The organism is Leptolyngbya sp. PL-A3 (assembly GCF_039962325.1).
GTDB lineage: Bacteria > Cyanobacteriota > Cyanobacteriia > Elainellales > Elainellaceae > Vacuolonema.
In genome coordinates this window covers 115344-173014 of the sequence record NZ_JAMPLB010000004.1, presented here as the reverse complement: position 1 = coordinate 173014, position 57671 = coordinate 115344, and the positions used below count along the sequence as shown (strand labels likewise).

Genomic DNA, 57671 nt, shown 5'->3' with positions numbered 1-57671 from the left:
GAGTGAGGAGTTTACGGCGATCGCCCGTCGCTACTGGGAAAAAGCAAACGTTTCCCATAAAATCGACCTGCGTATTGCGCCTGCCCTCGACACTCTGGATACCCTTCTAGCCGAGGGAGCCGCTGGCACCTTTGACTTTGTCTTTATTGATGCCGATAAGCTGAATTATTGGAATTACTTTGAGCGATCGATTCAGCTCGTGCGATCGGGTGGGGTAATTGCTGTGGATAATGTCCTCTGGTCAGGTCAAGTCATCGAGCCCAGTAACCATGAACCTAGCACTGAGGCAATTCGCACCTTCAACCAAAAACTGTATCAGGATAATCGTGTGACGGTTTGCATGTTGCCTGTTTCTGATGGCATTACCCTGGCTATGAAGCACTGATGAGAATGCCTTATCTCAATCCCTGATAACTCTTACCGCATTAAATAGGATATCAGGAATAGCAAACTCGGATTTGTGACCCCAATTCGAAATAAGCTTAACTGCCTTTTTTGGTGTGCGGAGATCGCACATCAAAAAGGCCTTAACCCGAGCTTAGGTTTTGTGGATTACAAAGTGTCAAAACTTTCAATTTGTGTTGTGGGTGGGGTGCGAAGCACCCCACCCACAACACAAATTGAAAGTTTTGGAACAGTGACTGTATGCCAAAAGATGGCAATGGGTCTGACTCAAGTAGTATGTGATGATTTTGACGCGGCTTTAGAATTGCCTTAAAAGATGTCAGTATAGGGGTTCCTTGTATGAAGAAGCTCATTGGTTTACTCATGGCTGTAGGCCTGGTTGCCATTCTGGGAGCCTGCGAAGCGAATGATGTCGATCCTGATGAGTCTCCTGTCGTACCTCCAGCAGAATCCCCTATTCCTTAAGTCTTTGTCCTTCTTATCTCCATAGGGTTACGTCCAGACCGCTGTACTTTGCTTTGGAGTACAGCTTTTTTATCGAACTTCTTTAACCGCTTACTAAAGAACAAAACCTCTATAGCGCTGTGCGGGTTGATTAAGTACGGTGGTGTGGGGCACGAAGTCCCCCACACCACCGTACTTAACGCACTTACACATTGCTATAAAACTCAAATTTTTCGTTGTTGGGGCGAAGCTCCAATAACAAAAAAATTGGGTTTTGGAGGTAGTTTTAACCTCAATTCGGGATAAGCTCAAAAGCCCTTAACCCGAACTCAGGTTAGTTTTATTTTTTTGTCTGCTATTAAGGTTCGGCCTACACGATCTACGTTCGCGTTAAGGGCTTTCTTGTGTTCCACGCGTACAACAATAGGCATAGGCAAAACTTAAAGACCGAGGCCCTATTTACTTCATCTTGCGTTTCAGTTCCTCTAATTCGTCGTCAGTTTCCCACTTCTGGAAAGCTTGCTCGAGAGGATCGGCACTGCTGGGTGAGGGGGAGAACCCTTGATTCCATCCGATAGTTTGCCATTGTTGCTCAGACTGCTGGAACGCTTGAGTTGAGCGGTTGGCATAGGCCTCTGCTACCTTGGTTTTGATCTCTTGGCGCTTGACCTGGATTTGCTTCTGAAGCTCAATAGCCTGCTGAATACGCTGCTTAACACCCTCCATTCGGCCCCAGAATTGATTACCCTGGCGCAGAAGGGCGGCTTCTCGTTCCTCAGCAGGTTTAAGCAGGTCAACCCGATTAGCATTACGCGCTTTTTCTACACGCTCATGCCAGCGCTGCACTTCCTGGGCTGTGTTGAGGATTTCCGTTTGCAGTTGTCTTTCCTTCAAGCGCAAATCTGCCAGCAGACGAATCACTTCATCCTCCTGGCTACGAAGCTTGTCCTCCAGAGCTTCCAGTTCCAGATGGGGATTCTCCCGCAGAAACTCGTCCAAGCGCTCCTCCAAAAAGGTGCTGAAGTCTTCAAACAGGCCCATAGAGTTTCCTCGCGGTGGTATCGTCTCTGGAAAGTCTGATTCTTCGTAGAAAATCTACTAAAAATCTAGCTTACCCCATTAGAACTGTTGCCCAGTGTAGACCGATCGCACTTCCCCATTTCGGCGGATAATTGCCTCTTGCCCATTCACGGAAACCAGACTCCATCCACTCGTCCCGATCATTTCTCCCAGGCCAATGCGTTGGGTCGTGCCGTTAATGGTGAAGAGAGCGGCTGAGCGATCGCCCAAATTCAACACGCCCACCAGCGAATGGCTGGGAGCCCCTGCAATGTTGGGTACCGCACTGCTGCTGGGGCTGGGAGCTGTTGGAGCCGCTGCTACAACCGATGGGGCCGCCACTGGAGCCGTTGGAGCTGTCGGGGCGATGGGGGCAACCGTCACCCTTTGCGGGGGAGGAGAAACAGACGGCGTCACCGCAGCCGGCGAATTCCCTGGAGGGTTCTGATACACCGGAACGTAAACACGATCTAATACGGTCGGAGGTGTGGGTGTCGTGTTACCACCGGCCACTGCCACATCAGGTAGGGCGCTGGGGCTGTTCGACGCAACGGTCGCGTTTTCCTTCGCCAGGTCGGCTTTGCGATTGATCACATCCAGCGATCGCGACATATAAGTCAAAAACTCGCGATCGCCCTCGGATACCGTCGCTGTGGCTGCGGCCTGCACAGGGGTTGTCGATACGACCCTGGGAGACTCCTTCCAGAAAATCTGCGCCACTAACCACAACCCCCCGGTCAACAGCACTGAGATGCTAGCCAGGGTTAACAGCAGTTGATCAAAAGACTTTTGGGTAACTTTCGGTTCTGCCGTGGAGGGCTCCAGGGTCGCGAGGTCGCCTCCTTCGGTGGCGATCGCAGCCAGGTCATCTACATCCAGGTCTTCCAACTCCTGGATTGCGGTTTCTTCAGGCGGAGCAGGTTTGGCGACCAGCAATGAGGGAATTAAATTATTGGCTAGAGACGACAGCGGATTGCTGGGTTTTGGTGGCGGTGGCGGGGCTACATCATGGGGGAGGCTACCTTCCCGCAAGATCCGCTCTACGTCTTCAAATACGTCATCCATCACCGCATCGGCGGATTCATCCATCACCGTATCGGCTTCGGGTATGGGCTCTAGAAATTGAGCCTGTAGAGGGTCTACCACGGCCATGGCGGAAGGATCCAGGATGGGTTTCTGGGTGTTGACCTCGTGAGACATAGGTATCACCAACTCGCGTGAGCTATTGCTTCAAAGGAATCGAACAGTGGGATTTGACTCCCAAATTATGGCGCTTGACTGCTGAAATTTCCAGGAAATTTCTCGAAAGAGACACCCTTTGGTGTCCTACATCCTAGCAGCAACCTCCTCCATTCGGTTCGCTCCTCAAAATTATTCATGTCGTTATAGCGCTGTGTACGTTGATTAAGTACAGCGGTGTGGGGCACGAAGTGTCTCACACCGCCGTTGCTGTACTTCAGCGCTACGCCTCTCCCATCTACTGGATTTAATCGCTATATCAGGCTAAACGCTGGATTAAATGTTCACCTACCCGCAGTGCGTTCGCCATCACGGTGAGCCCTGGGCTCACGGCTGTGTTGGATGGGAAGAAGCTGCTATCGACCACATAAAGGTTGTCCACTTCATGGGTACGGCAGTTTAAATCCAGGACTGATTTTGCTGGATCTTCACCAAAGCGGCAGGTACCGCACTGGTGAGCGACGATAGGTATGGGCATATCGCTACGAGGGTGAGTGCTGCGATTAAAGAGTTGGGGTTGGGCAGTTTCCACTTGTCTCAAGATATCCACCCAGCGGTATACAAGGCGATCGTGGGCTTCCTCATTGTTGGGCTCATAGTCTACCCGCAGCTTGTCACCGAAGAACCAGACGCGGTTGTTGGGGTTGGGCAAATCCTCCGTTTGCAGCCACCAACCAATAGAGCGGGTTGCTAACTGGCGCAGACCAAAGTTGGGAATCGCGCGGGCCAGGGCCGAGAAGATGGGAGGGGCTTCCGAAAAAATGACATCCTGAAAAATACCCCCTGAATTCTGCACGTGGCCCATGGGATACGGAAAATCTTTATCACCCCAGTAGAAGTCGTTGAGACCCACTGTCCGGGGAAACAGGCCAGAATGAGATGAAGCGGTCAACTGCACCACCACAGATAGCAATTGCTTCATCAGGTTCCGCCCGACCAAATCAGAACGGTTCGCAATTCCATTCGGGTGCTTCTCGTTGGCCGAACGTAACAGTAAGGCCGCCGAGTTCACAGCACCACAGGCCAAAACGATGATGTGCCCGGAGAACAGGTAGGAATGGTGCCCAATCTTGACCTGAACACCCCGAATCTCGGAGCCTGAGGGATTGGTATGCAGAGAAATGACTTGAGCTCCGGTTTTCAGCGTGACATTCTCATGCTTTAAGGCTGGAGAGACTCCTGTATCTTCAGAATCCGTTCGGCCCTGATCGCCTAAACCTAAGGGCAAATAGGCGGGATGCAACCCTTGTTTGGAGAGCGTATCAAAAACCGTTTGAATATCGGGTTCATGGGCTACTTCAGGTTCAGGATAGCCTGAACTGTGGGGCGGCTCGGTCGGATCATCCCCGATTCGACCGTGAACTTGATAAAGCTGTTCTGCTTCTGTGTAGTAGGGTTCGAAGTCCGAATACTTGAGAGGCCATTCGGGTGATAGGCCATCTTGGTGCTGCACTGTTTCAAAGTCGCGATCGCGCATCCTCAATAGCACCCCGCTCCAGATCTTTGTATTCCCCCCCACGCAGTAGCGGGTCTGAGGATAGAAGGGTTCTCCAGTGCGATCGTGCCACGCTTCCGGCCCGTGAAATTGTTCTTTCTTAAAAACTTCGGTATCAATCAGCTGCGAGCTTTCCCGCTCCAGAAAATCGCCCCGTTCCAGGATCAAAATCTTTTTGCCAGTAGGCGCAAGTTTCCGAGCCAGGGTGCCGCCACCGGCTCCGCTGCCAATGATGATGACGTCATAGTGTTGGTCGTCGATGATCATAGGAATATATCCTCTCTCGCTTACTGCCAGACGTAGATCAGAACAAACAAAATAATCCAAATGACATCAACGAAATGCCAGAACAACGACGTAGCTTCAACGCCAAAATAACCGTTGTCGTAATTGTGGGGGTAGAGCGATCGCCCCAACATCAATCCCTGTAAAAGAATGCCAGTGAGTACGTGTAAACCATGGAATCCGGTCAACAAATAGAACGATCCGCCAAATAAACCAGATTGCACGGTGAACGGCAAATGACTCCACTCCACTGCCTGACCGTAAAGGAAGTAGGCACCCATCGCCATGGTGGCGATGAGAAATGTGCGAAAGCCCCATAACTTGCCATCGTGCAAGTAGCGCTCTGCCACGTAGATGACAAAGCTACTCGATACCAGAATGATGGTGTTGATCGTCGGCTCATGGGTTTCCAAACCCGTCACGCCAGGGGGATACCAATCCCCCACTGTTGTCGTTTTGTAGACGATATAGCCGACAAAGAAGCTAATGAAAATCACACTTTCAGATAGCAGGAAGACAATGAAGCCAAACTTACTGTTGCCGGCCTCGTCATGCTCCTGCGTGTGGCGGACATCGGATTCGACGTCTTGGGCGATCGCTCTTTCAGTAGTCATAGTTGTGTCTATCCATCCTACGAAGTTTGTGCGACTGGTTCTTGACCCGCCACCAAAGGTTGATCCTTGCCGTAACCGTAGGGGCCAGAAATAACCGTTGGGATCTCTTCAAAGTTTTCAACGGGGGGCGGTGAGGAAACCATCCATTCCAGGCCGTACGCCCGCCAGGGGTTATCCCCCGCCTGAGGGCCACGAATCCAGGAACTCACCATGTTGAGGATGAACGGCAAGGTAGACATGCCCAATAGGAAACCACCCAGGCTAGCTAGCACATTCCAGTAGGCAAATTCGGGGTCGTAGGAGGCCACACGGCGCGGCATTCCCAAGAGGCCCGCTTCGTGCATGGGCAGAAACGCCAGGAAGGTACCCGCAAAGGTCAACACAAAGTGGAGTTTGCCTAATCCTTCGTAATACATCCGGCCCGTGATTTTCGGGAACCAGTGATAGAGCGCTGCATAGATCGCCATGACGATCGCCCCATACAACACGTAATGGAAATGCCCTACGACGAAGTACGTGTTGTTGACGTGAATATCAATGGGCACTGAACCCAGAAAGATTCCTGTAATTCCAGCGAATAACCAGTTTGTGATGCCCCCCAGCGCGAATAGCATCGGGGTAGTGAAGCGAATTTTGCCACCCCAAACCGTTGCGACCCAACCAAATACTTTGATACCGCTGGGCACCCCTACCAGCATGGTCGTCACCATGAAAAACATCCGCATCCAGCCGGGTGTGGCACTGGCAAACATGTGATGCACCCACACAGTCCCGCTGATAATGGTGATCAGTAGGGACGAGGCCGCAATAATGCGATAACCAAACAGCGGCTTACGAGCATGGACGGGCAGCACTTCGGAAAAGATACCGAAAGCTGGCAACACCATCACGTACACAGCCGGGTGAGAATAAAACCAGAAGAAATGCTGGTAGAGGACAGGATTACCACCTCGCTCAGGTGCAAAGAAACTGGTGCCAATGGTTAAGTCCAGCAGCAGCATAATGGCTCCGCCCGTCAGAGCGGGCAACCCATAGAGCTGGATTAACTGCGCCGACATCACCGCCCAGACAAAGGCTGGAGTCCGAAACCAGGTCATCCCCGGTGCCCGCATTCGCACAATGGTCGTGACGAAATTTACCGCCCCCATAATGGACGATACCCCGGAGATCGCCACCGCCAGAATCCAGAGAAATTGGCCGTTAAACCAGCTTCCTGTGGGTGTCTGCAAACTGACCGGAGGATAGGCCCACCACCCCGATTGAGACGGCCCGCCCGGTACTAAATAACTGCCGAGCATCAGAATTCCCACGACGGGAATCATCCAGAAAGACACCGCATTCAACCGGGGAAAGGCCATGTCTCGTGCCCCAATCATCAGGGGCACCAGATAATTCCCCAGGCCGACCAGCACAGGAAAGGTCCACAAAAACAGCATGATCGAGCCATGCATGGTGAACAGAGCATTGTAGACGGTGCGATCGACCAGATCCGCATCCGGAGTAATCAACTCCCCGCGCATGATCATGGCTTCAATCCCACCTACTAGAAAAAAGAAAAAGGAGGTGACGATGTATTGAATGCCAATAACTTTGTGGTCGGTACTGAAAGTAAAGAACCGCCGCCAGTTATCCGGTGCGCCAGGATACGGCTGGCCACGGGTAATTTCAGGGGATTCTGGGGAAATGGTGGTCATGGGGATAGGGGTGGATGGTTGAATGGGTCGATGAGTGACTGGTTAAAGATAAATTGCCTTCTACGCAGGTGGGCTTGTAGGTTGCTTCGTTGGTGGCGCGTAGTTCACCTCAGGAGGTGGAGCGGGGGCAATGCTGTCCCAGCCTTTGACGATCGCACTTCTGCGGGTGTATTCGGCGATCGCCGGGTTGTAAGCCGTTGTCAATTCCCGGCTTGCCGCATCAGCCAACCACTGCTCATATTCCTCAAGGGGTTGCACAACGACATCAGCCTGGTTCGCAGCAAAGTAGGTGCCGCTAAACATAGAGTCTCGCAGGCGATAGGTACCCGCGCGGGTAGGGGTGAGTTCCATTTCAATATCGTGATTAGGAACCACATCCTGCTTCAAACGGAATGCTGGAATGTAGAACCCATGCAGCACATCCTCGCTATGCAGCGTGAAGTGGATGCGACGATCGATCGGCAAGTGCAACTCGGTGCTGGTGATATCGGCTTCGGGATAGCGGAACACCCAGGCCCACTGTCGCGCCAGCACCTCAATGTTCTCTATAGGCTTTTCCGCTGCGCTCTGAATTTCTTTCTGAGGCGAGCTGTCGAAGGGGTCTGCGTAGGCGGCAGGAATCAGGGAAGGCGTATGCAAGTGCACCAGTTCCATGGGTCCCCGGATCGCCATTTTTTCGTAAGTTTGATAGCTCACCCAGGACAGGGTTAACACCAGCACGATGGGGATAGCTGTCCAAATCACTTCCAGCGCAGTATTGCCTTCGATGGGTGGGCCATCGCTCATGTCGTACTTTTCGGCCCGGTGAAAAATGAGGGAGTAGAAGAACGGCCCAATTACCCCCAGATAAATGAACGTGCCTAATCCGGTGAACAGGCTGAACAAGTCATCAACCAGCTTCGACTCGGAAGCAGCCTCGGGAGGAAACCAGGAATAGGACTGCTTCGCCATCCAGAAGCTAACAAAGGCCGCGAAGATGGCGTAGAGCGTCATGATGATGGCTGCGCGGAGTTTCATCATATGAGAGTAGGTGGGTGAGGGGATGGATATGTGAGGAGCGGGGGAAGAGGTTTAAGGAGGTTAGCTGAATTGCTTGGAAGAGGGCCAGTATGCAGAAGCTCCCCTGCCTATTGATCTAAAGCTTCTCGGCTGGGTTTTCCCCCAGATGCAGCAGTTGATCAGCTGTGATATGAATGCCGAATTCTGTGCCCAGGTGCGCACCTAGCGTGCCCTGGAGGAACATCAGGAGGAAAACAATCAATCCCGCCCCAAGGTAGCTCCATTGCACTTGGCGGGCCATATCTCGACGCCAGCGAAAGCGCTGGAAGCCTCGCCAGACCGTCATACCGACAATCAGTGTGAGAATAATGACTCCACCGACGCCGTGCCCGATCATGGTTTGCAGCGCTCCCATACCCCAGGGGCTTTTCACATCGGCCAGGGGAGCCGCCAGAATAATTTCGAAGAAGCCAGTCGCAACCGTGAAGAAGGTGATGACAGAAGCGGCTACCAGGTTATACCAGCCCACGTCAAACAATGCAGAGCGAGAGACAGGGATGGCCAGGTATTTGAAAACAGCTTTATCGACAGGGTAGAGCACACCGACAATGTCGAAGGCGATCGCTGCAATAAATAACCCCAGGGTCAAATGCACTAAGTTTGGGTGGATCGGGAAGATGTAGGGTAATCCATTAGGCCCCAATATGTTTCTCCACTGTTCCAGCAAATCAGGATTCATGACAGCCCTCCCGAACGTGTGGCTTCCACGACCGGCGTACTATGCAGACCGTATACCCATACCAACAGATCGCCCAAGTAGGTTTGAAATAGTACTGCACCTACCAGGCCCACACTAACGACTAAATATGGAATGGGAAGCTGTTGCTTTTCCTGAGTGCGGATAACGTAGCGCCATCCTGTAACGGCGGCTAAAAAACCAGATAATGACCAGCCTAATAAGGTATGTAAGTTGAGGGTAGAAACTGCGGAACCATAAGGTTCTGCCAAACCCGCTTCAATTTGCCCGAAGATAACTGCAATAAAGATCGAAACCGTTGCAAAAGATAAATTCCACCAGCTCACTTCATAAAGCCGAGAATTCTTGGTGAAATATCCAACTAAATCACAGAACACTGCAAATAACACCATCGCAATGACAAAATGCACCACGATGGGATGAATGGTGTCAGGATAGGGCAGATTGTGTTCATTAAGGGGAGGAAGATACTCAAACACAGCTTCTTACGGTGGGGGTGCAGTAAGCTCCCAGCAAAGATGAACGTACGAGTTGGCATGCATTAGGTAATACTGCCAGTGCTTCAGTACGTTCCCTGGGAGGCTCTGTTTGGAGAGTAACTCCACCTCTTGGGTTACAAAATCTGTCTAAAGAATGAGAGCTTGCTTATAATCTTGAATTGAGGCTGTTTGCTTTAGAATTCGTTTCAAAACATTGAGTTTTCATGTCTTTTTAGCAGGAAAGATCGAGTCTTTTAAACACTTATTAGTTTCTGCCTTTTAAACAATTTCTTAAGAGTTACAGCGCTTTGCGCTTGAATAAAATGCAGCTATTTTTGTAGGACCCTCGCGGAGCGAGGCTCCTACAAAAATAGCTTGTACCTCATAGGCTTGAAAAGTGCTGTATAGGATTTTTTAGTTCAGGAGGCATAAGAGATGGATGTGGGACAAAGTTTCATATCTATTCTTCTTACCTCACTAAACCGGAAAGGTTTATGGTGCTACGCGCTGGTAGGGTTCTGGGCATGTGGATGGGGTGTGGTAACAGGGGTACTTTGTGCCTCTGTTACCACACCCTATCCACATGTTTGAAACATGACCTAGTTGGTTATACGAGAAGCTTTGGAGAGATTAATAGCTGGGGATTCAGCAAGGGCGATCGCCCCAAAACCCAGATCCCTCACCTGCATGGGATCTCAGGTAACACATTGTTAAATCTGACTGAAACTGCAACATTTGATACATTTTGGCGTGAATGTCTATATGTAATCTAAGCCAGAAAATATATGTCCAATAGGGCTTGGCTCGCAAATTTGAAGATGTGCACAGAATAATCAGGGGTGCTGAGTAAAGGTGAAGCTTGCTTACGGCCTCTGGATTTCTTGTTTAGCAAGGCTTCCATCTCAGCCTGCCAAAATTTGCCAGTCAGTTCAAAATTGACATGCCTGCACCACGACTCAAAGAGCGTTACCCATGTTGCTTTCAATCGTAGCTCTTGCAGCTATCAGTTTAACTCTATCATTGGGTCTTTTTCCCCAGGCAGTGCTAGCGCAGACTCCTGATCCCTTAGAAGTCGCTGCAACTGCTCAGGTTTCTGCAGATACAGCTTTCATGCTGATTTGTGCGGCTCTGGTGTTATTGATGACACCAGGATTGGCTTTTTTCTATGGTGGCTTTGTTCGCTCCCTCAATGTACTTAATACATTGATGATGAGCTTTACGATGATGCTATTGGTTGGTGTGACCTGGGTGTTATGGGGATACAGCCTGGCCTTTGCACCAGGCACTTCCTTTATTGGCGGGTTGGAATGGTTATTCCTGAATGGCGTTGGCTTAGAAACTACCGATTACCTGGTGGGGTCTCAGCCAGAGGCGGTTGTGTCCTACGCCCCTACCATTCCCCATGAAGCCTTCATGATGTATCAGGGCATGTTCGCGATGATTACGCCTGCGCTGATCTCGGGGGCGCTGGTAGAGCGCATGAAGTTTCGGGCTTACTTCCTGTTCACGTTGCTCTGGTCTATCTTTATCTACTGTCCCTTAGCTCACATGGTTTGGGCCAAAGGTGGGCTCATGGGCCTATATGGTGGCTTCGGAGCCCTTGACTTCGCAGGAGGCACCGTAGTCCATATCAGCTCTGGAGTTTCTGCTTTCGTGGCAGCGATCATGCTGAAAAACCGTAGAATCTACCCCAATCGTCTGGTTGCTCCTCACAACGTGCCCTTCATCATGTTGGGTGCCGGTCTACTGTGGTTTGGGTGGTTTGGTTTCAACGCAGGTAGTGCCCTGGCTTCTGGTGGCTTAGCGACTGCTGCCTTTGTCGCGACCAACTGTGGGGCCGCTGCTGCTGGCCTTGTGTGGATTTTGATGGAATGGTCTCTAATGGGTAAGCCGACTGCTGTTGGTCTGGCGACTGGTGCTGTTGCAGGTCTCGTGGGGATTACCCCGGCCGCTGGTTTTGTCACCCCCGTTGCGGCTCTGCTGATTGGTGGTATCACGGCCTTCTGCTGTTTCTATGCCATTCGTATCAAGAACAAGCTCGGCATTGACGATGCCCTCGATACGTTCCCAGTTCATGGTGTGGGCGGAACTATTGGGGCTATCCTCACGGGTCTGTTTGCGACCACAACGGTGAATGCGGCGGGTGCTGATGGTCTGTTCTATGGCAATCCTGGCCAGTTGTTCAAACAAATTGCGGCGGTATTAATTGCTTATGCGATCGCGGCCGTTGGTACCTTTATCATCATTAAGCTCCTGCAAGCGACTGTAGGTATTCGTTCTTCTGAAGAGGTCGAAGCTCAGGGTCTGGATCCCTTTGAGCACAGCGAGATTGGTTATGGCGAGTTTGGCATCATGGATATGGCTTCCTCTTCCCATAGCAGTATCGATAAGTCTCTGAAAGACGGCTAAGTTCAAATTCAGTTCAATAGCCAGAAAGGTGCGGCGCTTAGCGCCGCACCTTTTCTTTGGGAAAATGCCTTGATAACAATGCCTTTACCCGCACTGAGGCTACCCAGCAATACCCCACTGACCGAATAAGAATGCGTAGTCCATTGCGATCTCCTTCAGGTGCTCATAGCGGCCTGAGGCACCGCTGTGGCCTGCGCCCATGTTGGTTTTGAGCAGCAGCACATTCGAGTCGGTTTTGAGCGCGCGGAGTTTGGCTGTCCACTTAGCGGGTTCCCAGTAGGAGACGCGAGGATCGTTGAGGCCGGCGGTAATCAGCATGGCGGGATAATCCTTCGCCTCAACATTGTCGTAGGGAGAATAGGACTTCATGTACTCGTAATAGACCGGGTCATTGGGGTTGCCCCACTCCTCCCATTCACTGGCCGACAGGGGCAGCGACGTATCTAGAATCGTCGTCACGACATCGACGAAGGGAACCTGGGCGATCGCCGCCTTAAACAGATCCGGGCGCAGGTTCACCACAGCTCCTACCAGCAATCCACCTGCACTGCCCCCCTCGATCGCGAGATGCTGGGGAGAAGTCCACCCTTCTTTAATCAGGTGTTCGGCACAGGCAATGAAATCAGTGAAGGTGTTCTTCTTCGCTAAAAATTTACCATTCTCGTACCAGCGGCGGCCCATCTCAGAGCCACCCCGGATATGGGCGATCGCCATCATTACCCCACGATCCAGCAACGTCAGGCGGGTTGAGCTAAAGCCAACCGGGTAACTATAGCCATAGGAGCCATATCCCTCCAACAGCAAGGGATGATCGCCCGTCTTCTCAAGCCCCTTCTTGTACACCAGGGAGATGGGAACTGATGTGCCATCAGCCGCAGTGGCATGAAGTCGCTCCGTCACGTACTGAGTTTTGTCGTAGCCTCCCAGCACCGGAGTTTCCTTTTTCAGTTCTCGCTGACGGGTGTTCATGTCGTAGTCAAACACCGAACTGGGGGTTAGTAGGGAGGTGTAGGTAAAGCGCAGCACCGACGTATCAAATTCGGGGTTGGCTCCTTCATACACCTCAAAGCTGGCTTCGGGAAACTCAATGTTGTGTTCGGTTTGAGTAGAGAGCTGACAAATGCGAACCCGAGGAATGCCATCCTCCCGCTCGTATACCACCAGGTGGTCGGTGAAAGCGCTCACCCCTTCCAGCAGCACCGCTTCCCGATGTTCCAGCACTGTCTCCCAATGCTCGGAGGACGGGGTGCTAACAGGAGCCTTCATGAGCTTGAAGTTGATGGCGTTTTCGTTCGTGAGGATATAGAAGCGATCGCGGTGATGCTCAACGCTATATTCCACGCCCTGAGTTCGGGGTTGAAATACTTGAAACTCGCCTGTTGGCTCATTGGCATCCAGGTAATGCACCTCGGAGGTGACCTTGCTGCCCAGTTCCATCAGCAGATAGGCCTGACTCCGGGTTTTACCAATGCTGAGAAAGTAGGCGTCATCGGTTTCATGGAAAACCAGTGAATCTTGCTGGGTGTCAGTGCCCAGGGCATGACGGAACAGCTTATAAGGCCGATTGGCTTCATCGACCTGGGTGTAGAAGACGGTGCGGTTATCGTTGCCCCAAGCGAAGGAGTAGTAGACGTCCTCGACGGTTTCGGGGTAGAACTCGCGGGTTTCCAGATCGAGGAAATAGAGGGTAAAGCGTTCAGCCCCATTGTTATCAACAGCGTAGGCCAGGATCCGGTGATCTGGGCTGACCTGAAAGATGCCCAGATCAAAATAGTCAAGACCTTCTGCTAGAGCGTTTTGGTCAAGTAGCACCTCTTCAGGAGCGTCCAGGCTACCTCGCTTGCGGCAGTGGATGGGGTAAGCTTTGCCCTCTTCGGTGCGGTAGTAATACCAGTAGTCGTCTTTGCGGAAGGGGACGGAAAGATCTGTTTCCTGGATACGAGCCAGCATCTCCTGGTAAAGCGATTTCTGGAGCTCTTCCGTGGGCCGCATGAGGGCTTGAGTGTAGTCATTTTCGGCATTGAGATATGCCATGACTGCCGGATCTTGACGATCGCGCATCCAAAAATACTCATCGAGGCGGCGATCGCCGTGCAGCTCGTGAATGTAGGGACGTTTTTCTGCAACAGGGGGATTCAAGGTCACAGATAATTCAGGAACTTGCGTTTGACTCATACTGGGTAGAAAGGCCCCGGCTCTAGGGATAATGCTGAGCATAGTGCTATACGCTCAGTGTAGAACTTTCTTATTGTTCCCATCTCATTTCCGTTGTAATTGTTTGACTCCAATTCCGTAGCAATACTCTGGACAGCTATCCTCAAGTCCTATGTTCTGCGGGCTTTACGCATAAAGAGGAGTTTGTGTTGAGCATGAGTTCGGGCCGTTTTTCTGAAACCCTTGCTTTTGTGGGCCCTTCACGCACGCAAAATTAAGGATCGCGCAGAGTATGGGTTAAGTTGATGTACGATGTGTGCCCGGCAAATGATTGTTCTTAGTGAAGCCTCCGATGCATTGCCCCCTTCCGCCAGTCGTCGAGATTTGGAGGCGGCAACGGCGATCGCCAAACTCATGGGCATCCCCACCTATCACATCCCCTCCCATGATGCCCGCCTTGGGACAGTGGATGATGCCCTAGCGCACATTCCATTGCAAACTGAGCCTACTCCTGCCGTGTGGTTGGGCTATATTCCCTCTCCCGAACATTACGCCGAAATTTACCAGGCAGCTTACAGGCGAGGGTTGTACCTGCTCAACACCCCCGACGAACACTTGACCGTGCAGGAATTTGACCGGGCCTATTCTCATTTACAGGGCTTAACGCCCGAAAGCATTGTTCTCACCTGTTCTGAGCAGGCGCAACGGGTGCCAGCCGAGTGGGGCTTTCCGGTCTTTGTGAAAGGAGCTATACAGTCGCGCAAATCTCGGGGATGGAAGGCCTGTGTCGCTCACGATGTGGAAGAGTTACATCACCTGGTAGACCTGTTGCTGGCTGACCTTTATCCCTGGTCACGGGGGCGCGTGATCGTGCGGCGCTTAGTGCCTTTGCGTCATACCCGCATGGCTCCCGATGGGTTTCCCCTGGGCCGTGAGTTTCGGGTGTTACTCTACCGCCAACAACCCCTCAGTTATGGCTACATCTGGGAAGGTGACGACCCCGACAAGTTTCTGTCTGTTGCGGATGAAGTGGCAATGTTGGACTGTGCGATCGCCGCTGCCCAACGCCTCTCTACCCCCTTGGTCACCCTGGACATGGCTCAGCAAGTTGACAATACCTGGATTGTGATTGAAACCAGTGATCCCCAATTTACGGCCTTTACCCATTTGCCTCTAATTCAAGCCTGGCAGCAGTTGATGCACATTGTATAGCCCTTCAGGGAAGTACATTTTCCCCTCGACAGCCACGGTTTAAAGCTTGAGAACAGTTTAGTGGTGAAAAACCGTGTTCCACCGGCTTTTCACCACTAAACTGTCTGCTTCTAGGTGCGTAGCGCTATAAAAAAACAAGGGGGCAGTATTGCCCCCTTGTACTTTAGTTGGATAAGAACCTACGCCACTACTCGAAAGTCGGTCGCTGCAAGGGCGGGCCGATTGCTCAAGATAGCGATCGCCCCTCCATCGCCAAAACCACCGTCTGTAGCGTTTGCATTGTAGGATAACACGCCGTTGCTGGTGTTATACACGAAAATTGCCGAGCTGGCTGCAGCGGCGGCGGCCGTCGTTACCGTCGCGAATTCTGCCGCACTCAGCGATCCGCCGATGACGCTGGTGAGTGCCGTGAATGCAGTGCGAGATAGACCGATGCGATCGCTTCCCCTCACAAAATCCGTCACGGTATCGACCCCGAAGTTTGTGGCGGCAAAGGGTATCTCCGAGCGGAACGCGAAGATGTCGCTGCCAGCGCCACCACTGAGGGCGTCATCGCCAGCGCCGCCACTGAGGGTGTCATCCCCTGTACCCCCAACGAGGCTGTCATTGCCTGCCTCGCCTCGCAGCAAATCGTTGCCGCTGAGCCCGTTGATAGTGTCATTTCCGCCCTGGGCATTAATCACGTCGTTTGAGTTATCAAGCCCAGACGTGTTGTTGTTTAAGCCATTCAGAAACGTCACCGTATTCCGGTTCCAGATGCGGCTGAGCGTGGCGTCGGCGTTGAAAACATCAAAGCTGTCCAGGTTAGCGGTCTGATTTTGGAACAAAATATTGCCCAGGTTTACATTGGAACCGGTACTTTGGGATAGATTCTCCAAATTTTCAAGCAGAAAGTTTTGCAGGGTCACCTGGGTTGCAGCACGTCCCTCAAACCGCAGCACAACGTCGCTGCCTACCTGCTCAGCCAGGAGGTTCTGGGCGATCGCCCCGGCTCCCGTAAATTGCAGCGTATCGACCTGGCTTGCATTACCCTGAAACTGGCTTCCACGACCGACCCCAACAAAGTCGCGCACAACGGCTGCCCCAGGGGTATCCACGGCAATCACGATTCGGTCAGCCCCGGTGCCACCGGTAAAGGTATCGTTCCCGGCGACCCCAACCAGAGTATCGTTGCCTCCCGCACCGTCCAGCACATCGTCATAGTTACTACCAACGATGTTATTGTCCAGCTCGTTGCCGGTGAGGATGCCTCCCAACACCGTGACGGTAACGGTGGCTGTATCTGTATTGCCGGCTGCATCGGTGATGCTGTAGGTAAAGGAATCCTCACCGGAGAATTGAGGGAGGGGGGTGTACTGAAGGCGATCGTCGGTGTAGTTATTGGGGGTGCCGTTGTTGTTCAGTACAACAGTGCCATTGAGAGGGGACGTGAGGATGGCGATCGCCAGCGGACTGCTGTCATTAGCCAGCACATCGATCGTGATGGGCTCTCCTCTCAGGGTCGTGGCCACATCATCGGCCGCCACAACGGTCGTGACAATCTGTGCGGCACTGCCAAAATTAACCTCTGTACTGAAGCCACCCTCAACCTGGGTTAATCCAGAGTTGGGAGTGGTTTGAGTAAAACCCGGCATCGGCACCTCCCGCACGGTATAAAAGCCGGGAGTTAAATCTATGAATTGGTAGCTGCCATCGCTGCCTGTTAGGGTTGAAACCTCTCCAGCATCTAACAGGCCATTGTCATTGATATCGAGATAAATGGTCCAGTCTGACAGGCCGGGTTCTCCAACATCGAGTACCCCATCACGGTCGAGGTCGTTGAACTTGATGCCACTGATGCTGCCATTGGTGAGTGCATCGTCATTGTTGATAATGCCTGTAGCGCTTCCCCCCGTCACCAGGACGCTGCCACCCGAGGTGCCAGTAATACTGTAGACAAAGGTTTCGTTCGGCTCGATCAGGGTGTCTCCAATGACATTCACGATGGCCTGAGCCGTCGTCTGCCCCGCCAGAATCGTCACCGTTGAGCTCAAACTATTAATGTCAGACCCGAGCGACGCTGTCCCTCCCGTAATTCCCAGATTAACGACGATGTCTTGGGTCGCTGGTTCTGAGAGGGTGAGAGTAAACTGATAGGCCGTTAAACCATTGTTACCTTCGATCAGGGTCAGATTACCAGGAGTCAAACTCAGCGTCGGGAGGTCATCATTAACAATGGTTCCCGTCACCGAGCTTGTGGCTGGATTAATGTTGGCGTTGGTCGCGCCCAGAATGGTGTAGCTAAAGGTTTCATTGGGCTCGATAGTGGTATCTCCGGCCACCTGAACAATCACCTGGGTGCTCGTACTGCCAGCCGCAATCGTGGCGGTAGGGGTAAAGATTAGATCGGTGGCAGGGTCAGCTGTTCCGCCAGTAATACCCAGGGTGATGTCTACGGGTAACACAGCCGCCTGGGAAAGGGTCAGGGTGTAGACAAACGTGGTGACTCCACTATTCCCTTCATTCTGGCTTACCTGCTCGGCGCTGATGGATAAGCCCGGAAACGCAAACTCAAAGGCGCCAATATCCACAATACCGCCGTTGGTGCGGATACTGCCCCGCTGGTCAAACGGTAAGAGTTCTGTGCGATTGCCATCCCTGTCTAAGTCGGCCACATCCCGGGGGATGTTGCTGCTAAGACCACCGTTTACAGCCGGGCTTGTACCCAGGAGGGCATAGGTTGCGGTGGAGCCGCCGTTATTGGTCAGGGCTATCAGCCCAGGGTTCGTGATGTTGGGGCGATCGCCCGTTTGAGTAAATACCGCTGCTGCTGCATTGGTGGTGCCAATCAAATTGCCGCCCAGGCTGGTCAGCGTTGCCCCGGCTGCCGCCACATCAACGGCCGTTCCCGAGGTGTTGCCGGAGATAATCGTGTTGCCTACGGTGGTGAGGGTAGCCCCAGCCGCGTTGAAGAGGCCCGAACCCTGATTATTCGGAGCGGTGTTAGCGGTCAGGGTCGCGTTGAGCACCTGTATGGTACCGCCGTTGTTTTGAATGCCACCACCCGTAAACACAGCCGTATTGCCGGAAAGGGTAGAGTTCAATACAAAGGCTTCCGAGGTGCCCCCCGCTGCTGCAGCCGAGGTGACCAGGCCACCTCCCGCCCCGGCCCGGTTTCCCTGAAGCGTGCTATTAATCAGGTACAGGGTGCCACTATTGGCAATGCCCCCTCCACTGCTGGTAGCTACGTTGCCCTGGAGGGTGCTATTGACAACGGTGAGGGTCCCAACGTTTTCGATCGCCCCTCCACTTGTAAGGGCTCGGTTGTTGCTCAGGGTGCTGTTGCTAATCTGTAGCGTACCCTCGTTGCGCACGGCCCCTCCGCCTCCGGAGGTGGTGCGGCCATTGCTCAAGGTCAGGCCGTCCAGCTCAGCGCTGGCTCCAGCCGCGACGCTAAACAGGCGACTGAACGCTGCACTATTGCCAGAAATGGTAACGGGAGCGCCTACTCCCTGAGTGCTGATTACGGTGGTATTGGAGTCTGTGAGCACCAGCTCCCCGCTGGTTAGAGTGATGGTATCGGCACTGGCATCACTAAAAACCGAGCCTGAAAAAAGAATGGTGTCCTGCTCGGTGGAGTTATTTGCATCGGCGATCGCCTGCCGTAACGAACCTGCCCCACTGTCGTTGGTATTTGTAACAAGAATAAGCATAAGAACAAAAACTCCAGCTCCGAACGATTCGTCTGTACCCTCATTTAAGGATTTGCATGGTTAGACGGGTGCTATACCCGAGCAGGTAAACGCCGAGGCCAAAGCCCGCCCCTGATGCCGATGTAGTGTCTCCTGATTTCACAAGTTGCTACATCTTGCCGCTGATGATTCGGTAAAACCAAAGAAACAAGCCTGTGGGCAACCGGATCTAAGTGGCAATCCTCATCCGTATTAATTCTCAGATAATGTCATGCAATATGTTCGAATAACTTATCCCTTGGCGCTGGCGTACACAGACTAAATTCATCAACTCTTTATGAAAGTTCGTTCCCAATCTGAGGAGTAATGGTTAATATGAATCTCTTAATAAAGTTTTTAGAGGTGTTCATCCAAAAAGCCTGAATTCCTTAAGCGCTCAGGCTTTGCGTATATTTCAAGCCTGGGGTCTGCCTTAAAACGTACTCTAGAGACAGGGTGTGGAAGCAAGGGATGCATGACTTTGCTTCCACACCCCATCCCCTTTACCCTACAAGGCTTCCTTCACAGCATTTTCCAGCTTAAGAAACCTGAGTTCGGGTTAAAGGCGTTTTCGAGTGCCGCGCAACGCGCGGCACTCGAAAACGCTCATTTTGGTGTGCGCAAAGCGCACACCAAAATGAGCACTTCAGCTTATCCCAAACTGAGCTTAAGAAGCATTGGAAACCTTTCTGAATCGCAGGGTAATAGCACTGCTTCCACCGAGGGATGCTCCCGACCCGAGTAGGCTCAACTGGCCCTCAGCATTCACTTCTACCGAGAGTTCGACTTCTTCCAGCTCCATGCCCCCCATATCCTGAGCTCGTTCTTGAGCGTGCTTCAACACCCGTCCCATGGTGTTTAGGAACTCGGCCATGCCTTGCTCCAGCTTATTGGCTGGGATGGGAATACCCGGGCGACTGGCAATTTTGGGCGATCGCACCACATCTTCCCCGGTTGGGCTGCGTGGAGTATCGCCTCGTTGTATCTCGACTGGCATGGAGTCTGTCACAATCCAGATATAGTCTTCTGCCATGGTCCGTGTTGTTTTCTACGTTCCTCAGTTTAGGGCTTCCCACGATAGGCGTCACTTGAGGGGCTATCCGAAAGCCTAGTAGGCTGCGGCCTAAGTTCGCAAACTATGTTTTTGTGTAGGGTGCGAAGCACCCTACACAAAAATATAGGTGATGGATTTCCGCCTCAGCGTACTAGTTTGGGGAGTGAGCCGTACATACGCACGGCTCACTCCCCAAACTAGGCTTTCGGTTTTCGAGTCGGGTCTTACTTGCTGCAGTTTTGTCGCAGGACGGGGTTCCCATTCTGAAAAACCCGTAATTCAGCGAAACCACCGGGAGCACTGCTAGAATCCCAGGCGTCTTCCAGCACGTAGACGGTATTGGCGTTGACAAATTCGTAATTCCAGGAGTAGCCACTGCCGATCCGCTGACCGTTGGAGAGGTTAAGGTTACCCTCGCTGCTCCGGGAGCTGTAGGAGTACTGGTCGCGGCCTGTTTCCGTCAGCGTTACGGTGTAGGCACCACAGACATACGTATGAGCCCAGCGACCGGGTGCTGGTGTTGGTGTTGTGGCGGGTGCTGTTCCTGGTGTTGGCGTTGGTGTTGTTGCGGTTTCCAGTTGAATGAAGTCGCTCCGAATCCAGCCCCGTACGCCAGAGGGGAAGCTGACGTAGTACCAGAGGAAGCCATCGGCGGCATTGGCTCGTGTCAGCACTTCGACGCGATCGCCCACCAACCCATAACTGGGACTGGGTGCATTGAGGGAGGGTTCTGTTCGTATATTGACTTGTGAGCCAGGGCTGCTGCCGACAACCCGCGCTGGTTCTGCCAGGGCAGGTAACCCCATACCGATAGCCAGTAGTGCCGTTGAGAGTGTTTTTAGAAGTAGCGATCGACCGGGGAAACCTTGTTGCATGGTATCTCTTGGGGGGTTACTAGAAACGACTAAAACACGACAGAAATATATTGGGATAACGGTAGAAATGCATTATCCAAATTTTCTATGGAATACCTACCACATTGGTTTAGGAGAATGCAAATAAATAAATCTGTAATTAAGCTCTCGATCCAAAATAGATAGACTCAAATCTTGCTCCAAACCCTAGAGGTCTATTTGTCGTACGAGCAATACACAAAAAATAGGGTTTTAAGGTTTGGTAAAATCCTAATTTTGCGTAAGGTGCGGCTTCGCTAAGCCTCCCACAAAAATCGGAATTTTATTCAATTTGCATTCCTCAGGAGATTTCCAGATAAGAACTTCCCCATTATTTGGAAAAAAGGCGTGGCGAAGCCGCGCCTTTTTTCCAAATAATGGGGATATTGTTTCCCAGAAATCTCCTCAGTAGGGAGCCATAATTAATTCAGTTGAGCTGACCTTACTTTGTAAAAGGAATAAAAGAAAGAAAGCTCTACCTCTGGGCAGATCGAAGCGTTGAAGTTTTGGATCTACTATTACTTTGGGTGAGTAGATCTTCGTCCATTGGCATAGGTTGTTTGCCCATGGCCTATATCTAAAGCCAGGTTTCAGGGACATATACCCGGCCTTCGATATATGCGGTCTGAATCAATAATTTTTAGATTTATTCCCTTACCTATTGTGTATCGAATTGCCCTGAGCCTGCTGGCTCTCGTGCTGGCTCACGGAATGGCGTTGCTGTTTCGGGTTCAACCAGCCGTATCTTTGTGGTTTCCACCTTCTGGCGTGGCGATCGCCCTAACCCTCTGGCAGGGCCCAATTGGTGCTGTTTTGGCGGGGGTGGTTTCGGTATTCATGGCGCCCCTGTGGGGAAGTGATGGCTGGAGCCGGTGGGTGGGTGGCCTGGATGCCCTGGAGCCTCTGGTGGCATGGTTACTGTATTGCTACTGGTTTCGGGGACCGCTTGCCTTGCAACGGTTGCGCGATGTGCTTCTATTTCTGGTGAGTGTGCCCCTGGCGGCATGCTTCACATCAGCCCTGGTGGGGTGCTTGACCCAGGCGATGTTGGGCCGTATTGCGCCTGAGCAGTTGGAGGCCGCCATTGGCCATTGGTGGTTGGGCAATGCCCTGGGCACAATGGCCATTACTCCATTAGGGCTGTTGTCTCTGAACTATACTCAGCCAACGCAGCGTCTCCCTTTCTTCCATCGCTATGGTCGCATTCCTTACCTGTTTGTTCATCCCCGCCGTCTGGAAGTTGGGTTAATTCTGGTACTGGTTTGTTTCTTTGCCATACTGACCGTCAGCACCACTCAGACGGATGTTTTTGAGACCTTGCAGCTCTCATTGTTGGGAGTTTTGCCACTGGTATGGGCAGTAGCTCGCTTTGGTGTATGGGGCGGAGTTTTGACGGCGAGCTTTACTGTCCTGGTGACATTGGTTAGCTATCTGATGGTGTATCCCAATGCGATCGCTCAGCCCATATTCCCCGTTGACCCACAATTACTGCATACCCATAAGTTGAGTCTGCTCCTGCAAACCGTGGTGACTCTGGTCATTGGGGTAACCATTACAGAACGGGAAACGACCTACGCCGCATTGGCGGTAGAACGGGTTAAACGTGCGGAATCTGAAACGCGTGCCCACTTGAACGAGCGCTTGATTCAGGTGATGCGGGATAGTCATCACCTGGTGCAGCAGGTCACAGATACTATCCCACAGGTTTTGTACGTTCATGATCTGATTCATCAGCGGAATATTTATGTCAACCGCCAGATTGTTCAGATTCTGGGATACACCCCCGAAGAGGTGCAGGAGATGGGGGAAAATGTGTTGCCTGCATTACTTCACCCCGAAGATCTGACCGTTGCTCTACAAGCTCGCGATCGCTTTCACCATCTAAAAAATGGCGAAATTAGTGAGGTTGATTATCGCATTCGTCATGCCAATGGCGAATGGCGCTGGCTCCATTGTCGTGAGATGGTCTTTGCGCGTGATGCCCTGGGAGAAGCAACGCAAATTTTAGGGAGTGCAGAAGACACAACGGAACGACGGCAAGCAGAAGCAGAGCGACATCAGCTTATTTCCTTAATTGAAAGTAGTACGGATTTTATTGCCCTTGCCACGTTAGAAGGGCAAATGACGTTTGTGAATGCGGCAGGACGACGGTTCATTGGTTTGGAGAGTCCAGACGCCGTGAAGCAAACCCATATTCTGGACTGCTTTCAGGAAAGCGATCGCCCCTATATTGAAAGAGTTGTTCTACCCCAACTGAGTGCTCAAGAACGCTGGCAAGGAGAATTGCAGTTGCGCCATTTGCAGAATGGGCAATTGATTCCAATGCTCGTTAATGCGCAACAGGTGCGAGATTCTCAAACAGGGCGGCCTATTGCCTATGCCACCGTGAGCCGCGATATTAGTGAACGCAAGCAAGCGGAGTTGGCCCTCAGCCAAGCCAATGAACGGTTTCAGTTAGCGGTTGCCGCCCTCAGCGCTACGATTTACGACTGGAACTGTGTGCAAAAACGGGTTGAGCGAACTGAAGGGCTGTACTCCATGCTAGGCTTCATGCCCGAGGAGGTAGAGCCTACCTATGACTGGTGGTGGCGGCTGATTCACCCTCAAGATCAAGCTCGGGTGCAGCAGCAAATGACGGATATTTTAGCGGGTAGCCCGCAGGGGGACGACAAAGCCCAGCGCTACTCACTGGAATATCGCATGCGCCATCGCAGTGGTCATTATGTCTATATTCACGACCAGGGGCTGTTGCTGCGAGATGATGCAGGGCAGGCGGTGCGGATGGTCGGTAACCTGACAGATATTAGCGAACGTAAACAAGCGGAAGTTGCGCTTCAAGAGAGTGAAGAACGGCTGCGTTTAACTCTGTATGCCGCGAACCAGGGTTTGTACGACTTTAATGTTCAAACTGGGGTCGTCATCGTCAGTTCTGAATACGCCCAAATGTTGGGTTACGATCCAAACACGTTTGTGGAGAACGAAGCAAACTGGCGCGATCGCCTTCACCCCGATGATCGAGAACATGCCGACCAGATTTATCAGGACTATGTAGCCGGAAGTCGAGATGAATACCGGGCTGAGTTTCGGCAGCGCACCCAAACGGGCGAGTGGAAGTGGATTTTGTCCGTCGGTAAGATCGTTTCCTGGGATGAACAGGGGCAACCGTTGCGGATGTTGGGAACCTATACAGACATTACAGAAAGAAGGCTGGCGGAAGCCCAAAATCGGCAACTTGCATCTATTGTCGAAAACAGTACAGACTTTATTGGGATTGCAGATTTAAACGGTAATCTTACATTTCTGAATAAAGCAGGAATGGATTTGGTCGGTTTAACCGATACAAGGTTTGATGCTGGAATTCCATTTCTTGACTATTTTGCAGATGTAGATCGTGAATGGATTCAGGATGTTATTTTATCCACTGTTTTACAGTATGGAAGTTGGCAGGGAGAACTGCAATTTAAACACTTTGGGACGGGTGAACTGATCCCTGTTTTCTACAATTTGTTTGTGATTCGTGATCCCATCACCGGGCAGCCAGCCTCCCTGGCAACGGTGACTCGTGACTTTCGGGAGCGGAAACGTATCGAACGGGTGAGAACGGAACTGTTGCTGCGGGAACAGGAAGCGCGTAAGCAGGCCGAATCTGCTAGCCGCATGAAAGATGAATTTCTGGCGATTGTGTCTCATGAGTTGCGATCGCCCCTCAACGGCATTCTCGGTTGGTCACAACTGCTTCGTACCCGCAGCCTCAGCCCTGAGAAAACGGAGCAAGCCCTGGCCTCGATCGAGCGTAATGCCCAGGCCCAGACCCAACTGATCGAAGATCTGCTCGATATTTCGCGGATTATTCGGGGACAAGTCCGTCTGACCCTACGGCCCCTCAATCTGGCAACCATTGTCCAGGCGGCTCTCGATACGATTCGCCCTACGGCTGAAGCCAAATCAATTCAACTGATAACTCATTTGGATTGGAATACAGGCCCTGTTTCTGGCGATTCTGAACGGCTTCAGCAGGTTGTTTGGAACTTGCTATCGAATGCGGTGAAGTTTACCCCAACAGGCGGTCAGGTCGAGGTAAGGTTGGCAACCCATCAAACCTATGCCCGTATTCAGGTCATGGATACGGGAAAGGGTATCAACGCTGAGTTTCTGCCCTTTGTATTCGATCGCTTCCGGCAGGCTGATGCGACGACCACCCGTAATCATGGTGGGCTGGGTTTAGGACTGGCGATTGTGCGCAATCTGGTGGAGTTGCACGGGGGCAACGTCTCTGTAACCAGTGCTGGGGAAGGGCAGGGAGCCACATTTATCGTGGAATTGCCGTTGTTGCCAGATGCCCGGTTGGAAGGGGAAGAACATACCCTGGGGCCATTTTTAACGGCTCATCCCAACTCCTTGAAGGGTTTGAAAGTGTTGGTGGTGGACGACGAGAAGGACACGCGAGAGTTTCTGGTGGTCGCTTTGGAGCAGGCCGGGGCGATCGCCATCTCTGCCAATTCCGCTCAGGAAGCTCTGCAAGCCATGCATCGAGATAGACCACACATCCTGCTCAGCGATATTGGGATGCCCGATGAGGATGGGTACGCCCTGATCCGTCAAATTCGGGCATTACCTCCAGAGTTGGGCGGCAACATTCCAGCGGCGGCTATTACGGCCTATGTGCGGGGAGGCGATCGCCAAAAAGCTTTGACGGCCGGATTCCAAATGCACATTTCAAAACCCATCGACCCAACGCACCTACTCCAGGTGGTTGCCCAATTAGCCCAGATATAGAGACACCGGGTGTTTCTCAAAAACACCCGGTGTCTGTGTTGTCCTCAGTTTTCTACAGCTTCACGTTGAGATCCGTCACAGCGCCCAAACTGCTGGAGGAAACGAGGCTGGCATACTTGGCCAGAACACCACGGGTATAGCGGGGGGCCGGAGGTTGCCACTGCGATCGCCGTTGGGCTAACTCCTCATCGGACACGTTAAGTTGCAGCAAGCGATTATCTGCATCAATCGTGATTGAGTCGCCTTCCTCTACCAGAGCGATGGTGCCCCCAACATAGGCTTCAGGCGCAACATGGCCGACCACCATACCATACGTGCCCCCTGAGAAGCGGCCATCGGTGATCAGCCCAACAGAATCCCCCAAACCCGCGCCAATAATGGCAGAAGTGGGAGCCAGCATTTCCCGCATGCCGGGGCCGCCCCTAGGGCCTTCGTAGCGGATGACAATCACATCGCCTGCATGAATCTGGTTCGCCAAAATTGCTTTCAGGCAGTCTTCTTCAGACTCATAAACTCGGGCTGGACCAGTAATCTGCCGCAGCTTTACCCCAGTCAGCTTGGCAACAGCCCCTTCCGTCGCCAGGTTGCCCTTGAGGATACCCAGATGGCCTTCCCGATACATGGGGTTATCCCAGGGACGAATCACATCCTGATCAGCACGGGGTTCTGCAGGAATATCCTGGAGGAGTTCGCCAACGGTTTGCCCGGTGATGGTAATACAGTCTTCATGAAGTAGACCGTGAACCAGCAACATTTTCATCACCTGGGGAATGCCGCCGGCACGGTGCAGGTCAGTAGCGACATAGCGGCCCGAGGGTTTTAGATCGCAGAGAACAGGAACGCGAGCCCGGATGGTTTCAAAATCGTCCAGTGTGAGGGGAACACCAGCGGAGTGGGCGATCGCCAAGAAGTGCAGCACGGCATTAGTCGAACCACCCACGGCCATAATCACTGAGATCGCATTCTCAATAGACTGGCGAGTAATAATGTCACGTGGGCGGCGATCGGCGCGGATGGCTTCTACCAGCGCTTTTCCAGCCAGCAATGTATTCTCGGCCTTCTCTGGGTCTTCTGCTGCCATGGTGGAAGAGTACATCAGGCTCATTCCCATGGCCTCAAACGCCGACGACATCGTGTTGGCCGTATACATGCCGCCGCAAGATCCTGCCCCTGGGCAAGCGCTGCGCTCGATGGCGTATAGCATCGATTCTTCAATGCGGCCCGCGCTATATTGCCCCACGGCCTCGAAGGAACTCACCACCGTCAAGTCTGTGCCGTCCAGGTGGCCTGGCTTGATGGTGCCACCGTAGACGAAAATGGCAGGGATATTCATTCGGGCCATAGCGATCATGGCACCGGGCATATTTTTGTCGCAGCCACCGATCGCCAGCACGCCATCCATACTCTGAGCGTTGCAGGCGGTCTCAATTGAGTCGGCAATCACATCTCGCGACACGAGGGAGTATTTCATCCCCTCGGTGCCCATGGAGATGCCATCGCTGACGGTAATCGTGCCAAAGGTTTGTGGCATCCCACCTGCGGCTCGTACACCCGATTCGGCCTGAATGGCGAGAGGGGCAATTCCCATATTGCAAGGGGTGATGGTGCTGTGGGCACTGGCAATGCCCACGATGGGTTTTGTAAAGTCATCGTCGGTAAACCCAACGGCGCGTAGCATCGCCCGGTTGGGGCTACGTTGAATCCCCTGGGTGATTGCCTGACTTCTGAGGTTCTCAGCCATCCTCAATAATCCCAATTACAAAGGTGTTTCGTCAGTGTGTAGCTACCTTGGAAGGAAAACCATGCAATAGGTGAAGCTGCCTTTCGTCGGCATTTATGCAGCCAGCCATTGGCGTCATTTTCGTCCCAAGGCTTTCTATTTTCCCAAAGGGGCGACGCTTTCCACTTTCCTTTTACTAATGCATGGAATAGAGTACCCGCACGGCAAATGGCTTTGATGGAGGTTGTGTTTCTAAATGCGCGATGGTTGTGAGAGGGGCGCTAAGTCCCTCTCACAACCACCAACCAGTAACCAATTTAAAGACCCTTGGAGAATGCGTTTGGGGGAACCAAAAACAATCTCTAAGGGACGTGTTAGGACGCGACTGCGGTTTGCCTATCTGAGGGAAGCGTTCCTACTTCACCACAGACTTGCCAGCATAGGTGGCCTTGTCACCCAGCTCTTCTTCGATGCGGAGCAGTTGGTTGTACTTGGACAGGCGTTCGCCCCGGCAGGGTGCACCGGTTTTAATCTGGCCTGCGCGCGTGGCTACCGCTAAATCCGCAATGAAATCGTCGGGGGTTTCACCAGAGCGGTGGCTCACCATGAAGGTGTAACCGCCTTCGCGAGAGAGCTTGATGGCATCCAGGGTCTCAGTGATAGAGCCGATCTGGTTGACCTTCACCAGGGTCGAGTTACCCACACCATCGGCGATCGCCTGCTTAATAATGCTGGGGTTGGTCACAAAGGCATCATCGCCTACCAGTTGAATACGGCTGCCGAGGCGCTTGGTCAACTCCTTCCAGCCATCCCAGTCCTCTTCGCCCAGACCGTCTTCAATGGAGAAGATCGGATACTGGTTAATCCAACCTTCCCAGAGCTGAATCATTTCCTCTGAGCTCTTGCGAGACTGATCCGACTTCCAGAACAGGTAGTTGCCCTGCTCTTTGCGATACAACTCGCTGGTAGCGGGGTCGAGGGCGATCGCAATCTCATCACCCGGCTTTAGCCCTGCCTTGGTAATCCCTTCCATGATCACATCCAGAGCTTCCACATTGGATTTCAGGTTGGGGGCGAAACCGCCTTCGTCACCGATGCCGGTGCTGTAGCCCTTGCCCTTGAGGATGGATTTCAGGGCGTGATACACCTCGGCTCCCATCTGCATCGCCATGGAGAAGGAAGGGGCACCCACAGGGGCGATCATGTATTCCTGAAAGTCCACGCTGTTGTCGGCATGGGCACCGCCATTCAAGATGTTGAAGCAGGGTACCGGCAGCAGCGTGGCCTCCTCGCCGCCGAGGTAGCGATAGAGGGGCAGCCCTTTAGACTCAGCAGCGGCCCGAGCGATCGCCATAGAAACCCCCAGAATGGCATTGGCTCCCAAGTTTTTCTTGTACTCGGTACCGTCCAACTCCAGCATTTTCTTGTCGATAGCGGTCTGATCGGTGGCATCCATGCCTTTTAAGGCTTCAGCAATGGTGGTATTAACGGTTTTGACCGCCTTGAGTACACCCTTGCCGCCGTAGCGTTTGGCATCCCCGTCGCGTAATTCCAATGCTTCCCGAATCCCTGTTGATGCACCGGAGGGAACGGCAGCCCGTCCCTTGCTCTTGTCCTCCAGCACGACGTCGACTTCGACGGTCGGATTGCCCCGAGAGTCTAAAATTTCTCGACCATGAATTGATGCGATCGCCGACATATGCTTCTCCCAAATTGTCCTGTCGAAGGTTGAACCTAAACCGGAGGAATTATTTCACAATACCGTTTAGTTGTGCACCCTTAATCTACGACATCCGCCGAAGCGCGTAGATCGCACCGGAGCCGGCCTGAGCCAAGTATCTATTCCAGCTCCTAAAAAAAATAGATTTGCGCCCTAGTTTGGGATCATTAAGGGGTCAGCGTTTGCGTAGTAGCTCCAAAATCTATGGCTGAGCCGCTGACTACTGCGCTGCATCCCCATAACCGCACAAATCGTCTGATTTGAATTTAGACTGGTTCACCTTAAATTAAGGATTTGCGTTGGAACAGTAATACTTCTTCAAATCGAGCACTGAGAGATGAAGCAAGGAATGTACGAGCTTGCCTGTTTGGCAAGGACGCCATAAACGCGAATGAGTGATGTCTATAAAACGCCCACCCTCAGCTTTTAGCGCCTCCTAAATAACGTCAGCTCGGGATAAGCCGAACCGCCCATTATTGCGTGCGCGACGCGCACGCAATAATGGGCTTTTTCGAGTGCCGCGCGAAGCGCGGCACTCGAAAAAGCCCTTAACCCGAACTGAGGTTAAATAATGTCAGTCTTCAATGGAGTCGTGTTGCTCTGCACCCATCATCCCGGGGTAGAAAGAAACATTGTTTTCTCATTAGTTCGGACAGTTTTTCTGAAACCGTTGATTTTGCGTGCGCGAAGCGCACGCAAAATCAACGGTTTCAGAAAAACTGTCCAGAGTATTGTTTTCTGAGAAGTTCGGATTAAGGACGTTTTCCGAGTGCGCTATGTACACCTAAAAATGGGCACTTCAGCTTATCCCAAATTAGGATAAAAAACTCTATAAAAACTTAGCCGTCAGCTCTCAGCCTGTAGCATTTGCTAAAAACTTTAAGCCCAGTCCAGGGCAAAATTTGATTTGCGTCAAGAAAAACGTTAGCGATCGCGACTTTTTTGCTTTAATGATGCCAACGTTGGTGACGCATCTCCGCGAGAATCTGACCTATGACCTGGCTAATACCTTTTCTTCTCACTGTCATTATTCTGGCTCTGAGCTTACTTTTGATTTCAAAGTTGCCTTTAGGGATAGAAGTCGATAGCCTCAACATTGCTTTTCTAGCTGGGCTCGTTCTGGGTCTGTTGAACGCCCTGATCCGCCCTTTATTGGAGCCTGTTTTTGGGGCGACCATCATTAATATTCTGACCCTGGGGTTAGCATCAATATTGCTGAATGCGCTGATTTTTGGATTAGCGGCAAAGCTCGTCACAGGTTTCCGCCTGAGATGGGGGATATTGAGTGCCCTGCTTGGAGCCTTTGCTCTCAGCATTGTCTATAGCGTTCTGTCCAATATTCTCATGCGGTTAGGGCTGATGACCGTAGGTTAACGAGACGGGGTTGCTGTGAAGATTAGAAACCCGGTGTTTCTGAGAACCCTGGGTTTCTAAGCTCCTGCTAACCCATCTGCCTCAGTGTTGAGTGTGATGGGTGGAACAGCCAGATTCAACAGGCAGGTAGCAACCTTGATTTAATTTTCATTAGTTCGGACAGTTTTTCTGAAATCAAGGATTTCAGAAAAACTGTCCAGAGTACTTTAAAAAACTATGGGGATCGCACGGATTGGCGACAGAACCCTCGTAGAAGCTGAATAATAGCCTTTCTCAATAGCCGACAGCGGGTGCCTATCTAGTAGGCGGATAGGGGATTGAGCGATCGCTCCCCCTAAATGTGGTGCAAATTTCTAAAACTGTATCCTGGGATACGGTTTTTCTCGTATTCCGCCTTATATAGTGTTGAGGCTAATAAGCGCTTACTACATATAGCGTATTGGGGTTCATCTCATTCCCCGTAGATTCAAGCTTTCGATTGCAGTGTTTGTGGCTCGTTTGGATATAGGCGTCTGATACGTCAGGTGCCGTTGCTTCGCCTCGATGTCCTTCACCTAAGAGATGCTTTTGACGCTATGAGTTACCAAGAACAGTTAAACCCGTGGGTTGTTCACAAGCTAATGCCCGATTTTAAGCAGGCTGCTGTTGCCCGTTTTCGTCATCGCAGTGATGCAGAAGCTTACCTGAAGATTGTGGCCCGTATGATACCTCAAGCTCGGTTTGCGATCGCCTTCGATGTGCAACAGAAGATTCAGGGCGCTACCCCTAGTGCATCTGAGGCTGTGGCCTAAGCCACCGTCCTAATTTTTGGCCGAGATCGTAAAAACTATCAAATTTTCAGCGGGGCGTCAATGGCACCCCGCTTTTTACAGCAATATGGGCTTCAAAGCCAAGAGTTCACGCCCTACGGGCGTGAACTCTTGGCTTTGAGGCCCGAAAACCGCGCGCCTTCGGCGCGCGGTTTTCGGGCCTGATTTCAAAATGAGAATTGCTGCGCTTTTTATAGCAATATGGGCTTCAAAGCTGAGAGTTCGCGCCCTTCGGGCACGAACTCTCAGCTTTGAAGCCCGAAAATAGTCCGCCGAAGGCGGGCTATTTTCGGATTGGATTCCAAAATGAGAATGGCTGAGAGAGATGGATGTGGGACGAAGTTCCACATCCATCTCTCTCAGCCAATCGGAAGATACTGTATCAAACATAGAAAAAGATAGCGCAAGTTTAATAGCTGTTGCTATATATAAGAGGCAGATTATTCTGAGGATGGTTTGCTGCCTGAATCATTTTTAAGAAAAACAAACTTTTCATGCATAACACGTTTAAAAAACGCTAGAACTTCTCTCTCATGAGGGCTGTGTTTGCTAGAGTTTAATCCTAAAAGTGAATTCAGTAGGATTTTTTCGTAGTGAATCCCAAACGTTGAAGTACTTTGAATACCAGAAAAAATGCCCCAGTTAAGCCCGTTTTAAACTTATTAAGGGATGAGAACGCTAGCTTGAAAAAGCACGAATTCTATCCCCTCAAGCTGCAGAAGCATGGGCTCAAATCAAAAAAACAGCTTTGAGGGACCCAGCCCTCTGAAATAACACGGGCAATACTCAATATTTATGGCTCCTGGAGACAGTGTGTAGCTCCCGCCTGTCCTATGTACCGCTGAACTCGTCACTTTTCATTACATCGTTAAGGTAAATCGTCCATGGCTAGCATCATTGGCACTGAGCAAACAGATTTTCTGGTCGGTCTTTCCTCGGCTGACCTTATTTTTGGAGAAGATGGCAACGACATTGTTCTGGGTGAGGCCGGAAATGATGTCATGTATGGCAATCTTGGCCGTGACTTGATGCGGGGGGGCGGCGGAAACGACCAGCTTGATGGTGGTGATGGCCTTGACACTATCTATGGCGATGCTGGAAACGACAACATTTTGGGCGGTACAAGCAATGACATTCTCTCGGGCGATGCCGGAAACGATCGCATTGACGGGGGGGCAGGATCTGACCTGATCTATGGGGGGATTGGCACCGACATCCTGGTAGGGGGAGCGGGTCAGGACACATTCGTGCTTGCGCCACGATGGGGCGGAGCGAACCAGAATGCTGCCGACCAAATTCTTGACTTCAGAAACAACACTGACGTCATTCAACTCGCGAGTGGACTGCGCTTCCAATCGCTCATCATCAGTGCGGGAACGGGCAATCTTGCTGGCAGCACGGTTATTCGACTACGGGGGACGGGAGAGTATCTGGCCGTTTTGCGCGGCGTGGCTCCTCGGCTGATTACAGCAACTGATTTTCGTTCGGCAACGTTGCCAGCGCGAGACGTGACTCGGCCCACCTTTGCTAATTTTCAGGTGACTAACATTACTCAGGCGGACGTTGCCACCCAAACTTTTACCATTCAGTATGCTGATGCTAGCGGCATTGATGCTCGTAGCATTAATGACCGTGACATCCTGGTGACAGGGCCAAATGGCTTCCAGCAGCTTGCGAGGGCTACCAACGTTGTGGTCAACAGCCCGACCTCTGTGACGGCCACCTACACATTGGATGCTCCTGGTGGTACCTGGGATGCCAATGAGGATGGCACCTATGAGGTGACATTGCGACGAGGTCAGGTGTTTGATACCCAGGGTAACTACAGTGTCGGAGGCAGTTTAGGGAGCTTTCAGGTAACAGTACCCGCGCCATCTGTGCCCGTTACAATAACGGCTTCTCCCACCAGTAGCCGGGAGGATGGCGGTACACCCATCATTTTTACCCTGACCCGTAGCACCTTTATTCGTGACCCTCTGACCATTAACTTTAGCCTGGGGGGAACGGCGTCTCGTGGCGTTGACTATACGGTCTTAGGCGGCACGATCCGAACAGATGGCACCGGCTCGGTGACGCTTCCGGCAGGAGTGGCGTCGGCGGCGATTACGGTAACCCCGCGCGTTGATAATGTGTCCGAAGAAGATGAGACCGTAATTCTGACCCTGGAGCAGGGAACGGGCTACACCGTTGAAGGGGATGGCGCCGCAACGGGGACGATTGTTGATGATGAGGCCCAGGTGAGTGTGGCGATCGCCCCCGATGCCGTCTTTGAGGATGGGGGTGGAGATCTGGTCTATACCTTCACGCGTACGGGCTTTGTGGGGCGTGAAATCACGGTCAGCTTTACCCTTCAGGGAACGGCGATCGCTGGAGCCACGAATGATTATGAAGTCGTCGCGCCCGACGGCACAACCTTTACCCTGACGGGTACCACGGGTACCATCACCTTTGCAGAAGGCCAGTCAACCCGTGAGCTGCGCATTCGCCCCGTGACCGATCTGCTGCTGGAGCAGGATGAGACTGTTTCGCTGCGGTTGAGCAATGGTACAGGCTATGTGGCGGATACAACTCCAGCCGTCGGTACTATTCGCAACGATGAGAGCGAAGTTGCTGTTGCCGTACAACCCACCAGTGTTCTTGAGGACGGTGGTGTAGGTCTGGTTTATACCTTCACGCGCAGTGGCTTTACTGGCCAGACGGCAACCGTTAACTTCACAGTCGGGGGGACTGCCACGTTTGGGCCTGAGGGTGACTATACTGCCCCGACCAACTCTACAGATGTTACCTTCACCGGCACCTCGGGTACCGTTACCTTTGCGGAGGGTGAGACCACCAAGACGGTAACCCTAACTCCTACGGCTGATAACCTCGTAGAACCTGATGAAACGGTTGTGCTAACTGTTACAGAGGGAAGCTCTTATCTGGTTGGGGGCAACGCGACGGCGACGGGCACGATTACCAATGACGATAGCAGCATCCAGGTGGCGATCACCCCTGAAAGCGTGCTGGAAGATAGCAATGCTCCCCTAACGGTAACCTTTACCCGAGGCGGCTTCCTGAATCGCCCAGTGACGGTGGATTTTAATGTAGGGGGCAGTGCTACGCTCGGCACAGACTACCAGGTGACGGCACCAACAGGTACCACCTATACCTTTAATAGCACCAGTGGCACTGTGACCTTTGCCGCTGGAGTGACCAGCCGGACGCTGACTATCAGGCCCACTCCTAACTCTCAGCCTCAGCCCGATCGCACCATTAGCCTGGAGGTGCAAGAGGGGAATGGCTATGTGGCCGAAACAACAGAGCCTGTAATTGGCACCATCACAGACGATGACGCTAGCATTGCCCTCAGCGTTTCTGACGCCGTTCGGGAGGATAGCGGCGAGGGTATTGTCTACACTTTCACCCGGAGTGGCTTTACGGGGCGTGCTCTGACAGTCACCTTCAGCACCGCCGGTACTGCACTCTTTGGTCAGACTGGAGATTACACCGTTAGCTCCACGGGTCAAACATTTTCCTTTAATGGCACCACGGGTTCCATCACCTTTGCTCCAGGCCAGGAAGCGGCTACCCTGACCTTGTTGCCCACCGCTGACCTGCTGACTATCGAAAACAATGAAACCGTTAACCTGACCCTGACCGCCGGGTCGGGTTATGGCATCACAACCCCGGATGCCGTGATAGGAACGATCCTCAATGACGATGGTGTCGTGACCAACACCAACAACAGTGGAGCCGGCTCGCTGCGACAGGCGATTCTGGCTGCTAACACTGCAGCATCCATTGCCAATCCCACCATTACGTTTGAGGGTCAGGGGGCGGATGGAGAGATCAACTTGGGCTCGGCTTTACCTGCGATCACCCGCAACATGACCATCGACGGCCCCGGCGCGGATAACCTGACAGTGCGCCGTAGCGGTACGACTGAGTTTCGTATCTTCCAGCTCAACAATGGGATTACAGCCACGCTGCGAGGGTTGACGGTCTCCGGTGGACTGCTGAGCAACGGCAATGGCGGTGGCATCTTCAACAACGGGGGCAACCTCACCCTGGAAGGTATGATTATCAGCAACAACGCAGCTAGCCTGGGCGGTGGTATCTACCACAGCAACGGCACCCTGACCTTGCGTAATACAACGGTCTCGAATAATAATGCGACGGCCGTTGGTGGAGCCTCTGGGGGCGGCCTGGGAATTGGGACGGGTACCGTCAACCTGTTTGAAGGGACTCTTTTTGAGAACAACTTTGCCCAAAGCTCTGGAGGCGGCCTCTATAACACCGGAGCAACCGTGAACATCACGGGTACGGCAGATAACCGGGTTATTTTCGCCACCAACAGAACGGATGGCTCTGGCGGCGGTATCTACAATAACCAGGGCACCGTTGAGGTGCGCTTTGCCGATTTCCAGGGCAACCAATCGAGTCTGCGATCGCTTTCAGGCGGTGCAATCTTTAATGGAGTAGGTACACTGCGTGTTGGTAGTTCAATTTTCAACAATGTCCCGAATTTGCCGAATGCGATCACAGGGGCTTACACGACCTTAGACTCCAATAATCCAGGTCTGTAACGTCTCAATCCAGGCTTCACAAATAGAATGGGCGTCGCACTTTGTGCGATGCCCATTTTTCTAACCTGAGTTCGGGTTAAGGGCGTTTTCGAGTGCCGCGCAACGCGCGGCACTCGAAAACGCTTATTTTGGCTTATCTCGAACTGAGGTTTTCTATTTTTGTGAGTTGGAGAAGCTGGTGTAGCCAGCTTCTCCAACTCACAAAAACAGTAGACTTCGTGCAGGAAGTCTATATGCGTTAGAAGGGGACATCATCCCCTTCATCCCCCAGAGACGTTTCGTCGGCCCAGTCATCTCCGGGTAGCTTGCCACCAGGTAACACATCGGCCTCATCCCAACGAATCACCTGGCCGTTGAAGAACGACGCCACGTTATTGGCGGCTCGCACCAGAGGGTCTTCATCCCACCGGGAAGCAATGGGGGGCGGCGCCATGGAGATGGGTTCGGGTTCCAGAGCGGCTGGGCGATCCGGTTCGGGAGTTGCGATAGGGGCAGGAGGTTGGGCGATCGCGGCCACCCGTCCAGCGTTAGGTACGGCTTCTGCAATCACAGCAGGTCGTGGAGGCGAGGGGGTAGCCGGAGCTGGGGGTGTGGGAGCGGAAGTGCTGAGTTTTGCCGTTGTTGTAGGGAGAGTTCCGGGTTGGAGGGGTTCGGCTACCTCTAGTGTGACTCGGACGCGGTGCCCCGCATATTGTTCGAAAGCAGCTTCAATATTGCCGTGGCGGCTAGAGGCAATTTTTAGCAGGGGTGCGGCTTTTACGCCGATGCGGGCTTCCTGCCCACTATAGGCTAGGAGAAAACACTGCTGCCGCAACAAGATTTGAGTGGAGTTGGGTTGCACCAATCCCAGCACCTGCTGCCAGGTTTGTTCCAGATGCAACACTGTAGCAGCCACTTCCACGGGCGTCGGTTCCGGCAACGTCATCGGTACCGGAGCTGCATCGGTTTCTGGCGCCGGGGGTGGGGCTGTCGTTTTAGCGACGGGCGCGGCGGGAGGAGACGCGGCGGCTACCGGACTTGGGCTTGTAGCAGCGGGACGGGCAGTGGGTGCTGGTGCCGGAGCCGCCTGTGCCGCTGGGGCTGGGGCTACGGGAGTCGGTGGTGGAGCCACCCGAGTCGCAGGGATTCCCGCCTGCGCTGCAATGCCAGGTGCCGGGACTGGCGCAACGGTTGCCATCGCCGATGGTAATAACCCCAGCAGGGTTACTTCCAGCCATAACCGTGGTTGGGCACTGTTGCGAATCTGCGCCTCACTGCTCCGGAGGTGTTGCTGCCCTTGCTGTAAGAGGGCGACGGATAGGGTAGAGACAAAGTCCACCATGGCCTTCCACGTTTGCGCGGTGACTGTAACCAGGTCGCCGCGGTCAGGAGCGGTTTTGGCAATTAACAAATCTCGATAAAAGCTTGCCAGGTTTTGCAACACAATGCTCGGTTCACGACCCCGATCCATAAGTTGACGGACCCGATCAATCAGGGCTTCTGGTTGATCCTGGGCGATCGCCCCCATCAGAGCCAGCAAATCCTGCTCGGGCACCGCCCCCACCAGATCCCAAACCCGCTCAGGGGTAATCTCCCCATCCAGCAGACTGAGCTGATCCAGCGAACTTTCAGCATCCCGCAAGCCTCCCTGGGACAACTGCGCCACTAACTGAATGGCGTCGTCCGTAATGGGAATGCCTTCTTTTTGAGCGATTGTTCCCAAATGCGCCACCATCGCTTCCAGGGGAATGCGACGAAAATCAAATCGCTGACACCGAGAAATAATGGTTGCTAAAACCCGTTGGGGGTCCGTGGTTGCTAACACAAACACAACCTGATTAGGCGGTTCTTCCAATGTTTTCAGTAATGCGTTGAATGCCGCATTACTGAGCATATGAACCTCGTCGATTACATATACTTTGTAACGACACTGAACGGGGGCAAATTGCGCTCGTTCAATCAGTTCGCGGATGTTATCAACCCCGGTGTTGCTAGCGGCATCGATCTCGATGACATCCAGGGCAGAGCCGAGGGCGATCGCCCGGCACACCTCACATTTTCCACAGGGAGATGGCGTGGGGGCGTCTGAGCTGAGGCAGTTCAGCGACTTAGCAAAAATGCGAGCACTGGAGGTTTTCCCTGTTCCCCGGGCTCCGGTGAATAGATAGGCAGGTGCGATCCGCCGCTGCCGCAGAGCGTTGCTGAGGGTGGTGGCGATCGCTTCCTGGCCTACCAGTTCCCGAAAGGTCTGGGGACGATATTTGTGGTGCAGCGGCTCGTAGGACATAGGGCGAACAAAAGAACCTATATCCAGGGTAAGCGATCGCCTCCCCTCTCCGCAGGAAAACTACAGCCCCATTTGGTTTCGCTCTGGCAAAACTAAACAAAGCAAGGAGTTTATCTCTTGCTCCGAAATCCTTTAGAGAAATTAACACCCAACGATAATACAAGCTCCCAACGATTCCCAGGTTTGAGGCCCAACAATGCCATCAACCAACATGTAGGGATTATGGTCGTTGCCTCGCTCTTGATAGGTCATCACAGCGGCTTCTGTCTTAGCGCCAAAGAACCCATCAACTTGAAGTTTGAAGTTATAACCGTTCAGAAGCCGTTGGAGAACTTTGATATTTTCATCGGCTCTTTTTTGTTGGTCATTGCGGCGCAGAATTGGCAGTTGGTGGCAGAGAATTTCTGGGCGGGTATTGGGGGCAGATGCTTGCATGATAGATGTCCTTCTTGTGATTCGGAGAAGCGTTGTTGCTTGCTTCCTTAGTTACGGCTTGCACCCATCGGTTTCCCAAAAAATGAATGAAGAGTACCCTTTTCAGGTACCTACCGCACCGAGTAAATAGCCTCTTAATTGTGTGTAGTACTACACGCTTGAAGTGGCAGAGTTCTTTGTGAAAAACGTTGTGCACGTGGCTTGTCACAAATAACCTTGCTTGCTAGATTGTGTCAGGCTATATATAGCGCACAAAATCAAAGATTTACAAAACTATCCACATGGATACGAATATCTAGGTTGCATTCCACTTTTGTAACATCAGTTCGGACAGTTTTTGTGAAACCCTTGATTTTGCGTGCGCTTCACGCGCGCAAAATCAAGGGTTTCACAAAAACTGTCCAGAATATTTTGTAAGTGAAGCGGGCGAAGCCCGCTTCACTTACAACAGTGAGTTTCCAAATTTGCAAAAGTGGAATGTACCCAATATCTATCTTCTGAACTATGGAGAAAGTTTAAGAAACTTAAGAAACTAGGTAGAAGAAATTCCTCCTACTTTGAAATAACACTATGGTTCAAACCTGGTTGTGGACTGGAGTCATTAGCATGGCGCTTGGCTCCGTACTGTTTGGATTTGGGGCTGCCCAAGCTCAAAGTGAACGCTGGAAAATCCTATTTATCCTGAACTTTTTTATTTGCGTAATTGCTGCTGGGCTTTATCTAGCAATGGCAATGGGGCAAGGGCAAAGCGAGGTTTATGGTCGTCCGACCTTCTGGGTTCGCTATGTCACCTGGTTTATGTCGACGCCTTTATTACTGTTAGATTTAGCCTTTTTAGGCCGCAGTACGGTTGCTGTTACGGGTAGCTTGCTGGGGGCAAATACCTACATGATTCTGACGGGTTTTGCTGCCACAATGTCACCCAAACCAATCAACTATGTTTGGTATGTTGTGAGTTGTGCAGCGTTTTTAGCAACACTTTATCTACTGGTAAAACCCTACCGTATTGAGGCTGAACGTAAACATCCTCGTTCTCGTAAGGTTTTTCGTAAGCTCTTGAGTGTGCATGTCATTTTGTGGACGCTTTATCCGGTCGTCTGGATTTTGAGTAGCACAGGGTTGAGTATTCTCAGCCAGGGCTATGAAACAATGGGATATACGCTATTGGATATTGCATCGAAAGTTGGTTTTGGACTGCTCTCCCTGAATAGTTTGAAGCAAATTGAACAGGCAGGAGAGAGACAACCAACACGAGAATTTGAAACGTCAGCTATTTGATAAGACTGTCTCCGTGGTGAATGGCGATCGCCCAATCGATCGCCAACCCCAATTCACATCTTAAATTGGATACGATACGCAATTGCTCGGTTCCGAGAAACAATCGAACACACAGGCGAGATCCTGCGGTGCAATTCCAACTCCCCTATCTTTGAGAGGAAGGTGGATACGCTGCACTCTTGCCTCAGCAGTGATGGGTACGGAACCCTGGGACCGTTGTATTTCAAGTCGAAATTGTGGAGTCGCCAGGTGTCGCGATAAAAAGATCGCCTTCTAGTTGGTACAAAATCTGAGTAATTTTTTCGTGCGTCATCCGCACGAAAAAATTAGTTTCTTCTGTCCGTTTGAGTGATCCAGCGGCTATTCGTCCGGTTGGTTTTGTGCAGGTACCATTCCCGTTTTAATGGAGAGGGTTTGCTCTTGGCCATTGCGGTTCAGTATCATTTGCAGGTTGCTACCTACTCCACTGGATTCGACAATTTGTTGGATCTGCGCTCCGTCTGTCACCTCTTGACCATTGACTTTGTGGATGACATCTCCCGATCGCAGCCCTGCTTGTTCTGCTGGAGAATTGGGCATGACTTTTGCGACTAGCACTCCCTGCTCGTCATTCACACTGAGTCCGCTGTTAGGGTTGTTGTTAATTTCCTGCTTCATCTGGGGCGATAGCGTAATCATCTGGACACCCAGATAGGCATGTTCTACCTTGCCATGATCAGCCAACTGGTCGGCAATGCGGCTGACCGTGTTGATCGGAATGGCGAACCCAATTCCTTGAGCATCCTGAATGATAGCGGTGTTCATCCCAATTACTTCACCCTTCTGGTTGAGCAACGGTCCACCTGAGTTACCCGGATTGATTGCTGTGTCTGTTTGGATGTAGTTGACCCGTTCGTTTGGTATCCCCACCTGGCCGCTGGAACGACCTGTGGCGCTGATGATGCCCATGGTGACGGTGTTATCCAGTCCCAGAGGGTTGCCAATGGCGATCGCCCAATCCCCCGGTTGCAGCGCATCGGAGTTACTGAACTTGAGGGTAGGCAAGTTATTCGCCTTAATTTGAACAACGGCAACATCCGTTACCGGGTCAGCCCCTAGCACTTTGCCTTCAAAGGTGCGGCCGTCCTTCAACGTCACCTGTACGGTATCGGCTCCCTCGACCACATGGGCATTCGTGATAATTCGCCCATCCGATGTTTCGATAAACCCAGAGCCCACACCGCGCTCAATTTGTTGCGAAGGTGGGGTTGGCATCTGGCGACCGAAGAACTGTTGAAATAGAGGGTTGTTAAATACTTCGGGCTGAGAGGTTTTGACGGTACGGGCCGCATCAATCCGAACAACCGCAGGACCGACCTCCTGCACCACATTGGCAATAAAATTAGAAGGGGGGAGTGCAGGTGCGGAAGTTAAGGATGTCGTAGAGACTGGTTCTTGGACGATTGTATTCGATGAACGATGAGTGCTGAAATAAGAAGTTGCATAATGGCCGGTTGTTGCGATTCCGGCTCCTAATAGAATGAGGCCAATTGCCCTACCCATTCGTCCCGGAGAAAACCGTGAAATGCGCTGCAATTGATGGGTTTTGGTATCAAGTTGAAATTCAGGTTGAAGAGACTTGTCATTATCAGATTGTCCTGTTTGCATAGGAAATATCCTCCCGTTTCAAGGGAGTATGAACGGTTGAATTACAGCCTGATGAAATGCTTAAAAGGTCAATTTTTTATGGATTTTAACCCCGAAAAATCAAGCCCTTTTGAAACATTTGAAATATCCCTGTAAGAGAGTGGAGGAGTGACTGATATATTTACAGTAGTTTGTCTGTATGTCGGTCTTATGACAAGTTAGTGGCAAGTCTGTGAATTCTTTTTTGATCAGAATTTCGTACTGATTAAATTGACATCATGCTTAAAGGATTGATTTTTTATAGAGGTTGTATCTAGAAAATGAATTCTTTAAACATGCCTAGTGACGTACACAAAGTCCCACTTCTATTCTTGCAAATACATCATGCATTCCTGGCGGCAAAGGTTTCAGCACTATGCGCACTGGTTTCCAGTAATTCTTGGTTTTGGCCTATTTGGGATATCTTTATGGGCTATTCGCCAACAATTACGGCAACATACTCCTGAAGAAATTTGGAGCAGCGTGCAGGCAATTCCGATTGGATTGGTGGGGGTGGCGATCGCCCTTACTCTCCTCAATTATTGGACGCTAACAGGATACGACACTTTGGCGGCAATCTATATTCGGCAACCATTGCCCTATCGAAAGACAGCGTTGGCTGCTGTTACGAGCTATGCCATCAGTAACACCATTGGTCTAGCGCTGTTAAGTGGCAGTGCGATTCGGTACCGTTTTTACGCGGCCTGGCAAATTCCTGCGACTAAGATTGCTCAGATTATTGCTTTTTGCAATATCAGTTTTTGGCTTGGGCTATTTTCGGTGGGTGGCATTCTCTTTGTTATTGAGCCCATTGAAATTCCAGCCCTACTGGATTTACCTGTTTCGTCGGTTCATCCGATTGGCGTTTTATTTCTAATTGTGATTACGGCTTATTTGATCTGGAGTGTGATCAGTGCGCGCTCCCTACAAATTGCCGGGTGGACAATACCGCACCTCCCGATTCAACTCTCGTTGGCCCAGATTGTCATTACATCTTTAGATTGGGCGTTGGCCGCCGCTGTGCTTTACACCCTGTTGCCGTCTGCTTCCCCTCTCTCTTATCCAGGCTTTTTTGGGATTTATCTGCTAGCGCAATTGGCAGGCATCATTAGTAATGTGCCTGGCGGTCTGGGTGTGTTTGAAAGCGTCATGCTAGCTCTGATTTCTCCCCCAGTAGCCACGAATGAGTTATTTAGTGCTTTACTGGCTTACCGAGCTATTTATTATTTTCTTCCCTTCAGCGTTGCGATACTGATGTTAGGAGCTTATGAGTTACGTCAGCGATATCGTCATCACTTTCGTAGCAAGTGATATGCATTACTCTGTTCAGCTTTGCTGAACCCCTTAATTGGGCCATAGGAGATTTCTGGGAAACAATATCCCCATTATTTGGGAAAAAGGCGCGGCTTCGCCGCGCCTTTTTCCCAAATAATGGGGAAGTTCTTATCTGGAAATCTCCATATTTGGGGCTTAGCCCATGGGCTCAAAGGATTTCACGTCTAACACGGGGCCAACCATCGCCATCGTCATGACATCCTTTCGCACCTCGCCATTAACTCTGACCTTTTGTCCTTCTACAAGCAAGCCATCGGGTGCACCTTTGTGAATTTCGTAGGTTTGACCATCGGTTACTAATGTCCAGGTGCCCATGCCCATCAAGGACTTCTTGACTGTGCCTTCGGCCTGTAAGCTCATGATTCATACCTCCGAGTTGCTGAAGTAGGTTGTTGGCGTATAAAACTGACGGTTTCGTCCTCCAACAACCTACTCTGTGTTCTAAGCGCGTAGGGCTAGATGAGATTATGCGTTTGAGTGAGCAGCTGCTTTTGCAGCCAGGGTTGCAATTCCAAAGCAGAGAATTGCATTGACGAAGAGGAACATGCGGGCGATCGCCCCACTTCCCAACAGCATCATCCCCGGATCAATCAGAGCGCTGATGCTCAGACACGAGGCTACCCCCAACCCGGCTCCCACCGCAAACCACTTAAGAGAGGGATGCCCCAATAGTAAGGCCACCAGAACTAGCGGAATCAATAGACTGGCCGTGAATGGATTGAGCATGGGGCTGGCCTGTAAAGCACTGCCCAACTCAGGAAGGGAACTTCCTAGCACTCGGAAGGGAGCCTGCGGTAGGTCAAACACATACAATCCCCGCAGAAAGAACAGCCCAGAACTGCCCAACACCAGGCCACTGGAAAGGGAGAAGCTAAACCAGGGAAGGTAATTCCGCAGGAGCCAAGCAAACAAGTAAGAACCAATGACCATGCCCAGCTTCGGTGGCAAAGCTACAGCTCCGCCATCCAGCCAGAAGCGTAGATTGAGATAGCCATTTTCCTTGAGCCAGCGGAAGAAGTCTCGGGGCGTGATCTGGCCCTTGAGTGCCAGCTTCACAGCTGCGTCGGCATCGAGTTGGCCGGCACCAAAATGGTTGAGTTGGTCGTCGCTGATCACGCGGGCAGATTGTTTGAGAATGTCGGCGATCGCATCCGGCTCCTCAATACCCACAGACTTCACCAGGGCTGCAACTGCGGCTACATGAGGAGCCGCCATGCTAGTTCCTTGCAGGGACAGGTAAACGGGTTCGCCAGTTTCCGGGTTAATCGTATTTTGCAGAATGCCGCCACTCAGGTCATCCTCCTTCAACACGCCACCAGGTGCGGAAATATCCACCCCGGCTCCGAAGTTGGAATAAGGAGTCTTCGATCCACTGGAGTCTAGTGCTGAAACTGCAATGACATGGGGGTAACGGGCTGGGTAATCGGCGGAATTTGCTCCAGCATTACCCGCAGCGGCGATAATCACAACCCCCTTATCGTGGGCATAGGCGATCGCCTCCTGCAACACATCGGCATCCCCACCGCCACCCAGGCTCATATTAATGACATCCGCACCATGGTCTGCCGCAAACCGAATCGCTTCAGCAATGTCGGCTACCGTGCCACCACCGCCCTGGCCCAGCACTTTTAGAGGCATCAATGCGGCTTCGTAGGCAATGCCAGCCACCCCAAGATTGTTGTTCGTCGATTGAGCAATGGTTCCAGCAACGTGGGTGCCGTGGCCGTTGTCATCGGTTGCCTCCTCCTGGTCATTCACGAAGTCGTAACCCGCCACGAACTGGGTCTGCTCCATATCAGGTACGCGGCTGATGCCCGTGTCAATCACAGCGACAGTTGTGCCACGGCCCTTGGTTTCATCCCAGGCCGGTTCGATGTTGATGCTACGGAAGTTCCACTGTTTGGGATAGTCAGGGTCGTTGGGTGCTCCTAATGCTTGATAGACGTAGTTTGGGCTAATGGATTCCGTGAGAGATTTGAGGGGCGATCGCCGCAGAGCCCGCAATGTCTCCGCATCCCCTTCCACAATGTAAAGATGATCGGCTTCAGAAAAAATGCTGTTGGGATGGGGGGTGATGTGAAATTGGTGGGCGATCGCCCCCAACTCCTGCTCCAATTCCCCAGCCGATAAATCCTCCCGAAAGTCCAACACAATGGACTCATAGGTGCCCCGATTGGCCAATCCCGAAAAACTACCCAGGGCCACCAGCAGCCCCACACAAAACAAGAAGGTGAGAAATACTTTTTTCATGGGGCAATTCCTGAGAGGGTAGTAGGGCTTAGCGCCTAACCGTAGAGTTTCCTCTCACCATAGCCCATAGTTCTACCGATCGGCAGAAGATAAATATTACTTTTGAGTGTTATTAAACTTCGCCCAAAACCCAGGACGTCAATAGCGGTGCAAAGCCATTGCTAACAACACCCTGGGTTTAAAGATTTTGCTACATACAGAAACACACCACCCAAACCTGATCCAAACCCCACAGATGCGAAGCGGCCTAACAACACCTCTGCAAAACCTCCTTGGCCAAGGGGGTCTGGGGGACGGGCCAGTCCGTCCCCCAGACGAGGGGTTTGGGGAGCGACGCGTCCCCAAGCAAGACTTACATCAACGAAAAGAGAGCTTAAAAGGCCCCAACGGTAGTGCCACAGATTTAGCTGCCTTCTTCAAAATCTGCTCAGTACTGGGCAGATTAACAAAACGAACAGCCTCTGCCGACGTCAACGTAATCTGATCGGAAGGGGGACACCCTTCAGCAGCCAGCAGCAGTAGCCGAAACCGATAGGTGTCGGTTCGATTAAAAGGTTGCAGGTTGATATCAACTTGTGACTGGGGTTGCTCAAAAGTAAGTGGAGTCAGTGTTTTGACCAGACGATGGCGATCGGGAGATTGAGCTTCAATGTAGACCATAGTTGCCTGGGATGGCAGATTAATTCCGAATTCGAAGTTATCAAAATTGTGAGGTGATTCATTCGTCATTTCGACCTGAACCACATGTAAGTCGGAATAGGGGTAAGACTGCTTTCCGTTGGAAAAGGTAAGTTGCGATCGCAGCTCTTCTGCCCCATACAGCGCGTCAAACTTGGGCAGAATATCGATCCGTTGCGCGATCGTAAATCTGTAATTGAAGTGAGGCGTGATAACGGCATAGAGAAATGCCCCAATACCGCCACTAACAAGGGCTACGACAATAAAGGGGAGAAAGTACCAGAGAGATTCCGGCATTGTAAGAGAGAAGGCGAAGCGTTTTATGGAAGATGGGCGATCGCCCACCCTACTTAAGCCAGGGTAAAAAATCCATGCATGAAGTGCATCTTTCACATGTTGGATAATCCCAGCTCAGGGTGATATGGCATACGGAATAGAAGCTCTTGCATCAAAAAAAGCACCCCTAAATGGGGTGCTTTTTTTGATGAATTAGGAAGCAGCTGCTTCCTAATTACTTGTGTTACTTGCTTTCCGAGAACTCAGCGTCGATCACATCATCTTCGCCAGAGGAGCTAGATCCATCTGCCGAACCATTGGGACTGGGGCCGTTACCCATGTCTTCGGGAGCGCCACCTGCACCTTGGTAGAGGTTGCTACCCACGGTGTAGAGGGTTTGTTGCAGCTCACCCATGAGGGATTTGATGCGGTCGAAGTCTTCCTGGGCGATCGCATCCCGCAGATCCTTGGTCATGCTCTCGATCTTGGCTTTATCATCAGCGGGCACCTTGTCACCCAACTCGCTGATTTGCTTCTCAGCCTGGTAAGCCAGAGAGTCAGCCTGGTTCTTCACGTCGATGCGCTCACGACGCTCCTGGTCAGCAGCCGCATTTTGCTCGGCTTCCTGTACCATCTGTTCCACAACATCCTTAGGCAGGGTCGAAGCACCCGTGATGCTGATGGACTGCTCTTTACCCGTACCTTTGTCACGGGCACGAACGTTGAGGATACCGTTGGCGTCGATGTCAAAGGTTACTTCGATTTGAGGTACGCCACGGGGAGCGGGAGGAATCCCATCCAGGCGGAAGGTTCCAAGGCTCTTGTTGTCGTTCGACATTTGGCGCTCACCCTGCAGAACGTGGATTTCCACGTTGGTCTGGCCATCAGCCGCCGTAGAGAAGACTTCCGACTTCTTGGTGGGGATGGTGGTGTTACGAGGGATGATGGCTGTCATCACGCCACCCAGGGTTTCCACACCCAGGGACAGCGGAGTGACGTCAAGCAGCAGGATGTCTTTCACTTCACCCGCCAGTACACCCGCCTGAATTGCAGCACCTACGGCTACAACTTCATCAGGGTTTACGGTCTGGTTGGGAGACTTGTCCAGAATGCGCTTGACCAAATCTTGAATCGCAGGAATGCGGGTTGAACCACCCACCATTACCACTTCGTCAATATCGGTTTTGCTGAGCTTAGCGTCACGCAGCGCATTCTCAACGGGGATGCGGCAGCGATCGATCAGGTCAGAGCATAGCTCCTCGAACTTGGCTCGAGTCAGGGTGGTATCCAGGTGCTTTGGCCCATCCTGAGTTGCCGTGATAAAGGGCAGGTTGATTTCTGCCTGAGTCACGCTGGACAGCTCAATCTTGGCTTTCTCCGCAGCTTCCGTCAGACGCTGGAGGGCTTGCTTGTCCTTGCGCAGGTCAATTCCTTCTTGGGATCTGAAGGACTCGGCCAGGTAATCCACGATCTTCTTGTCGAAGTCATCACCACCCAGGTGAGTATCCCCAGAGGTGGCCATTACTTCAAACACGCCTTCGCCCACTTCCAGAATGGATACGTCGAACGTACCGCCCCCTAAGTCAAAAACCAGGACGGTTTCGTTGTTTTTCTTATCCATCCCGTAGGCCAGGGATGCAGCAGTGGGCTCGTTGATAATCCGCAGTACTTCAATCCCGGCAATCTTACCGGCGTCTTTGGTAGCCTGACGCTGGGAGTCGTTGAAGTAAGCAGGAACCGTGATAACGGCCTGAGTTACGGTTTCGCCCAGGTACTTGCTGGCATCTTCGACCAGCTTGCGCAGCACCTGTGCCGAGATTTCTTCAGGGGCGAATTGCTTGCCTTCGGCGGTGCAATCCAGCTTAACGTTGCCATTGACGTTCAGCACCTTGTAAGGAACTTCCGTGGTTTCATGGGTCACTTCGTCGAAGCGGCGACCAATGAAGCGCTTAACGGAATAGAAGGTATTTTCGGGGTTGATTACAGATTGCCGCTTGGCGATCTGCCCGACCCGACGTTCCTTGGTCTTGGGGTCGAAGGCAACAACCGAGGGAGTGGTGCGAAAACCTTCTGCGTTAGCGATGACGGTGGGCTTACCCCCCTCCATCACGGCGACGCAGGAGTTCGTGGTTCCCAGGTCAATTCCTACAACTTTGGCCATAGTGAATGGTGCTCCGGTTTCTGTGGTCTATGTGGATTTGGGTTCGTCCAAATACTTTGGAAGTTGCACCGCCCTCGGAACGGGTCGAGCGATCGCAAGAAGCCGCAACTTAATTCTTTCTATATACTGTGTGCGTTTGCGCTCAACGATGAAGGCGTATTTACCGAACAACCAAAGGGACGGTTGAATAAGGGGGCAAACTAGGGTACGACTCAAGCGGCCTTGAATCTGCCGTCAACTTTTTAAGTCTACGCACTCTTTACCCCGTTACCTGGTGGGGAACCGTATAGGAATGGGTAGGGGTTGCCGCCAGAAGTTTATGAGATTGGATCAGTAGCAGGCTACAGCAACTCTCATTAATTCTCATTTTGAAATCAGGCCCGAGAACCGCGCGCCATGGGCGCGCGGTTCTCGGGCATCAAAGCCAAGAGTTCACGCCCGTAGGGCGTGAACTCTTGGCTTTGATGCCCATACTGAGAATTGCTGAATAGGCTACTCATCTAACCACCGGCCCTCAACAAAGCAGTAGAATCGTAAAGCCACTCACAAGCGATCGCCCACACTATGGTTACGCTCTCTCCCGTACTGAAAGCCCGTCTGGCTGGCCCATTGAACATTGGTTCTGTGCAGCTTCAAAGCCGGGTACTGCAATCGCCGTTGTCGGGAGTGACGGATCTGGTGTTTCGACGGTTAGTGCGACGGTATGCACCCGACTCGATGATGTATACCGAGATGGTGAACGCGACGGGGCTGCACTACGTCAAGCAGTTGCCAATTTTGATGGAGATTGATCCGGGTGAGCGGCCTATCAGTATTCAGCTATTCGATTGTCGGCCTGATTTTTTGGCAGAAGCGGCACAGAAGGCCGTAGGGGAAGGGGCCGATACCGTGGATCTAAACATGGGCTGCCCAGTCAACAAGATTACCAAGAACGGGGGTGGCTCCTCCTTGCTACGCCAGCCGGAGCTGGCAGCAGAAATCGTGCGTTCCGTTGTGGCAGCGGTCGATGTGCCTGTGACGGTTAAAACCCGGATTGGCTGGTGCGATAGCGAAATTAACGCGGTTGAATTTGCCAAGCGTATGGAAGACGCCGGGGCAAAAATGCTCACGCTCCATGGTCGTACCCGTGCCCAGGGCTACAACGGCCCGGCGCGATGGGAGTGGATTGCTCGGGTAAAAGAAGTTCTTTCCATTCCGGTGATTGCCAATGGCGATATTTTCTCGGTGGAAGCGGCTGTGAATTGCCTGGAGCAGACTGGGGCAGATGGGGTGATGTGTGCCCGAGGGACGCTGGGCTATCCCTTCCTGGTGGGCGAAATTGACCACTTCCTGAAGACTGGAGAGGAGCGAGTCCCTCCCACCCCTGTAGAAAAGCTGCAATGTGCCCGCGATCACCTGCAAATGTTGTGGGAGTACAAGGGAATACGGGGCATTCGACAGGCGCGCAAGCATATGACCTGGTATGCCAAAGGTTTTCCGAATGCGGCAGATTTGCGGGGGCGGTTGGCCGTGATGGAGTCTCTGGAGCAGGGATTGGAGTTGTTGGATGGGGCGATCGCCTACCTCAGCACCTACTCCTGGCCTGAATCGGACAGCACTCCCGACATCCGCGAACTCGCTCAGGTGTAACAATCCTGCTGGGTAGCCGCTTGAGCAGGCAATACCTTCCTCAAGTAGCCACCCCAATCTTAAGCAGGCCTGGATTGTGTTACCGGAATTTCAATCACAAACTCGACCCCTTCCCCAGGTGCGGAGAAGCATTGCAAAGTGCCGCTGTGCTTCTCGGTCACAATCTGGTAGCTGATAGATAGGCCCAAGCCCGTCCCCTTGCCGAGGGGTTTAGTGGTAAAAAAGGCTTGAAATAAGTTTTGCCGGGCAGAGGGGGTGAGCCCTGGCCCATTGTCGGCAATACGAATTGTGACCCAGTTCTCCTGGAGCTGTTCTGTCACAATTCGAATTTGGGGAAGCCAAAGCTGCTCCTCAGAAGGTGGGCATTGCGTGAGCTTTTCTTCTAGAGCATCGATCGCATTACTCAACAAGTTCATAAATACCTGATTGATTTGCCCAACGTAGCACTCGACAGGTGGTAGAGGTCCGTACTCCTTCACCAGGCGAATTTCGGGATGGTCGGCCTTGCGCTTGAGCCGATTCTGCAAAATCATCAACGTACTCTCAATGCCTTCGAGCAGGTCAACGGCCTTGATTTCCGATTCATCCGTTCGCGAAAAATTCCGTAAGGATTTGACGATTTTCTGAATCCGCTCGGCTCCCATGCGCATCGAGCTAAGCAGACGGGGCAGATCCTCCTTCACAAAATCCAATTCGATGGTGTCGATGTGTTGAGCAATCACGCCCCCCGGTTCTGGATACTGCTTCTGATATAGCCGAATCAGCTCCAGCAGGTCATCAATGTAACTTTGGGCGGGATCCAGGTTGCCGTAGATGAAGTTGACGGGGTTATTAATTTCGTGGGCAACACCGGCCACCAACTGGCCCAGGCTCGACATTTTTTCGCTCTGCACCAGTTGGGTCTGGGTGCATTGCAGTTCGTTCAGAGCCGCTTCCAGATGCTCAGTTTTTTGGCGGAGGGCTGCTTCGGCTTGCTGGCGGTTCCAGGTTTCCAGGGCCAGGCTTACAAAGTCGGCAAGGGACGCCGCAAAGTTTTCCTCCTCCATAGTCCAGGTTCGCGGTTCGCCTTCATGCTCCAGACACAGCACACCAATCATTTCACCGCTCAGCCAGATCGGGGCATCTAGCAAGCTAGTAATACCCTGAGGTTTGAGGTAGGTTGTGCAAAATTCATGGGTACGAGGATCCTGGCAGGCATCTACCACGGCCAGCAGTCGGGCAGAGGCGAGTGCTTTGAAGTAGTTCGGATAGTCAGCCGCAACTAAATCGATGCCATTGCTGTGTTCCTGGGTTTTCTGGGTGTAACACTCGGTCAACCGTAAGACCATGCCCTCTTCGGCAAACAGCCAGATCCCGGCGATCGCCACCGGCATAGCTCGACAGGCGACCTCTGTAATCTCGCGCAAATTGGCGTGCAAATCCTCCTGCGCCCGAGTCTTACTCCTGACCAGTTGACCCAGAGCCTGGCTATAAGTTCGCAGGCGTTCTTCAGCCTGACGTTGGGTTTCCCTTAACTGCTCCCGCTCGGTAACGTCATTGGCAATGGTGAGCAAGTACTGGGGCGTCCCATCCACATCCACAATTCGTGTTTGCCAGGTTTGTAACAGCCGTAATTTACCCTCTATCTGAGTCTCTTCCACAGGAATGTGGATGATGGCATCACTCCGGAGCGCCTGCAAATCACGCTGTCGCCGGGCCTTAGCAATGGCCTGAGGAAACACGTCAAACCCTGTTCGTCCCAGCACTTGTTCGGGCGAGAGACGAAATAATTTTGTGGCTGTCGCATTCCAAAGAACGAACCGGAAGTCTGTGGCATTTTTGGCGATCACAGCGACCGGCAGGTTTTCAAGAACCGATTGCAAGAACCGTTGAGTCATTTGTAACTCTGCTGCCGCTTCTTGCTGTTTAGCCTCTAAAACTTTGTGGGCAGTAATGTCAAAGACGAAGCCCTCTAATGCCTCAAGCTGGTGCTCCGTCCAAACTCCCTGCCCCTGTTCCCAAACCCATTTTTCCTGCCCACCCACATCTCGAATTCGGTAGACCAGTTGGAAGGGATGGTGCCGTTCGAGTGCCTGTTGCACGGCATTCCAGATGCGATCGCGATCCTCAGGATGAATCAGGCTGGCGTAGGAAACCTCCTGGTTCTTAGTCAGTTGTTGAGGATGGTAGCCCGTTAGGGCAAGGCTGCCTGAACTGACATAGTCCATAGACCAGGCCTGATCGTTAGGGCATCGGTAAACCATCCCAGGAAGGCTACTGAGCAACCGCGTCAGGGAGACGGGGTTATCTGACGCAGATTGATTGGAAATGCTCATGGACTTTACTAATCGCCAGGAGTCAGGGTCAGAGGACGGGCTGGATATTAAACGAATTATGGCTTATCCTTCCCAGAAATAAAGATTCGTGACTACCAAGCTGGAGAATTAGGAAAAAATTTAATTTATGAACCTGATTTGTAAGGATTCAACAGTATGGGAGGGAAATTGTCATAGAAGGTAGAGCGATCGCCCCACATGCTGGCATAACGTGTTATTCTTAAATTGACTCGGACCCATGCAGCTTCGACGCCCAAATCTTGTCAGGACCGGAAGGTAGCAGCAATACGGGATGCTCGACGCAGGCGTGGACTCCGGGTCTTTTGGTTTTAAAGGGTGTAAGGCCATTCCGCCCAGTACCAACAGGCTTTTAATAACTTTTAACTGCACGGCATGGGGGGTGTGGCGCGCACGCGCCACACCCCCCATGCCGTGCAGCTGTCCTGGTTTGGATAGTAGATGGGTTAGTTCGGTTTCCTGAACGTTTCTCCCCATAGGCAAAGAAGCATGTATTTCCTATGCTGGAAGCGTGGGCGAGCTAGCAAAATAGAGTAACCACCGTTTTCTCTGTATTCAGCAAAGGCCCATTCTTTATTGTTTCGTTAATAGGAGTATATGGACGATGCCGGGATTCGGAGATCTCGTCCAACGAGCATTTTATTTAGGAGTGGGTCTGGCCTCCTATGCGGGAGAAAAGGCCGGAAGCACCCTGGCAGATTTGCGATCGCAAGCCCAAAAGCTGGCGGATGAAATGGTAGCTCGGGGGGAAATTACCGCCGAGGATGCCAAACGCATGGTTGATGAAATGATGCGGAAGGCTCAGCAACCGACCGCTTCAGAACCGGGGTCTGCCTCAGAACCTCGACGTATCGAGATTCTAGAAGACGAGGATGGGCCGTCCGCATCAACCCCTCCCCGACCAGAGGCCGACAATTTGCGTCAACAGGTGGAAAAATTACAAGAGGAACTGCGGCGACTTAGCCGTGAGTAAGGGGGCCGTTCAGCCGGATCAGACCCATGGATAATTGGCAACAGGATTGGGAAAAAATGCTAGAAACCATTGCGCGGGATGTTGAGCAGTTTTTTGATGATGTCGCCCGGGGGGTTGACGAGGCGGTAGAATCCCTGGCCGATTTTTCCGAAGCGGTTATGGAGCAGGTCGAGGAGGCGATGATGCCACAACTCGATGTGCTGGAACGGGAGATGTATGGCTGGCTTGACCCCTTTTTGGAGTTGGTAACAACCCTGGAATCCTCGCTGCTAGACACTACAGCCCCCATTACCCAAACAGTAGAACCCATGTTTAATGAGCATCCAGCCTGTGTTGGTTGCCGCCATTACCATGGGCATGCCTACAACGGCGTTATGTTTGTCTGTGGCATGTATCCCTACGGTTGGGAGGGGGAAAAGTGCCCGGATTGGGAATCGACCTGGGGCGACCCTCCTCAGAACTAACGATCGCCTTGAGAGAAAATGTGCGCTGTGTTAATCACGGCGCACATTTTTATTGGAAAACGATCGCTATAGCAGCGCGTAAAAATGACCTACTGGCCCCTGTCCGTGGCCTATTCGCAGAGAATGACGCAGGGCTTCAGTAACATACGCCTTGGCCTGCTGAACGGCGCTAAGAAGAGGATGCCCCAGGGCAAGATTGGCTGCGATCGCAGCGGACAGAGTACAGCCGGTTCCATGGGTATCTGCCGTGTCCACGGTTTCGGTCTGTAGGATTTCCAGGCGATCGCCATCAAAAAACACATCCACGCCTCGTAATTCGCCATTCATGCCGCCGCCTTTGACCAGCACGGCATGGGCTCCCAGGGGTAGGATTTTCTGCGCAGCCGTTTTCATATCCTCCAGGGTTTGAATTTCCAGGCCACTAAGCATTTGGGCCTCGTAGCGGTTGGGGGTGAGGATGTGGGCCAGGGGAATGAGATCGTGTCGCAGTTTGGCGATCGCTTCATCGGCAATGAGCTGAGCTCCTGTTCGCGATACCATGACTGGATCAACGACCAGGTTTGGCAAGTGACGCTCGGCGGCCTGCTGGGCTACGGCGGCAATAATGTCTGAGTTCAGTAACATCCCCGTTTTTACAGCCTGGACACCGATGTCATTCAACACAGCGCCGACCTGAGCGGTAACCGCTTCGGGTGGGAGTGCATCTACCCGTGTTACACCTTGAGTGTTTTGCGCGGTGATGCAGGTAAGGGCGCTAGTACCATGCACTCGATGAAAGGCGAAGGTGCGTAGGTCAGCCTGGATGCCAGCCCCACCGCCACTATCGGAACCTGCAATGGTCATGGCGATGGGAATGGAAGAATCAGGGATAGCAGTCATAACGGTGCGGAATGGGGAAACAATCGGGCGATCGCTCCTTTGCATAAGTGGAGCAGCCTTTTTGCAGTGTAGTGGATTTGCAAACCCCCAGAGGTGGCTGATTTTATTTCTGGTAGGGCGTGACCCTACGCTCGCCAATTAGAACAGGTTCGTTTTGAAAAGCGGTGCTGAGTAAAGCTTTTCAAAACGAACCTTCCTGGTTTTAATTGCAGCCTACAAGACAGCCGTACGCTCTAACGTGCCCGTTGTTTTAACCAACTTTGTAAGTCAGCCAGAGATTTTAAGTGAGATGACTGGCGAGCCAGGGCTTGCAAATCTGAAAAGGACAGCCCGGCAATCCAAGCCTGTAATTCATGATCCAGCGAACCGAACTGTTCCTCTAAACTGATGTAGAGGATGTTGACAGCACCGTGAACCTGTCCTCGCCGCATGCCGTCGTACTGGCCTTTGTGAAACCCTTCTTGGTAAGAATGGCGCAACTGCTTCTGGAGCCAGTGCTGCAGTTGCTCACGAGACAGATACGTTCCGGTCATAATACAGGGAAGTGACGAGGGGTGTAGCATACAGCACGTCAGCATTGGGGTGGCAGATTACCACCATTCGACTCAATGGCTTGTTGCTGTGTACTGTTGATGTATTTCTAACTACAACGGCGCACTTTTGCGCTCCGGAACAATACTACAGTTGTATTATTTTTGCTCCACCCATTACGCCCTGATAGGGATGGGATGTGGTGAAAGGGGGACGAAGTGCCCCTTTCACCACATCCCATCCACACATCTGAAACAGGACCACCTATCCGCAACGCAATGGGTTGTGCTTTCTAGGATAGATTCCTAGAACCGAACCTATCCCTCCTACAATATGGAAGCGGAATTATGACAATTTTTGAGGGCCGGGCACCCGGTACTTAAAAATCAAATTTAAGAATAGAGGCAGGTTAAACGGTGACATTTAAGGTTGGTTTGTTGGGCCTTGGGACAGTTGGAGCCGGAACAGTACAAATTTTGCAAGATCTCAACGGGCGGCATCCTCTATTAGGGGAAATTGAGCTGCATCGAGTGGGCGTACGTTCCCTCGACAAACCGCGTCCGATTTCGCTCCCGACATCCCTCCTGACCACTGACCTGGAGTCCATTGTGAGCGACCCTGATGTGGATGTTGTGGTGGAGGTGATTGGTGGCCTGGAGCCTGCGCGATCGCTCATCTTGAAGGCGATCGCCCACAAGAAGCACGTCGTTACGGCCAACAAAGCAGTGATTGCCCGCTACAGCGACGAAATCTTTGATGCCGCTAATGAGGCTGGCGTTTACGTCATGATCGAGGCGGCGGTCGCGGGGGGCATTCCTGTGATTCAACCCCTGAAGCAATCCCTCAGTGTCAACCGAATCCACCGGGTGATGGGAATTATCAATGGCACCACCAACTACATCCTGACGCGAATGCAGCGGGAGGGGGCTGACTTCGCAGCGGTGCTGGCCGATGCTCAGCGGTTAGGCTATGCCGAGGCTGATCCTACAGCAGATGTAGATGGCCTGGATGCGGCTGACAAAATCGCGATTCTGGCGGCTTTAGCGTTTGGCGGCCGGGTAAAACTCCCCGAGGTCTACTGCGAGGGCATTCGCAACATTAGTGCCAGCGACATTAGTTATGCCGACAAACTAGGGTTTGTGATCAAGCTCATTGCCACGGCGCAGCGCGAAGCATCCCCAGAACCCAACGATCCAACCGACCATCTGCAAGTGCGCGTTCATCCTACGCTCTTGCCCAAGGTGCATCCCCTTGCCAGTGTGAACGATGTCTATAACGCCATTCTGGTAGAAGGGGAGCCGATCGGCCAGGTCATGTTCTTTGGGCCTGGTGCAGGCATGGGGCCGACAGCAAGTGCGATCGTGTCCGATATTCAAAACATTGCGGCGTTGCTAACATCTTCGGGTCAACAGGTATGGCCGTTGCACCCCTTAATGGCCTGCATTCATGAGCATTACTGCACCATTAGCCCCATGGAATCGCTAGTGACACGGTTTTATGCCCGGTTTCTGACTCGGGATCAATCCGGTGTGATTGGTAAAATTGGAACTTGTTTTGGAAATCACGATGTGAGTTTGGAATCGATCGTTCAGATCGATTCTCAAGATCAATTAGTGGAAATTGTTGTTGTAACCCATGATGTTCAAGAGGGAAATTTCCGTAAAGCACTGGAGGAGATCCGGCAGTTTAGTGCCGTAGCTGAAATTCCTAGCGTTTTACGAGTTTTGTAGGGAGTTGTCACAAAGCCTATATCGACGAGAGAGGCGGGGCATAGCCCCGCCTCTCTTTTAGGTAAGTCTTACACCAAAACCTAAAAGGATAATTTTGCGTCGCGTCGTGACGCAAAATTATCCTTTTAGGTTTTGGAAAGATGTGAGTAGACGCTAGCTGGCGATCGCTATGGCAATTTTTACTCGGGCGAAGCGTCGTTTATTCGGAAAGCTTCTACACACTCGCTATGCTTCACTGGGTAGAGAGATGTTACGGGAAAGATGTGCTACTGCGATTATGTTTGTAACTGTATTGGCTAAAGGACTATACCCCTAGTATAGGTATCAAGATTAGTTGAAAAAATGGATTTTATATTTGATTTGTTTGGGCTAAGAAGAGAGTTTTAAAAATTTTTAAGCCATTACAGGTAAGAGTTTATAAAAATATTATCTTTCATTCTATCTTTGTGTATAAAAATATACTTCTTTTGCGAAGAGATCAGTCCGTAAAAGGCTTTTACGTTTTTTTTCTATCTTTGGGCCTATCTCCTTTTACGGTCTAAATCCCTTATAATTCCGGGTGAAACTACGGTTAAGGAATCCATTGGAAATAACTTGACCACTCGGAGGCATAAGCCTTCGGATTTGTTTCTTTGTGCTATTTAAGGTCGTCAACTTATTTCTACAAACTGCTTCAAGGAAAGCTTGAAACAGACTGTACTAAGCAGGCAAACAGTTCGTTAACTTCGAGCTTTTTGTATTCATTGAGGTGGAGGAGTATGGTGAAATTTGATTTTCTTTTCAAGCAAGCGCTCGTTGCCATGGGTTTATTGGCTTCAGCGCTGATGGTAGGTCAGGCTGGTGCGTTGGCTGCAACCCCTGAGTCTGAAGGTAGTACTGCAACGTCTCAGGCGGGAATGTTGGTGCAGGAGGGAGCGAT

39 protein-coding genes and 1 other RNA gene (2 of these 40 cut by a window edge) are annotated in these 57671 nt (G+C 52.0%); 16 read left to right on the top strand and 24 right to left on the bottom strand.

The features are described from left to right. Window positions 1–385 carry the 3' portion of a class I SAM-dependent methyltransferase gene (locus tag NDI52_RS05455; protein ID WP_190772936.1) on the top strand. It extends 278 nt beyond the left edge of the window, so 385 of the gene's 663 nt are visible here — the last part of the coding sequence; its start codon lies off the left edge, out of view; its stop codon occupies window positions 383–385. 359 nt (window positions 386–744) lie between these two features. Beyond that, entirely contained in the window at window positions 745–870 is a 126-nt protein-coding gene (locus NDI52_RS05450; protein WP_277874394.1) for a hypothetical protein, read from the top strand. 438 nt (window positions 871–1308) lie between these two features. Here the strand turns inward: NDI52_RS05450 and NDI52_RS05445 are convergent, their stop codons facing one another. The 8 genes from NDI52_RS05445 to NDI52_RS05410 all read right to left on the bottom strand — a co-directional run bounded on the left by NDI52_RS05445 (window position 1309) and on the right by NDI52_RS05410 (window position 9470). Further along, entirely contained in the window at window positions 1309–1890 is a 582-nt protein-coding gene (locus NDI52_RS05445; RefSeq protein ID WP_190772935.1) for a TIGR04376 family protein, read from the bottom strand. A 78-nt stretch (window positions 1891–1968) separates the two neighbouring features. Next, complete coding sequence (locus NDI52_RS05440; protein WP_190772934.1) at window positions 1969–3108, bottom strand: hypothetical protein; 1140 nt, start codon at window positions 3106–3108, stop codon at window positions 1969–1971. A gap of 298 nt (window positions 3109–3406) precedes the next feature. Further along, complete coding sequence (locus tag NDI52_RS05435) at window positions 3407–4909, bottom strand: GMC family oxidoreductase (protein WP_190772933.1); 1503 nt, start codon at window positions 4907–4909, stop codon at window positions 3407–3409. 20 nt (window positions 4910–4929) lie between these two features. Next, window positions 4930–5541, bottom strand: coding sequence for a heme-copper oxidase subunit III (locus NDI52_RS05430; RefSeq protein WP_190772932.1), 612 nt, complete (start codon window positions 5539–5541; stop codon window positions 4930–4932). 17 nt (window positions 5542–5558) lie between these two features. Continuing rightward, window positions 5559–7235, bottom strand: coding sequence for a cbb3-type cytochrome c oxidase subunit I (locus NDI52_RS05425; protein WP_190772931.1), 1677 nt, complete (start codon window positions 7233–7235; stop codon window positions 5559–5561). A gap of 60 nt (window positions 7236–7295) precedes the next feature. Beyond that, a complete protein-coding gene (locus tag NDI52_RS05420; protein WP_190772930.1) occupies window positions 7296–8255 on the bottom strand; it encodes a cytochrome c oxidase subunit II in 960 nt (319 codons plus the stop codon). A gap of 115 nt (window positions 8256–8370) precedes the next feature. Beyond that, window positions 8371–8973, bottom strand: a complete 603-nt coding sequence (locus NDI52_RS05415) for a DUF2231 domain-containing protein (protein WP_190772929.1) — start codon at window positions 8971–8973, stop codon at window positions 8371–8373. Continuing rightward, a complete protein-coding gene (locus tag NDI52_RS05410) occupies window positions 8970–9470 on the bottom strand; it encodes a DUF2231 domain-containing protein (RefSeq protein WP_190772928.1) in 501 nt (166 codons plus the stop codon). The genes NDI52_RS05415 and NDI52_RS05410 overlap by 4 nt, the downstream gene beginning before the upstream one ends. Window positions 9471–10442: 972 nt before the next feature. On the opposite strand from NDI52_RS05410, the gene NDI52_RS05405 reads away from it, so the two are divergent. Next, complete coding sequence (locus NDI52_RS05405) at window positions 10443–11879, top strand: ammonium transporter (RefSeq protein WP_190772927.1); 1437 nt, start codon at window positions 10443–10445, stop codon at window positions 11877–11879. A 99-nt stretch (window positions 11880–11978) separates the two neighbouring features. Here NDI52_RS05405 and NDI52_RS05400 read toward each other — a convergent pair whose 3' ends face one another. After that, complete coding sequence (locus NDI52_RS05400; RefSeq protein WP_190772986.1) at window positions 11979–14054, bottom strand: S9 family peptidase; 2076 nt, start codon at window positions 14052–14054, stop codon at window positions 11979–11981. A gap of 306 nt (window positions 14055–14360) precedes the next feature. Here NDI52_RS05400 and NDI52_RS05395 point away from each other — a divergent pair, with 306 nt between their 5' ends. Next, a complete protein-coding gene (locus tag NDI52_RS05395; protein ID WP_190772926.1) occupies window positions 14361–15245 on the top strand; it encodes an ATP-grasp domain-containing protein in 885 nt (294 codons plus the stop codon). A 179-nt stretch (window positions 15246–15424) separates the two neighbouring features. Here the strand turns inward: NDI52_RS05395 and NDI52_RS05390 are convergent, their stop codons facing one another. From NDI52_RS05390 to NDI52_RS05380, 3 genes are all read right to left on the bottom strand, one after another. Beyond that, a complete protein-coding gene (locus NDI52_RS05390; RefSeq protein WP_190772925.1) occupies window positions 15425–18937 on the bottom strand; it encodes a choice-of-anchor Q domain-containing protein in 3513 nt (1170 codons plus the stop codon). Window positions 18938–19622: 685 nt separating this feature from the next. Beyond that, the gene (locus tag NDI52_RS05385) at window positions 19623–19988 is read right to left on the bottom strand and encodes a hypothetical protein (protein ID WP_190772924.1); all 366 of its coding nucleotides are present in this window, start codon (window positions 19986–19988) and stop codon (window positions 19623–19625) included. A 245-nt stretch (window positions 19989–20233) separates the two neighbouring features. After that, window positions 20234–20884, bottom strand: a complete 651-nt coding sequence (locus tag NDI52_RS05380) for an SH3 domain-containing protein (protein ID WP_190772923.1) — start codon at window positions 20882–20884, stop codon at window positions 20234–20236. A 681-nt stretch (window positions 20885–21565) separates the two neighbouring features. Here NDI52_RS05380 and NDI52_RS05375 point away from each other — a divergent pair. Continuing rightward, window positions 21566–25678: a PAS domain-containing protein gene (locus NDI52_RS05375; RefSeq protein WP_190772922.1), complete on the top strand. Its 4113-nt coding sequence runs from the start codon at window positions 21566–21568 to the stop codon at window positions 25676–25678. A 52-nt stretch (window positions 25679–25730) separates the two neighbouring features. On the opposite strand, the gene ilvD is transcribed toward NDI52_RS05375, so the two are convergent. Together ilvD and eno are read right to left on the bottom strand one after the other, a co-directional pair. After that, window positions 25731–27419, bottom strand: coding sequence for a dihydroxy-acid dehydratase (gene ilvD, locus NDI52_RS05370; protein WP_190772921.1), 1689 nt, complete (start codon window positions 27417–27419; stop codon window positions 25731–25733). A gap of 394 nt (window positions 27420–27813) precedes the next feature. Further along, entirely contained in the window at window positions 27814–29097 is a 1284-nt protein-coding gene (eno, locus tag NDI52_RS05365) for a phosphopyruvate hydratase (protein WP_190772920.1), read from the bottom strand. Window positions 29098–30111: 1014 nt separating this feature from the next. Here eno and NDI52_RS05360 point away from each other — a divergent pair. The 3 genes from NDI52_RS05360 (at window position 30112) to NDI52_RS05350 (ending at window position 35869) form a co-directional block, all read left to right on the top strand. Continuing rightward, the gene (locus NDI52_RS05360) at window positions 30112–30492 is read left to right on the top strand and encodes a phage holin family protein (protein ID WP_190774324.1); all 381 of its coding nucleotides are present in this window, start codon (window positions 30112–30114) and stop codon (window positions 30490–30492) included. A gap of 575 nt (window positions 30493–31067) precedes the next feature. Continuing rightward, on the top strand, window positions 31068–31283 hold the full coding sequence (locus tag NDI52_RS05355; RefSeq protein WP_190774323.1) for a hypothetical protein: 216 nt from the start codon (window positions 31068–31070) through the stop codon (window positions 31281–31283). A gap of 902 nt (window positions 31284–32185) precedes the next feature. Beyond that, window positions 32186–35869 carry a Calx-beta domain-containing protein gene (locus tag NDI52_RS05350; RefSeq protein ID WP_190771776.1) on the top strand — a complete coding sequence of 1228 codons (3684 nt, stop codon included), beginning with the start codon at window positions 32186–32188 and terminating at the stop codon, window positions 35867–35869. A 238-nt stretch (window positions 35870–36107) separates the two neighbouring features. Here the strand turns inward: NDI52_RS05350 and NDI52_RS05345 are convergent, their stop codons facing one another. Both NDI52_RS05345 and NDI52_RS05340 read right to left on the bottom strand, forming a co-directional pair. Then, on the bottom strand, window positions 36108–38135 hold the full coding sequence (locus tag NDI52_RS05345) for a DNA polymerase III subunit gamma/tau (RefSeq protein WP_190771775.1): 2028 nt from the start codon (window positions 38133–38135) through the stop codon (window positions 36108–36110). Window positions 38136–38276: 141 nt separating this feature from the next. Beyond that, a complete protein-coding gene (locus NDI52_RS05340; RefSeq protein WP_190771774.1) occupies window positions 38277–38570 on the bottom strand; it encodes a peptidoglycan-binding domain-containing protein in 294 nt (97 codons plus the stop codon). A 570-nt stretch (window positions 38571–39140) separates the two neighbouring features. On the opposite strand from NDI52_RS05340, the gene NDI52_RS05335 reads away from it, so the two are divergent. Further along, window positions 39141–39848: a microbial rhodopsin family protein gene (locus NDI52_RS05335; RefSeq protein ID WP_190771773.1), complete on the top strand. Its 708-nt coding sequence runs from the start codon at window positions 39141–39143 to the stop codon at window positions 39846–39848. A 360-nt stretch (window positions 39849–40208) separates the two neighbouring features. Here the strand turns inward: NDI52_RS05335 and NDI52_RS05330 are convergent, their stop codons facing one another. After that, complete coding sequence (locus NDI52_RS05330) at window positions 40209–41495, bottom strand: HhoA/HhoB/HtrA family serine endopeptidase (RefSeq protein ID WP_190771772.1); 1287 nt, start codon at window positions 41493–41495, stop codon at window positions 40209–40211. A gap of 363 nt (window positions 41496–41858) precedes the next feature. On the opposite strand from NDI52_RS05330, the gene NDI52_RS05325 reads away from it, so the two are divergent. Continuing rightward, window positions 41859–42824 carry a lysylphosphatidylglycerol synthase domain-containing protein gene (locus NDI52_RS05325; protein WP_190771771.1) on the top strand — a complete coding sequence of 322 codons (966 nt, stop codon included), beginning with the start codon at window positions 41859–41861 and terminating at the stop codon, window positions 42822–42824. 159 nt (window positions 42825–42983) lie between these two features. On the opposite strand, the gene NDI52_RS05320 is transcribed toward NDI52_RS05325, so the two are convergent. The 4 genes from NDI52_RS05320 to dnaK form a co-directional block, all read right to left on the bottom strand. Beyond that, window positions 42984–43208, bottom strand: coding sequence for a hypothetical protein (locus tag NDI52_RS05320; RefSeq protein WP_190771770.1), 225 nt, complete (start codon window positions 43206–43208; stop codon window positions 42984–42986). A 105-nt stretch (window positions 43209–43313) separates the two neighbouring features. Further along, window positions 43314–45098, bottom strand: a complete 1785-nt coding sequence (locus NDI52_RS05315; RefSeq protein WP_190771769.1) for a S8 family peptidase — start codon at window positions 45096–45098, stop codon at window positions 43314–43316. A gap of 357 nt (window positions 45099–45455) precedes the next feature. After that, on the bottom strand, window positions 45456–46073 hold the full coding sequence (locus NDI52_RS05310) for a hypothetical protein (RefSeq protein WP_190771768.1): 618 nt from the start codon (window positions 46071–46073) through the stop codon (window positions 45456–45458). Window positions 46074–46296: 223 nt separating this feature from the next. Beyond that, window positions 46297–48213, bottom strand: a complete 1917-nt coding sequence (gene dnaK, locus NDI52_RS05305) for a molecular chaperone DnaK (protein WP_190771767.1) — start codon at window positions 48211–48213, stop codon at window positions 46297–46299. Window positions 48214–48777: 564 nt separating this feature from the next. Here dnaK and dusB point away from each other — a divergent pair. Next, window positions 48778–49842, top strand: coding sequence for a tRNA dihydrouridine synthase DusB (gene dusB / locus NDI52_RS05300; RefSeq protein WP_190771766.1), 1065 nt, complete (start codon window positions 48778–48780; stop codon window positions 49840–49842). Window positions 49843–49901: 59 nt separating this feature from the next. On the opposite strand, the gene NDI52_RS05295 is transcribed toward dusB, so the two are convergent. Further along, window positions 49902–52157: an ATP-binding protein gene (locus tag NDI52_RS05295; RefSeq protein WP_190771765.1), complete on the bottom strand. Its 2256-nt coding sequence runs from the start codon at window positions 52155–52157 to the stop codon at window positions 49902–49904. A 227-nt stretch (window positions 52158–52384) separates the two neighbouring features. Here NDI52_RS05295 and ffs point away from each other — a divergent pair. The 3 genes from ffs to NDI52_RS05280 all read left to right on the top strand — a co-directional run bounded on the left by ffs (window position 52385) and on the right by NDI52_RS05280 (window position 53612). After that, an RNA gene (gene ffs, locus NDI52_RS05290) (signal recognition particle sRNA small type) lies at window positions 52385–52481 on the top strand. Between the two features lie 298 nt (window positions 52482–52779). Then, the gene (locus NDI52_RS05285) at window positions 52780–53148 is read left to right on the top strand and encodes a phasin family protein (protein WP_190773303.1); all 369 of its coding nucleotides are present in this window, start codon (window positions 52780–52782) and stop codon (window positions 53146–53148) included. A 26-nt stretch (window positions 53149–53174) separates the two neighbouring features. Further along, window positions 53175–53612 carry a hypothetical protein gene (locus NDI52_RS05280; protein ID WP_190773304.1) on the top strand — a complete coding sequence of 146 codons (438 nt, stop codon included), beginning with the start codon at window positions 53175–53177 and terminating at the stop codon, window positions 53610–53612. A gap of 66 nt (window positions 53613–53678) precedes the next feature. Here the strand turns inward: NDI52_RS05280 and thiD are convergent, their stop codons facing one another. Together thiD and NDI52_RS05270 are read right to left on the bottom strand one after the other, a co-directional pair. Further along, on the bottom strand, window positions 53679–54491 hold the full coding sequence (gene thiD, locus NDI52_RS05275) for a bifunctional hydroxymethylpyrimidine kinase/phosphomethylpyrimidine kinase (protein ID WP_190773380.1): 813 nt from the start codon (window positions 54489–54491) through the stop codon (window positions 53679–53681). 233 nt (window positions 54492–54724) lie between these two features. Further along, window positions 54725–55024, bottom strand: coding sequence for a DUF4351 domain-containing protein (locus NDI52_RS05270; RefSeq protein ID WP_190773305.1), 300 nt, complete (start codon window positions 55022–55024; stop codon window positions 54725–54727). Between the two features lie 414 nt (window positions 55025–55438). On the opposite strand from NDI52_RS05270, the gene NDI52_RS05265 reads away from it, so the two are divergent. After that, window positions 55439–56752: a homoserine dehydrogenase gene (locus NDI52_RS05265; protein ID WP_190773306.1), complete on the top strand. Its 1314-nt coding sequence runs from the start codon at window positions 55439–55441 to the stop codon at window positions 56750–56752. Between the two features lie 758 nt (window positions 56753–57510). Next, on the top strand, window positions 57511–57671 hold the beginning of the coding sequence (locus NDI52_RS05260) for a hypothetical protein (RefSeq protein WP_190789423.1). Its footprint extends 1282 nt past the window's final position; 161 of the gene's 1443 nt are visible here — the first part of the coding sequence; the start codon lies at window positions 57511–57513; its stop codon lies off the right edge, out of view.

What these genes read in the sequence shown, in the direction of transcription:
- NDI52_RS05310 (WP_190771768.1), bottom strand. Translation starts at nt 46,073, where the DNA reads ATGCCGGAATCTCTCTGGTACTTTCTCCCCTTTATTGTCGTAGCCCTT.
- NDI52_RS05430 (WP_190772932.1), bottom strand. Translation starts at nt 5,541, where the DNA reads ATGACTACTGAAAGAGCGATCGCCCAAGACGTCGAATCCGATGTCCGC.
- dusB (WP_190771766.1), top strand. Translation starts at nt 48,778, where the DNA reads ATGGTTACGCTCTCTCCCGTACTGAAAGCCCGTCTGGCTGGCCCATTG.
- ilvD (WP_190772921.1), bottom strand. Translation starts at nt 27,419, where the DNA reads ATGGCTGAGAACCTCAGAAGTCAGGCAATCACCCAGGGGATTCAACGT.
- NDI52_RS05330 (WP_190771772.1), bottom strand. Translation starts at nt 41,495, where the DNA reads ATGCAAACAGGACAATCTGATAATGACAAGTCTCTTCAACCTGAATTT.
- NDI52_RS05280 (WP_190773304.1), top strand. Translation starts at nt 53,175, where the DNA reads ATGGATAATTGGCAACAGGATTGGGAAAAAATGCTAGAAACCATTGCG.
- NDI52_RS05425 (WP_190772931.1), bottom strand. Translation starts at nt 7,235, where the DNA reads ATGACCACCATTTCCCCAGAATCCCCTGAAATTACCCGTGGCCAGCCG.
- NDI52_RS05405 (WP_190772927.1), top strand. Translation starts at nt 10,443, where the DNA reads ATGTTGCTTTCAATCGTAGCTCTTGCAGCTATCAGTTTAACTCTATCA.
- NDI52_RS05345 (WP_190771775.1), bottom strand. Translation starts at nt 38,135, where the DNA reads ATGTCCTACGAGCCGCTGCACCACAAATATCGTCCCCAGACCTTTCGG.
- NDI52_RS05440 (WP_190772934.1), bottom strand. Translation starts at nt 3,108, where the DNA reads ATGTCTCACGAGGTCAACACCCAGAAACCCATCCTGGATCCTTCCGCC.
- NDI52_RS05380 (WP_190772923.1), bottom strand. Translation starts at nt 20,884, where the DNA reads ATGCAACAAGGTTTCCCCGGTCGATCGCTACTTCTAAAAACACTCTCA.
- NDI52_RS05360 (WP_190774324.1), top strand. Translation starts at nt 30,112, where the DNA reads ATGACCTGGCTAATACCTTTTCTTCTCACTGTCATTATTCTGGCTCTG.
- NDI52_RS05450 (WP_277874394.1), top strand. Translation starts at nt 745, where the DNA reads ATGAAGAAGCTCATTGGTTTACTCATGGCTGTAGGCCTGGTTGCCATT.
- NDI52_RS05445 (WP_190772935.1), bottom strand. Translation starts at nt 1,890, where the DNA reads ATGGGCCTGTTTGAAGACTTCAGCACCTTTTTGGAGGAGCGCTTGGAC.
- NDI52_RS05350 (WP_190771776.1), top strand. Translation starts at nt 32,186, where the DNA reads ATGGCTAGCATCATTGGCACTGAGCAAACAGATTTTCTGGTCGGTCTT.
- NDI52_RS05315 (WP_190771769.1), bottom strand. Translation starts at nt 45,098, where the DNA reads ATGAAAAAAGTATTTCTCACCTTCTTGTTTTGTGTGGGGCTGCTGGTG.
- dnaK (WP_190771767.1), bottom strand. Translation starts at nt 48,213, where the DNA reads ATGGCCAAAGTTGTAGGAATTGACCTGGGAACCACGAACTCCTGCGTC.
- NDI52_RS05395 (WP_190772926.1), top strand. Translation starts at nt 14,361, where the DNA reads ATGATTGTTCTTAGTGAAGCCTCCGATGCATTGCCCCCTTCCGCCAGT.
- NDI52_RS05325 (WP_190771771.1), top strand. Translation starts at nt 41,859, where the DNA reads ATGCATTCCTGGCGGCAAAGGTTTCAGCACTATGCGCACTGGTTTCCA.
- NDI52_RS05400 (WP_190772986.1), bottom strand. Translation starts at nt 14,054, where the DNA reads ATGAGTCAAACGCAAGTTCCTGAATTATCTGTGACCTTGAATCCCCCT.
- NDI52_RS05270 (WP_190773305.1), bottom strand. Translation starts at nt 55,024, where the DNA reads ATGACCGGAACGTATCTGTCTCGTGAGCAACTGCAGCACTGGCTCCAG.
- NDI52_RS05335 (WP_190771773.1), top strand. Translation starts at nt 39,141, where the DNA reads ATGGTTCAAACCTGGTTGTGGACTGGAGTCATTAGCATGGCGCTTGGC.
- NDI52_RS05285 (WP_190773303.1), top strand. Translation starts at nt 52,780, where the DNA reads ATGCCGGGATTCGGAGATCTCGTCCAACGAGCATTTTATTTAGGAGTG.
- NDI52_RS05420 (WP_190772930.1), bottom strand. Translation starts at nt 8,255, where the DNA reads ATGATGAAACTCCGCGCAGCCATCATCATGACGCTCTACGCCATCTTC.
- NDI52_RS05435 (WP_190772933.1), bottom strand. Translation starts at nt 4,909, where the DNA reads ATGATCATCGACGACCAACACTATGACGTCATCATCATTGGCAGCGGA.
- NDI52_RS05385 (WP_190772924.1), bottom strand. Translation starts at nt 19,988, where the DNA reads ATGGCAGAAGACTATATCTGGATTGTGACAGACTCCATGCCAGTCGAG.
- NDI52_RS05295 (WP_190771765.1), bottom strand. Translation starts at nt 52,157, where the DNA reads ATGAGCATTTCCAATCAATCTGCGTCAGATAACCCCGTCTCCCTGACG.
- NDI52_RS05355 (WP_190774323.1), top strand. Translation starts at nt 31,068, where the DNA reads ATGAGTTACCAAGAACAGTTAAACCCGTGGGTTGTTCACAAGCTAATG.
- NDI52_RS05320 (WP_190771770.1), bottom strand. Translation starts at nt 43,208, where the DNA reads ATGAGCTTACAGGCCGAAGGCACAGTCAAGAAGTCCTTGATGGGCATG.
- eno (WP_190772920.1), bottom strand. Translation starts at nt 29,097, where the DNA reads ATGTCGGCGATCGCATCAATTCATGGTCGAGAAATTTTAGACTCTCGG.
- NDI52_RS05340 (WP_190771774.1), bottom strand. Translation starts at nt 38,570, where the DNA reads ATGCAAGCATCTGCCCCCAATACCCGCCCAGAAATTCTCTGCCACCAA.
- NDI52_RS05390 (WP_190772925.1), bottom strand. Translation starts at nt 18,937, where the DNA reads ATGCTTATTCTTGTTACAAATACCAACGACAGTGGGGCAGGTTCGTTA.
- thiD (WP_190773380.1), bottom strand. Translation starts at nt 54,491, where the DNA reads ATGACTGCTATCCCTGATTCTTCCATTCCCATCGCCATGACCATTGCA.
- NDI52_RS05415 (WP_190772929.1), bottom strand. Translation starts at nt 8,973, where the DNA reads ATGAATCCTGATTTGCTGGAACAGTGGAGAAACATATTGGGGCCTAAT.